The organism is Acetobacter sp. P1H12_c, from assembly GCF_018811975.1.
GTDB classification, from domain to species: domain Bacteria; phylum Pseudomonadota; class Alphaproteobacteria; order Acetobacterales; family Acetobacteraceae; genus Acetobacter; species Acetobacter persici.
The window spans coordinates 57,157-114,827 of sequence record NZ_JACRVR010000003.1 but is presented as its reverse complement, the minus strand read 5'-3'; the positions used below and the strand labels follow the sequence as shown (position 1 = coordinate 114,827).

48 protein-coding genes and 1 tRNA gene (2 of these 49 only partly in view) are annotated in these 57,671 nt (G+C 58.5%); 32 read left to right on the top strand and 17 right to left on the bottom strand.

Translation table 11 applies throughout. From position 1 onward, the window contains the following. Positions 1-224, top strand: the end of a protein-coding gene (locus tag KP699_RS04065) for a response regulator (RefSeq protein ID WP_215761708.1). 508 nt of this gene lie to the left of the window's left edge; the window shows 224 of its 732 coding nt (coding positions 509-732); its start codon lies off the left edge, out of view; its stop codon occupies positions 222-224. Between the two features lie 24 nt (positions 225-248). After that, the gene (locus tag KP699_RS04060; protein WP_215761707.1) at positions 249-1,628 is read left to right on the top strand and encodes a sensor histidine kinase KdpD; all 1,380 of its coding nucleotides are present in this window, start codon (positions 249-251) and stop codon (positions 1,626-1,628) included. A 48-nt stretch (positions 1,629-1,676) separates the two neighbouring features. Here KP699_RS04060 and KP699_RS04055 read toward each other — a convergent pair whose 3' ends face one another. Next, entirely contained in the window at positions 1,677-2,237 is a 561-nt protein-coding gene (locus tag KP699_RS04055) for an outer membrane protein assembly factor BamE (RefSeq protein ID WP_077931420.1), read from the bottom strand. 226 nt (positions 2,238-2,463) lie between these two features. Between KP699_RS04055 and KP699_RS04050 the strand changes: the two genes are divergently transcribed. The 7 genes from KP699_RS04050 (at position 2,464) to KP699_RS04020 (ending at position 6,995) form a co-directional block, all read left to right on the top strand. Beyond that, entirely contained in the window at positions 2,464-3,018 is a 555-nt protein-coding gene (locus KP699_RS04050; RefSeq protein WP_215761706.1) for a DUF177 domain-containing protein, read from the top strand. Positions 3,019-3,175: 157 nt separating this feature from the next. Beyond that, positions 3,176-3,379 (top strand): 50S ribosomal protein L32, encoded by a 204-nt coding sequence (gene rpmF / locus KP699_RS04045; protein WP_025825885.1) that lies wholly within the window; start codon positions 3,176-3,178, stop codon positions 3,377-3,379. A gap of 78 nt (positions 3,380-3,457) precedes the next feature. Further along, positions 3,458-4,564, top strand: coding sequence for a phosphate acyltransferase PlsX (gene plsX / locus KP699_RS04040; protein ID WP_077931421.1), 1,107 nt, complete (start codon positions 3,458-3,460; stop codon positions 4,562-4,564). A 70-nt stretch (positions 4,565-4,634) separates the two neighbouring features. Continuing rightward, the gene (locus KP699_RS04035) at positions 4,635-5,600 is read left to right on the top strand and encodes a beta-ketoacyl-ACP synthase III (RefSeq protein ID WP_077931847.1); all 966 of its coding nucleotides are present in this window, start codon (positions 4,635-4,637) and stop codon (positions 5,598-5,600) included. 50 nt (positions 5,601-5,650) lie between these two features. Continuing rightward, the gene (locus tag KP699_RS04030) at positions 5,651-6,007 is read left to right on the top strand and encodes an integration host factor subunit alpha (protein ID WP_255030612.1); all 357 of its coding nucleotides are present in this window, start codon (positions 5,651-5,653) and stop codon (positions 6,005-6,007) included. Between the two features lie 19 nt (positions 6,008-6,026). Continuing rightward, positions 6,027-6,857: a MerR family transcriptional regulator gene (locus tag KP699_RS16365; RefSeq protein ID WP_374196879.1), complete on the top strand. Its 831-nt coding sequence runs from the start codon at positions 6,027-6,029 to the stop codon at positions 6,855-6,857. Between the two features lie 64 nt (positions 6,858-6,921). Continuing rightward, a tRNA-Pro gene (locus tag KP699_RS04020) sits at positions 6,922-6,995 on the top strand. Between the two features lie 76 nt (positions 6,996-7,071). Here KP699_RS04020 and KP699_RS04015 read toward each other — a convergent pair. Beyond that, positions 7,072-8,193, bottom strand: coding sequence for an AI-2E family transporter (locus KP699_RS04015; RefSeq protein ID WP_086656093.1), 1,122 nt, complete (start codon positions 8,191-8,193; stop codon positions 7,072-7,074). 181 nt (positions 8,194-8,374) lie between these two features. Here KP699_RS04015 and murJ point away from each other — a divergent pair, with 181 nt between their 5' ends. Then, entirely contained in the window at positions 8,375-9,925 is a 1,551-nt protein-coding gene (gene murJ / locus KP699_RS04010) for a murein biosynthesis integral membrane protein MurJ (RefSeq protein WP_215761705.1), read from the top strand. A 19-nt stretch (positions 9,926-9,944) separates the two neighbouring features. Then, positions 9,945-11,213 (top strand): UdgX family uracil-DNA binding protein, encoded by a 1,269-nt coding sequence (locus KP699_RS04005; RefSeq protein ID WP_215761704.1) that lies wholly within the window; start codon positions 9,945-9,947, stop codon positions 11,211-11,213. A gap of 50 nt (positions 11,214-11,263) precedes the next feature. Here KP699_RS04005 and KP699_RS04000 read toward each other — a convergent pair whose 3' ends face one another. Both KP699_RS04000 and KP699_RS03995 read right to left on the bottom strand, forming a co-directional pair. Then, positions 11,264-11,554 carry an integration host factor subunit beta gene (locus KP699_RS04000; RefSeq protein WP_215761703.1) on the bottom strand — a complete coding sequence of 97 codons (291 nt, stop codon included), beginning with the start codon at positions 11,552-11,554 and terminating at the stop codon, positions 11,264-11,266. 208 nt (positions 11,555-11,762) lie between these two features. Beyond that, positions 11,763-12,224, bottom strand: a complete 462-nt coding sequence (locus KP699_RS03995; RefSeq protein ID WP_025825900.1) for a MucR family transcriptional regulator — start codon at positions 12,222-12,224, stop codon at positions 11,763-11,765. A gap of 400 nt (positions 12,225-12,624) precedes the next feature. Between KP699_RS03995 and KP699_RS03990 the strand changes: the two genes are divergently transcribed. Further along, complete coding sequence (locus tag KP699_RS03990; RefSeq protein ID WP_215761702.1) at positions 12,625-14,064, top strand: mannose-1-phosphate guanylyltransferase/mannose-6-phosphate isomerase; 1,440 nt, start codon at positions 12,625-12,627, stop codon at positions 14,062-14,064. Between the two features lie 116 nt (positions 14,065-14,180). On the opposite strand, the gene KP699_RS03985 is transcribed toward KP699_RS03990, so the two are convergent. Further along, entirely contained in the window at positions 14,181-15,062 is an 882-nt protein-coding gene (locus KP699_RS03985) for a LysR family transcriptional regulator (RefSeq protein ID WP_025825902.1), read from the bottom strand. A gap of 101 nt (positions 15,063-15,163) precedes the next feature. Next, on the bottom strand, positions 15,164-16,117 hold the full coding sequence (gene trxB / locus KP699_RS03980; RefSeq protein WP_215761701.1) for a thioredoxin-disulfide reductase: 954 nt from the start codon (positions 16,115-16,117) through the stop codon (positions 15,164-15,166). 124 nt (positions 16,118-16,241) lie between these two features. On the opposite strand from trxB, the gene KP699_RS03975 reads away from it, so the two are divergent. The 4 genes from KP699_RS03975 (at position 16,242) to gshB (ending at position 20,509) form a co-directional block, all read left to right on the top strand. Next, positions 16,242-16,784: an Lrp/AsnC family transcriptional regulator gene (locus KP699_RS03975; RefSeq protein WP_051551761.1), complete on the top strand. Its 543-nt coding sequence runs from the start codon at positions 16,242-16,244 to the stop codon at positions 16,782-16,784. Beyond that, positions 16,784-17,902, top strand: a complete 1,119-nt coding sequence (locus KP699_RS03970; protein ID WP_215761750.1) for a glycosyltransferase family 2 protein — start codon at positions 16,784-16,786, stop codon at positions 17,900-17,902. Before KP699_RS03975 ends, KP699_RS03970 begins: the two co-directional genes overlap by 1 nt. Positions 17,903-17,910: 8 nt before the next feature. Further along, on the top strand, positions 17,911-19,395 hold the full coding sequence (locus KP699_RS03965; RefSeq protein ID WP_215761700.1) for a glycosyltransferase family 39 protein: 1,485 nt from the start codon (positions 17,911-17,913) through the stop codon (positions 19,393-19,395). 112 nt (positions 19,396-19,507) lie between these two features. Next, the gene (gshB, locus tag KP699_RS03960) at positions 19,508-20,509 is read left to right on the top strand and encodes a glutathione synthase (protein ID WP_215761699.1); all 1,002 of its coding nucleotides are present in this window, start codon (positions 19,508-19,510) and stop codon (positions 20,507-20,509) included. A 3-nt stretch (positions 20,510-20,512) separates the two neighbouring features. Here gshB and KP699_RS03955 read toward each other — a convergent pair whose 3' ends face one another. Then, positions 20,513-20,722: a hypothetical protein gene (locus tag KP699_RS03955; protein ID WP_215761698.1), complete on the bottom strand. Its 210-nt coding sequence runs from the start codon at positions 20,720-20,722 to the stop codon at positions 20,513-20,515. Between the two features lie 152 nt (positions 20,723-20,874). Here KP699_RS03955 and KP699_RS03950 point away from each other — a divergent pair, with 152 nt between their 5' ends. The 4 genes from KP699_RS03950 (at position 20,875) to KP699_RS03935 (ending at position 24,128) form a co-directional block, all read left to right on the top strand. Further along, positions 20,875-21,564 carry a class I SAM-dependent methyltransferase gene (locus KP699_RS03950; RefSeq protein WP_077931428.1) on the top strand — a complete coding sequence of 230 codons (690 nt, stop codon included), beginning with the start codon at positions 20,875-20,877 and terminating at the stop codon, positions 21,562-21,564. Between the two features lie 208 nt (positions 21,565-21,772). Continuing rightward, entirely contained in the window at positions 21,773-23,035 is a 1,263-nt protein-coding gene (locus tag KP699_RS03945; protein WP_215761697.1) for a cbb3-type cytochrome c oxidase subunit I, read from the top strand. Beyond that, the gene (locus KP699_RS03940) at positions 23,032-23,991 is read left to right on the top strand and encodes a heme o synthase (RefSeq protein WP_077931430.1); all 960 of its coding nucleotides are present in this window, start codon (positions 23,032-23,034) and stop codon (positions 23,989-23,991) included. Before KP699_RS03945 ends, KP699_RS03940 begins: the two co-directional genes overlap by 4 nt. Then, complete coding sequence (locus tag KP699_RS03935) at positions 23,991-24,128, top strand: hypothetical protein (protein WP_215761696.1); 138 nt, start codon at positions 23,991-23,993, stop codon at positions 24,126-24,128. The genes KP699_RS03940 and KP699_RS03935 overlap by 1 nt, the downstream gene beginning before the upstream one ends. Before the next feature lie 119 nt (positions 24,129-24,247). On the opposite strand, the gene KP699_RS03930 is transcribed toward KP699_RS03935, so the two are convergent. From KP699_RS03930 to KP699_RS03900, 7 genes are all read right to left on the bottom strand, one after another. After that, positions 24,248-24,442 carry a hypothetical protein gene (locus tag KP699_RS03930; RefSeq protein ID WP_025825917.1) on the bottom strand — a complete coding sequence of 65 codons (195 nt, stop codon included), beginning with the start codon at positions 24,440-24,442 and terminating at the stop codon, positions 24,248-24,250. Positions 24,443-24,526: 84 nt separating this feature from the next. Continuing rightward, complete coding sequence (locus KP699_RS03925) at positions 24,527-25,516, bottom strand: TIM44-like domain-containing protein (protein WP_215761695.1); 990 nt, start codon at positions 25,514-25,516, stop codon at positions 24,527-24,529. A 24-nt stretch (positions 25,517-25,540) separates the two neighbouring features. Next, complete coding sequence (locus KP699_RS03920; protein WP_215761694.1) at positions 25,541-26,881, bottom strand: TldD/PmbA family protein; 1,341 nt, start codon at positions 26,879-26,881, stop codon at positions 25,541-25,543. Beyond that, entirely contained in the window at positions 26,878-28,143 is a 1,266-nt protein-coding gene (locus KP699_RS03915; protein ID WP_077931432.1) for a pitrilysin family protein, read from the bottom strand. Before KP699_RS03915 ends, KP699_RS03920 begins: the two co-directional genes overlap by 4 nt. 58 nt (positions 28,144-28,201) lie before the next feature. Beyond that, positions 28,202-29,599, bottom strand: a complete 1,398-nt coding sequence (gene thrC, locus KP699_RS03910; protein ID WP_215761693.1) for a threonine synthase — start codon at positions 29,597-29,599, stop codon at positions 28,202-28,204. A 58-nt stretch (positions 29,600-29,657) separates the two neighbouring features. Further along, positions 29,658-30,809 carry an L-dopachrome tautomerase-related protein gene (locus KP699_RS03905; protein ID WP_215761749.1) on the bottom strand — a complete coding sequence of 384 codons (1,152 nt, stop codon included), beginning with the start codon at positions 30,807-30,809 and terminating at the stop codon, positions 29,658-29,660. Between the two features lie 139 nt (positions 30,810-30,948). Beyond that, on the bottom strand, positions 30,949-32,454 hold the full coding sequence (locus KP699_RS03900) for a carboxypeptidase M32 (protein ID WP_215761692.1): 1,506 nt from the start codon (positions 32,452-32,454) through the stop codon (positions 30,949-30,951). Between the two features lie 184 nt (positions 32,455-32,638). On the opposite strand from KP699_RS03900, the gene KP699_RS03895 reads away from it, so the two are divergent. From KP699_RS03895 to KP699_RS03885, 3 genes are read left to right on the top strand one after another with little or no spacing between them, the layout of a single operon-like run. Continuing rightward, complete coding sequence (locus KP699_RS03895) at positions 32,639-34,585, top strand: lipopolysaccharide assembly protein LapB (protein WP_215761691.1); 1,947 nt, start codon at positions 32,639-32,641, stop codon at positions 34,583-34,585. A gap of 46 nt (positions 34,586-34,631) precedes the next feature. Further along, a complete protein-coding gene (gene mutS / locus KP699_RS03890; RefSeq protein WP_215761690.1) occupies positions 34,632-37,280 on the top strand; it encodes a DNA mismatch repair protein MutS in 2,649 nt (882 codons plus the stop codon). Positions 37,281-37,337: 57 nt separating this feature from the next. After that, entirely contained in the window at positions 37,338-40,304 is a 2,967-nt protein-coding gene (locus KP699_RS03885; protein WP_215761689.1) for a [protein-PII] uridylyltransferase, read from the top strand. 27 nt (positions 40,305-40,331) lie between these two features. Here KP699_RS03885 and KP699_RS03880 read toward each other — a convergent pair whose 3' ends face one another. Then, positions 40,332-41,231: an NUDIX hydrolase family protein gene (locus tag KP699_RS03880; RefSeq protein ID WP_215761688.1), complete on the bottom strand. Its 900-nt coding sequence runs from the start codon at positions 41,229-41,231 to the stop codon at positions 40,332-40,334. A gap of 127 nt (positions 41,232-41,358) precedes the next feature. Between KP699_RS03880 and KP699_RS03875 the strand changes: the two genes are divergently transcribed. The 6 genes from KP699_RS03875 (at position 41,359) to KP699_RS03850 (ending at position 49,275) form a co-directional block, all read left to right on the top strand. Continuing rightward, positions 41,359-43,185: an ABC transporter ATP-binding protein/permease gene (locus tag KP699_RS03875; protein ID WP_077931439.1), complete on the top strand. Its 1,827-nt coding sequence runs from the start codon at positions 41,359-41,361 to the stop codon at positions 43,183-43,185. 93 nt (positions 43,186-43,278) lie between these two features. Then, entirely contained in the window at positions 43,279-43,581 is a 303-nt protein-coding gene (locus tag KP699_RS03870) for a hypothetical protein (protein ID WP_215761687.1), read from the top strand. 114 nt (positions 43,582-43,695) lie between these two features. Continuing rightward, complete coding sequence (rpmB, locus tag KP699_RS03865; RefSeq protein WP_086656111.1) at positions 43,696-44,001, top strand: 50S ribosomal protein L28; 306 nt, start codon at positions 43,696-43,698, stop codon at positions 43,999-44,001. A 217-nt stretch (positions 44,002-44,218) separates the two neighbouring features. Then, a complete protein-coding gene (fusA, locus tag KP699_RS03860) occupies positions 44,219-46,306 on the top strand; it encodes an elongation factor G (RefSeq protein ID WP_025827617.1) in 2,088 nt (695 codons plus the stop codon). Positions 46,307-46,522: 216 nt separating this feature from the next. Further along, a complete protein-coding gene (locus KP699_RS03855) occupies positions 46,523-48,007 on the top strand; it encodes an AMP-binding protein (RefSeq protein ID WP_215761686.1) in 1,485 nt (494 codons plus the stop codon). Positions 48,008-48,009: 2 nt separating this feature from the next. Next, complete coding sequence (locus KP699_RS03850; protein WP_215761685.1) at positions 48,010-49,275, top strand: acyl carrier protein; 1,266 nt, start codon at positions 48,010-48,012, stop codon at positions 49,273-49,275. 216 nt (positions 49,276-49,491) lie between these two features. Here KP699_RS03850 and KP699_RS03845 read toward each other — a convergent pair whose 3' ends face one another. Both KP699_RS03845 and KP699_RS03840 read right to left on the bottom strand, forming a co-directional pair. Beyond that, positions 49,492-51,651: an AsmA family protein gene (locus KP699_RS03845; RefSeq protein ID WP_215761684.1), complete on the bottom strand. Its 2,160-nt coding sequence runs from the start codon at positions 51,649-51,651 to the stop codon at positions 49,492-49,494. A 167-nt stretch (positions 51,652-51,818) separates the two neighbouring features. After that, positions 51,819-54,608 (bottom strand): phosphoenolpyruvate carboxylase, encoded by a 2,790-nt coding sequence (locus tag KP699_RS03840; RefSeq protein ID WP_215761683.1) that lies wholly within the window; start codon positions 54,606-54,608, stop codon positions 51,819-51,821. Positions 54,609-54,738: 130 nt separating this feature from the next. Here KP699_RS03840 and KP699_RS03835 point away from each other — a divergent pair, with 130 nt between their 5' ends. The 3 genes from KP699_RS03835 to sufB all read left to right on the top strand — a co-directional run. Then, on the top strand, positions 54,739-56,037 hold the full coding sequence (locus tag KP699_RS03835) for a DUF445 domain-containing protein (RefSeq protein WP_215761682.1): 1,299 nt from the start codon (positions 54,739-54,741) through the stop codon (positions 56,035-56,037). Positions 56,038-56,154: 117 nt separating this feature from the next. Beyond that, positions 56,155-56,619, top strand: a complete 465-nt coding sequence (locus tag KP699_RS03830; protein WP_025827606.1) for an SUF system Fe-S cluster assembly regulator — start codon at positions 56,155-56,157, stop codon at positions 56,617-56,619. 3 nt (positions 56,620-56,622) lie between these two features. Further along, positions 56,623-57,671 carry the 5' portion of a Fe-S cluster assembly protein SufB gene (gene sufB, locus KP699_RS03825; RefSeq protein WP_086656116.1) on the top strand. The gene runs 442 nt beyond the window's last position, so only the first 1,049 of its 1,491 coding nucleotides appear in the window; the start codon lies at positions 56,623-56,625; its stop codon lies off the right edge, out of view.

Genomic DNA, 57,671 nt, shown 5'->3' with positions numbered 1-57,671 from the left:
CAGGGGGGGAGGCGGCTCTTCTGTCTGTTCTGGCGCGTCACCCGAACGAGGTTTTCTCCCGCGAGGAAATTGCTCGTGCGCTGGATATGGCGGAAATTGGCGAGCGTGCCGTGGATGTGCAGGTTACGCGCCTGCGCCGGCGGATTGAGTCGGACCCGCGTGAGCCGCGTTTTCTGCACACCATTCGCGGGCGCGGTTACGTGCTCAAGCCCGGTGTGCAGTGACATATTTTTGTCAGTGATGCCGCGATGAAACGGCGCGCACTCAAACTTTTTCCCTCAGGGGTGCTCAGATCCCGTGGTGTGGAAAAATCCGTGCGGCGGGTGCTGCCCCGCTCCATGCTGGGGCGCTCTCTGCTGATTGTCCTGATGCCGTTGCTGATTACGCAGGCCATCTCGCTGGAACTGTTTTACGGAAATTTTCTCCGGGTTGTCTCCCGTCGGCTGTCAGACAGTGTGACGGCGGATATTGTTCTGTCTCTCAACGCGCTGGAACATCTGCAAAAGCGGAGTGACAAGGACTGGTTTGTGGCGCAGGCGCGGGACCATCTGCAACTCGTGGAAACATGGCATCCCGGCGCCCGCCTGCGGCGTTTTGGGTTTAACCACATTACCGGGCCGATGGATGATGATCTGGCGCACGCGCTGGATACCGCCATTGATTATCCGTTCTTTGTGAACTGGAAGGTGGACCCGCATACCGTGAAAATTTCCATCCAGTTGCCGGACGGGGTGCTGGATGTGGATGCCCCCCGCAAGCGGCTGGATGTGGGGCAGATCTGGCTGTTTGTTGGCTGGGCGCTGAGTAGTTCCATTCTGCTGTTTGTGGTGGCCAGTCTGTTCATGCGGAATCAGGTGCGGGCTATCCGCCGTCTGGCGCGGGCTGCCGAACAGTTTGGGCTGGGGCGGGATATTGGCCCCATCAAGCTGGAAGGGGCGCAGGAGGTGCGGAAGGCGGCTGTGGCGTTTAACCGCATGCAGGACCGGATTTATCGCTTTGTCTCTCAGCGGACCGGCGTGCTAGCCGGGGTCTCGCATGACTTGCGCACCCCTCTGACCCGCCTGCGTCTCTCTCTGGCCATGATGCCCCGCAGTGGCACGGTCAAAGGCGAAGAGCTGAGTCAGGAAGTGGATGATATGATCGGTGATGTTGCCGAGATGGAACACATGATCGGCAGCTATCTGTCTTTCGCCCGTGGTGAGGGCGCGGAAAACCCGGAGCAGGTGGAAATGGCGCCGTTTATTGAGGACGTTGTCACAGCGGCCCGCCGGGCCGGGGCACGGGTTGAGTCTGTGACCGTGCAGCCGGGTCTGTATGTCCATATGCGGCCGGACGCCATGAAGCGCGCTCTGACCAACCTGCTGGACAATGCCCGCAGGCATGGGGGAGCAATAGCGGTAACCGCCTACGCCATGCAGGAGGGGGCCTGTATTCTGGTGGATGATGACGGGCCGGGGATCAGCCCGGAGCGGCGGGAGTCCGTCTTTCGGGCTTTTGAAAGTGGCCGTGGAGGTGGCACCGGTCTGGGTCTGACAATTTCACGCGATATCGTGCGGGCTCACGGGGGCGATATGGAACTCGAATCCTCGCCCACCGGAGGGGTGCGCGTCAAACTGATCCTGCCCTAGGGCAGGAGGTCTGAGGCTGAAGGAATAGAGCTCAGCAAAAAAAGCGGTTTAGAGCGTATTCCCCGCACCGAAGTGGCCCGGGCCGCTATTGCCGCCCATCATACCCGTGCCGGTGCCGCCACCGCTGGAATTCATCATGTTCTGCATCGGGTTGTAGCGGCCCACATTACCCAGAATCTGCTGGAGAATGTTGATGCTGGTGCCCGGTGTCGGTGTGACCTTGCTGATCATGGCCACAGAGCGGCTGTCTTTACGGTTCAGGGTCCGCAGGCTTTGCAGGGTGCCTGCGCCGTCAAACTTCAGAACAACGACCTGCTGCTTATCAATACCGGGGAAATCCAGCGGCCGCATGTAGGTCGTCATGGAAATGTAAATCCAGGTATTATCGTCAAAGGCGCCCTTGGTGGTGGGGGAACCGAGCAGATCGACCGCATCCGCACGGGTGCTGGAACCCGGTGTCAGCTGATTATAATCATCCGCCTCGATAAGGGAGCCGCGCGGCACGGGAGTGGGGGCAAACACGGAGCAGCCGGAAATGACGAACGCAGCCGCCAGCGCCCCACAGGCGGTGCCGAAGCGCGTCATACTTTTCTTGCGGTGCGGTGTCATGCGGTAAGGCGTCCCCAAATCTATGCGGTCACTCTGAGAAAGACCTACTCTGTCGGATGCCCCAACGGGCTCTGTGCGTCAATTCCTGAATTGTGCAGAGGGCGGGTTTTCAGGCTGATCATTGCGCTTGGGGCGCTTTATGTTAGGCCTGCAGAAAGGTGCTCCTGTAAATCCGCAGCAGGAGGCCGGTCTGTTTTTCCAGAAGCCAGAGTTTCAGGAGGTTTCCATGTCGCATAAGCCGGAATTTTCCCGCCCCGTTGCCGTGCGTCGAATCGGCGCATCCGGGCTGGATCTTACGGTCGAGGCTACGCCCGCCGAGTGCGCGCAGATTGCCAGACGTCTGGGTTTGCCTGAAATCAGCATGTTTCGCTGCAAATATACGCTTACTCTGGGGCGGCGGGATCTTGTGTCCGCCCACGGGGCGCTGGCGGTCCGTTTTAAGGAGACGTGTGTGCGCACACTCGAACCGTTTGAGGATATGCTGGCAGGCTCCTTTGCGGTGCAGTTTGTGCCTGAGGAGCATTTTGAAGAAAGTGCCGCACCTGATCTGGAAGCCCTGGACGAGATTCCCTATGAAGGGGAATCGATTGACCTTGGGGAAGCTGCGGTTGAGCAGTTTGCACTGGATCTTGAGCCCTATCCCCATGCTCCGGACGCCAGTCTGCCCGACGGGCTTGTCATAAGTGAGGAAGAGGCGGAAAAGCTTGGTGCGCAGGAAGCTGCGGCGCAAAAAGTTAATCCGTTTGCCGATCTCGCACGGTTGCGCCGCAAAGATAGCTGACGTGCTGCGATAGGTTTTATTGCGCTCTTGCTTGCGAAAGAGGCGGCTCTCTGCTAGAGGCCGCCCTCAATCTGGTGATTAACCTGTTTTGTCTTTCGGTGGTGTGGATTGTCCACGGTGCCGGTAGTCTTTGATCTGTTTGGAGGGGCTCGGTCCCATGGCTGTACCCAAAAGAAAAACTTCGCCTTCACGTCGTGGCATGCGTCGCAGCCATCAGGCTCTGCGTGTGGAGGCTCATGCTGAATGCTCCAACTGTGGTGAGCTGAAGCGCCCGCACAACATCTGCAGCCACTGCGGCCATTATGACGGCCGTGAAGTGATTGCGGCTGGCAAGGCACTGAAAGTCGCTGTTCGCGCCTGAGGGCAGATGGCTCACATTGCCATAAGGTAATGTGTTGTTACGGGAGTAAGGCATCTGCGGCATGGCAGAGAAGCAGGCATGAGCGATAGAGAGATTTCCGAGAATTCCCCCGCTGAACAGAGTGAGGTTTTCAGCCTTGCTGTTGATGGAATGGGGGGGGACGGAGCTCCCGACGTGGTCGTTGCCGGGCTTGCCATTGCAGCTGATCGCCATCCCGGGATGCGCGTGCTCCTGACGGGCGATGAAGCCCGTCTGCGTCCGCTTCTGGCGAAATATCCCAAAGCGGAAGCAATCTGCACCATCTGGCATACGGATGCCGCCATCCCTATGGACATGAAGCCTACCGCCGCCCTGCGGGTGCGTCGGTCCTCCATGCGTCTGGGGATGGATGCTGTTGCAAGTGGCCGCGCCAGAGGCGTGGTTTCTGCCGGTAACAGCGGCGCCATGCTGGCTCTGGCAAAAATCGTCGTTAAGACCATGCCCGGCATTTCCCGGCCCGCCATGGCTGCCATCAGCCCGACAATCAAGGGTGATGTGGTCATGCTGGACCTTGGGGCCAACGTGGCGTGCGACTGGCGCAATCTGGTTGAATTTGCCGTGATGGGCGAGGCCTTTGCCAAGGCTGTGCTCGGCCTGCCCGCACCTAGCATCGGGCTTCTCAACATCGGCTCGGAAGAGCTGAAAGGTGATGAGAAGCTGCGTGTTGCGTCCGAGGCGCTGCGTGAAAGCCCGCTTGCGGCCCAGTTCCACGGTTTTATTGAAGGTCACGACATTACGGCGGGCACGACCGACGTGGTGGTGACAGACGGTTTCACCGGGAATGTGGCTCTCAAGACCGGGGAAGGTGCGCTGAAAATGGCGTCCTCCCTGCTGCGGCAGGTTTTCAATCGCGGTATTATTTCCAAAATTGGCTATCTGCTTGTCCGGCCCGGCCTTGAGCGCATGAAGGAATGGCTTGACCCGCGCCGCTATAACGGTGCGGTTTTTGTCGGCCTGAACGGCGTTGTGGTGAAATCTCATGGCGGAACAGACGCCGAGGGATTTGCCGCGGCTGTGGATGTGGCCATGGATATGGTCACGCATGGATTTAATGATGGTATTCGTGAGCGCCTGACCCATATGGGGGCGCTTCTTTCCCGTCAGCAGGCCTCGCTTGAGCGTGAGCCTGAGACGACGGCTTCCTGATCAGATACGGGTTCAGGGCCTGAATGTCAGGCAGTCCTGAGTGCCGGTGTCTGGCAATGAAAGAACGGTAATGGCGAGACGTTCGCTTCTGGTAGGGTTTGGCGGGTTCCTGCCGGATCGGGTCGTGTCTAACGATGAACTGGCAGTCCGGCTTGAAACCTCCGATGAATGGATAAAAACCCGTACCGGCATCACCCAGCGCCATATTGCGGGTGAGCACGATACGGCGACCAGCATGGGGGCCGCCGCAGCGCGCCGGGCACTGGATTACGCTGGTCTGAGTGCTGACGATATTGATGCCGTCATTGTCGCGACATCCACGCCCGATCAGGCTTTCCCGGCGACGGCCGTGCGGATTCAGGCCGAACTGGGGATGACGCAGGGCTTTGGATTCGATCTGGCCGCAGCCTGCTCCGGGTTTGTGTATGGTCTTTCCACTGCCGATGCGTTTATCCGCGCCGGACAGGCACGGAATATTCTGGTGATCGGCAGTGAGGTCTATTCCCGTATTGTGGACTGGTCCGACCGTGGCACCTGCGTGCTGTTCGGGGATGGAGCCGGGGCCGTTGTGCTCTCTGGCTCCGATGCGCCGGGCGATAAGGGACTGCTCTCCACCCACCTGCATTCCGACGGCACAGCGGGGGACCTGCTGTATGTTGATGGTGCAGTAGGGCGCCGGGATAAAAGCGGTTACCTGAAAATGAGCGGGCGTGATGTGTTCCGCCATGCCGTTGCCAAGCTTTCTTCCTCAGTTGATGAAGCTCTGAAAGCCGAAGGTCTGGATTATTCAGACGTCAACTGGCTGGTGCCGCATCAGGCCAACATCCGCATTATTGAAGGTGTGGCGAAAAAACTGAGCCTGCCTGCCGAGCAGGTGGTGATCACGGTTGACCGTCACGCCAATACTTCAGCAGCCTCTATCCCGCTGGCTCTGGATGAAGCCGTGCGCGATGGCCGTATCCAGAAGGGTGATCTGGTGCTGATGGAAGCGCTGGGTGGCGGCCTGACCTGGGGTTCAGCGCTCGCCCGTCTCTGACGGTATTTTCAGAATTCTGACGGCAGGACGGTGGGCGACCTCACGAGAGAATTGACGAGGTCGTCCAACGTGTTACTTTCGTCAGTATGGAAACTGTCACGCGTGCCTCTCTGGTCGAACAGATCTATCAGCAGGTTGGGCTGTCCCGTAAGGAATCGGCTGTCCTGCTGGAAGATATTCTGGAAACGGTCATGCTTGCGCTGGAGCGCGGCGAAAGCGTCAAGATCAGCGGTTTTGGTACTTTTTCCGTAAGGCAAAAAGGCCAGCGCTGCGGACGTAATCCAAAAACGGGTGAGGAAGTGCCGATTCTTCCGCGTTCAGTTCTGGTTTTCCGCCCGAGTCAGTTGCTGCGTGCGGCTATTAACCACGAGCCGCTTGAGGGTGGCGAGGCATATGACGATGAGTGACACCGACCAGCTTCCCTCCATGATCGACTCTTCCGGCCTGCCGGATGATGAAAATGGTGTGCAGACCCGCATGGAAAAAGGTCCGCTCGCGTTCCGCACCATTAGCGAAGTCGCTGATGAACTCCATGTGCCGCAACATGTTCTGCGATTCTGGGAAACACGGTTTGAGCAGGTTCGCCCGCTGAAGCGCGGTGGTGGCCGGCGCTATTACCGCCCGGCGGACGTGGACCTCCTGCGCCATATTTCCGATCTTCTTTATGCTAAGGGCTACACGGTAAAAGGTGTGCAGCGCCTGTTGCGTGAAGGGACGGTAGAAACTGACGCCGCACCGCAAAATCCTGTTGTGACGGAGACCGTCGCTGACGTGCTCCCTCACGAACCGGCAGCGCCGACATCCGAGGGTGCGCAGGAGGGGGTATCGTCTGCGGCAGAGCCAGCAGAAAATACGCACGTCGTTGAAAATTTTGCTTCTGCGGACGTTTTAGAAGAGCAGCATGCTGATGCTGATGCTGATGCTGATGCTGATGCTGATGCTGATGCTGATGCTGATGCTGATGCTGATGCTGATGGAGGCGGCGTAGAAGATGCCATCGGTCAGCTTCATCACTCCGCCGATCCTCAGCAGGAAACGCAAATTGTGCTGGGTCAGCCGGATGAGGTTGCTTCCCCGCAGGATAATGCTGTTGAGGCTGCACCTGCACCTGCACCTGCACCTGCACCTGCACCTGCACCTGAAACCGCGTCTGCCGAAGTTGTTCGTCGGCTGGAAATGCGGAATGTACGCCTGAGAAATGATCTTGCGGACATTCTTGTTGAACTGGAAGCGTTTCGGACCCGCATTACGGCGTGAAAAAATCCGCAAGGTGGCTTGTGCGGCGTGAAGGGGCCTGCTAAACACCCTTTCACCAAATGGACGGGCAGTAGCGCAGTCTGGTAGCGCATCAGTCTGGGGGACTGGGGGTCGTGGGTTCGAATCCCGCCTGCCCGATATTTGTCCAGTTGGTCTTCTGAAAATTTCAGAGCAGTTTGACGGGTGTTCAGAACATGAACACCCTTTTTGCTGTTCAGGCTTTTATGGCGTTATTGCCAGACGTCCAGCGGCGCCAGAGCAGATTGAGTGCCGCCATTGCCGCAGGCCCGACAAACAGGCCCAGCAGACCCCATGTTTCCGCACCTCCCAGAATACCCAGCAGCACCCACAGGAAGGGGAGCTGCGTGCTGCCACCAATAAGCACCGGGCGGATAAAATGGTCGGCGACGAAAATGACCACTGCGCCAATACAAAACGTCACAATGCCAGCCAGAGAGGCCGCTTTTGCAAGGATCAGCAGAGAAACAAGGCTGACGGCAATCATGGCGCAGAAGGGGATCATGGCGGCGACCGCTGTAATGACACCAAACAGGGCAGGGTGGGGCGCACCAGCAAGAGTGTAGACAATCCCCATCAGCACACCTTCCCCGATACCAACCAGCACCAGCCCCAGCACAGTCCCGTGAACAGAGGCGACAATCTGGCGGGCAATTGTTTCACCGCGCTTTCCAAAAGCACGGCGGGACGCAATGCGGCACTGGCGGATGACAGAGGTGCCGTCTTTATAAAGAAAAAACAGGGTCACGATTGAAAAGCAGAAAAGCGTGCCTCTGTGCGCAATCTGGGAACCGAGGGCTTTGGTAATAGCCATCCCTTTGCTGTCCAACGCGCCCGTCAGGCTTGAGACATCTTCCGGGTTGGACAGGTGCGCCTGCCACCAGTTGATAAGCGTCTGGCTGCCGAAGGGCAGGCGGCTAAGTGCATCGGGCACCGGCACACCGTTTTTCCGGGCGTCTTCCAGCCAGCTCAGGGCGCTCTGGGCTTCTCCCACGGCTTCCAGCGTGATGAGCATGAGCGGGATGACAAAAATAAGGGCCATGGCTGCGGTAAAGAGAAACGGCAGGGCCGAGCCATTGGCGGCTTTAGGCCACGCGGCCTGAGCGCGCGTGTAAAGCGGCCATGTTGCGATGGCGAACACGCCCCCCCAGACCAGCGCGGGCAAAAACCCGTGGATGGTGTAGAGAGCAACAGCGAAGATGAAAATTGCCAGAACGTTCCGCGCTGTTTCCTGTCCCTTCCTGGAGCGTTGGCTCGGCTTGACCAGAATACAGCGTGGGTGCCCGGAGACTGTGGGCTGGCTTGTCGTGTCTGGCATATGGGGCGTTTCTCCTCTTACCCAGTAAACATATCATTTCTGACAAGTTTGCGCGTTCGCACGCTTTCGGTCGAGCAAAATATAGAGCGGCACGGGTGCTGCACAGGGCCGTTTTATTTTAAGGATTGCAGTCTTATCCCCCTATCTCTGGAGGGAGCGCTGCCAGTATAAGCAATCTGTCATGCTCAAAAATTTTCTTACTGTTGGCGGCTGGACCATGCTCAGCCGTATCCTTGGTCTGGTGCGGGATCAGCTTCTGGCAGCCTTTATGGGTGCGGGCGCGTTGCAAGACGCCTATCAGGTGGCGTTCCGGTTGCCGAATATGTTTCGGCGGCTGTTTGGCGAGGGGGCCTTCAATGCCGCCTTCGTCCCGCTGTTTTCGTCCGTCCTGACAAAGGAAGGGGAGGATGAAGCCCGGACATTTGCGCGTCGCGCTCTGGGCGTCATGCTGGTCTGGCTGCTCTTTCTGTGTGTGCTGGGGGAGATTTTCATGCCGCAGGTCTTGCGGCTGATTGCCCCCGGCTTTTCGCAGGCGGGTGAGCGGTATGCGCTGGCCGTCAGCCTCAGCCGGATTACCTTTCCGTATCTGGTGCTGATCTGCGCGGCGGCTCTGGTTGCCGGTGTGCTCAACGGGCTGCATCGCTTTGGCATCGCCGCGGCTGCGTATCTGGCCTTTAACGTGGTTGGGATTGCCGCCATCCTGTTGGCCTCGTCCTTTTTGCCGAATGTGGCTTATGCCGCAGCATGGGGGGTGACGGTCTCTGGCGTGGTGCAGCTTGGGCTGCTGCTGTGGGCAGCGCATCGTGCAAATTTCGGGCTGATGCCCCTTCGTCCCGCGCTGACGCCCCGCATCCGTCTGCTTGTGCGCCGCATGGTGCCGGGACTGGTGGGGAGCGGGGTTGGGCAGATCAACCTCACCGTAGATACAATCATCGGCACGCTCCTTCCTTCGGGCAGTGTTTCGCTGATGTATTTTGCGGACCGGATCAACCAGTTGCCTCTGGGTGTGCTGGGTGCCGCGGCTGGGACAACCCTGCTGCCGGTGCTGACGCGCCATCTGGCCGCCGGTGAGCATGATGCCGCACATTCCGCCCAGAACCGGGCCATGAGTTACGTTCTGCTTCTCACGCTGCCTGCGGTGGCCGGATTACTGGTGCTGGCGGGGCCGATCATGATTGTCCTGTTTGGTCATGGGTCTTTTACCGAGCGTGATGCGCTTCTGTCCGCGCAGGCTTTGCGGGCCTATGCGATCGGCCTTCCGGCGTTTGTGCTGGTGAAAGTCTTTTCTCCCGCGTTCTTTGCACGGGGTGATACCCGTACGCCGGTGTATGTCGGCATTGGTATTCTGGTGCTGAATTTTCTTCTCAATCTGCTTTTCATGAAGCCTCTGGCCCATATGGGGCCACCGCTGGCCAGTAGTCTGGCGGCGTGTGTCAATGTGGCGTGTCTGGCACTTCTGCTCATGCGGCGTGAGGCGTTGCGGGTTTCCGGAATGGAGCAGATCAGAATGGTCAAGACGGCCTGTGCGGCGGGTCTTATGGGGCTCGTGCTGGTCGGGGTCCAGGCTGTTCTGGTGTTTCCTGCCGGGCTGATTCTGCGCGTTCTCTGGCTGAGTGGCATGGTGGGGCTGGGGGCTGTTCTGTACGGTGTGTTCCTGCATCTGTCGGGCATCATGAATGGCGCGGACATTCTGGCGCGTGTGCAGCGCCGTCTGCAAAAACGCCGGAGCTGAAAGACGGGACGAAAGAACTATGACAGAGATTGTTCTGGCGCATCAGGTTGATCTGCAAACATGGCGGCAGGCGGCGCGGCACTATGCTCTGGCCGGTGTGCCGCCGGAGGCTCTGTCCTGGCGTGTTGCCCAGTCTTCTGAAGACCTGCCGCAGGTTTTTCAGGTCTCTGCGTCCACACAGGCCGGCTCTCAGGCTGTTCTGCACCTGCCGCGTAGGCTGGTAGAATGGATTCTTCTGGGGCTTCAGTCCGCACAGGCTGAGAGGTTCGACTTACTTTATCGTCTGGTGTTTCGCGTCGCGCAGGAAAGTCTGGATCTGGCAACCGCTTTGGATGATCCGGACGTGCGCCGTGTTGTGCAGCTTGTGGAGGCTGTTAAAGCGGAAACCGAGCGTTTCCGGCTTGAATTTGCGCAGATATTTGCAGACCCCGCCCGGCCCCTCTGGGAGACGACGCCTGCTGCGTATGTAGTGGAAGGGAACGCCGCGTATTGCATGGCGCGGTACGCCCGCCCGTGGGAGATCCGCACCCCGTATCGCAGCATGAAGTGGGACGGTAAGACGCTCTGGTTCGGTGCATCTGCTGCCGACACGACTTCTGAACCGCCGGGCGGATGGCAGCAGGCCGGTCACGGTCTGTGGCAGGACTGGCCCCGTACGGTTCTGGCCCCGGACAGGGCAGAGGTTGAACAGACAGCGTCACTGGAGAGTCTGGGAGCGGAAGCGATGGACTGTCGCGCCTGTGCGCTCTGGCGTCCGGCCTCCCGCACTGTTTTTGGAGAGGGAGCCTCCTCAGCGCGTGTAATGCTGGTGGGCGAGCAGCCGGGGGATCAGGAGGATCTGGCGGGGCGACCGTTTGTGGGGCCTGCCGGACAGGTGCTGGAGCGCGCGCTGGAGGAGGCCGGGTTAAGCCGGAGCACGGTTTACGTTACCAATGCGGTCAAGCATTTTCGTTTTACATGGCGTAATGGCCGGCGGCTGCACCAGAAGCCGGAGCAGGACAACGTGCAGGCCTGCCAGATGTGGCTGGATGCGGAGCGACGGCTGGTCAGGCCAGCCTTGATTGTCATGATGGGTGTTACCGCAGCGCAAAGCCTGCTGCATCGACCGGTGACGATTTCTCGTGAGCGGTCTCGTATTTTCCCGTTGAGTGACGGCAGTCAGGGGCTGGTGACCGTCCATCCGTCCTATTTGCTGCGTCTGCCCAGTGAGGCGGATAAAGAGCGGGAATATGCGCGTTTTGTAGAAGATCTGAGGCGCGTCAAAACATTTATGGATAGCCTGCCCTGAGAGCTCAGGGTGCTTATGGTAAGAAGTAAGGTCAGTCTAGAGTGTTCAGTTCAGGCTTTGCGCGCTTTATTGATACGGGCGTGCAGGTCTTTCCCCGTTTTAAAGAACGGGATGTATTTTTTAGAAACCTGAACTTGCTCACCTGTTTTCGGGTTACGGCCAATACGCGGGTCGCGCTCTTTAATGGAAAATGCCCCAAAGCCGCGTAATTCCACCCGATTATTGTCTGCCAGACTCGTAGAAATAGAATCGAAGACAGTATTGACGATCAGGTTGATGTCTTTGAGCTGAAGATGCAGATGTTTCTGCATAAGAGCAGCAATAAGCTCGGACTTAGTCATGGTCCACCTTCCACATTCTGGACAGTCAGCCTGCCGGACGAACAGGGCTCCAGCGGATCTGCGTAACAAAAAAGGACGCCATATTAAAAAAGTGCGCAACCGGCCCTAAAGCTGGTGCGCACTCCAAAATTCACTAAGCCGGTATGATCCGTCAATACATAAATAGTCTGACAGTACGAACCAGAGGAATACTGTCAGACTTTAAAGATCAGGCTGTCGCTTTTTTGCTGCGGCGGCCGCGTGTGGCCCCTTCTTCACCTTCCGGTGTTGCATGAATTTTGCGGCCCAGACCAATTTCACGGGCCAGAGTGGAGCGACGTTCCGCATAGTTCGGAGCAACCATGGGGTAGTCAGCCGGCAGGCCCCAGCGCTCACGATACTGCTCCGGCGTAATGCCATAGGCGCTCTGCAGGTGGCGCTTGAGCATTTTCAGTTTCTTGCCGTCTTCCAGACAGACAATGTAATCCGGGAAAACAGAGCGTTTGACCGGCACGGCAGGCTGAAGCTTTTCCGGTTCATTCTGCGGCTGGTCAGCCGTTTTCAGAGCCTGATACACATCGCGGATCAGGGCGGGCAGCAGGGCCGGATCGGTCTGGTTGTTGGAAACATGCGCAGAAACGATTTCTGCCGCCAGATCAAGAATATTGGGATAGCTCTGGTTCTCTGTCATAACAATTCCGCTTATTTGTGGGGCTGAATGACTCACCCATACTATTCCAATTCTTGTTTGTGAATAGAGAATATAACAATGTGATTGAATAAAATTGAATATAGAATGAAAAACAGTCCTTGAAGAGAGTGAAGAATGGGGATGTATGCAAGTAAAATAAATATTTGGTAATCTGTTTTATGATTGATTTGTCTGCTTTGGCTTGTCTTCAGGCATGGGTCGGGTAATAGCTGGCGTTTGTTTTCAAGGCTCAGGTATTTGCAAATGGCATAATTGACTTTACGGTTCAGCCTACTACCAAAACGCTCTTGCTGCGTGCAGGCAGTCTTTTCAATAGACGTGGATTGGCTGCGAGAACCCTTTAATATTTGTAAGATCCCGGAAATAAGGACTGTTGGAAATGGCCTCTTGTCGCGCTGGCAGTAAACTGATTGTGCCTGTTGTGCTGTCTGGCGGAACGGGAAGCAGGTTGTGGCCAATGTCACGGGCCAGCTTTCCTAAACAGCTCTGGTCGCTGGTGAGTGAGCGCAGCATGCTTCAGGAAACAGTTTTACGGGGTCAGGCCGCCGGTTTCGCGCCGCCCGTGATTGTTTGTAATGAAGAACATCGTTTCCTTATTGCAGAGCAGTTGCGGGAAGTTCTGGTAGAGGACGCCAGCATTATGCTGGAGCCGGTTGGCCGCAACTCCGCACCGGCTATTACCGCAGCGGCTCTCCTTGTCACGCAGACGCATCCGGATGCTGTGTTGTGGATGATGGCTGCGGATGCGGATATCAAGAAGTCTGAAGCCCTCACACAGGCCATGACAAAAGCTGTGCAGGCCGCGGAGGCTGGCCGTGTCGTGACGTTTGGGATGGCGCCCACCCGGCCTGAGACCGGATATGGTTATATTGAAAAAGGTGCCCCGCTCCCCGGCGTGGACGGGGTTTTTGCCATCAAATCTTTCCGTGAAAAACCCGCCCAGGCGGTTGCGGAAGAGTTTTTGAAAGACGGCAATTATTTCTGGAATTCGGGCATGTTTGTCTTCCGGGCTGATGTGCTGCTTGATGAAATGCGCCGCTATGCTCCGCAGGTTGTGGAGCGTGTGACTGCGGCGTTTGAGAAGCGGAAAACGGATCTCGATTTTATCCGGCTGGATAAGGCGGCTTTTGCTCAGGCTCCGGATATTTCCATTGACTATGCCATTGCTGAAAAAACCCAGGTTTCCGCTGTCATCCCGGCTGATCTGGGCTGGTCGGATGTTGGGAGCTGGGATGCGTTGTGGGATATCAGCCCCAAAACACCAGATGGCAACGTGCTGCTGGGAGATGTTCTGACAGAGGATGCGCATGGCTGTTACATCCGCTCCGAAGGCCCGCTGACGGCTGTGACAGGTGTGGATGATGTTGTGGTCGTGGTGACTGCGGACGCGGTGCTGGTCACGCATAAAGACCGCGCGCAGGACGTTAAAAAACTTGTCGATCGCCTGAAGACGGATGGTCGGGGCGAAGCGTCTGAGCACCAGAAGAATTATCGCCCATGGGGGTTTTATGAAGGGCTGATCCGGAACGAGCGGTTTCAGGTGAAGCGGATTGTGGTCAATCCGGGCGGGAAGCTGTCTTTGCAGAAGCATTTTCACCGGGCGGAACACTGGGTTGTTGTGGGTGGCGTGGCACTGGTCACAAAAGGCGATGAGGAAATTCTGGTGCGGGAGGATGAGAGTGTCTACCTGCCGCAGGGCTGTGTGCATCGGCTGGAAAACCCCGGCAAAATTCCACTGACGCTTATTGAGGTTCAGTCAGGTGCTTATTTAGGGGAAGACGACATTATAAGGCTGGAAGACAGTTATAATAGAAATTGATAAATAAATAAGAATAAAGACATAAAAAAAGCTCCCGAAAAAGGGAGCTTTTTTTATGTTATCCGCCCGACTCGTTTTTTCGGACAGGCAGGCAACCGAGTCTAAGGAGCCTGATTTTAGCGAATACCGAGTTCGCTCATCAGGAAATCCCGGAACACGGCAACGCGTTTGGAACTGCGCAGCTCTTCCGGATAGACAAAATAGGCATCCACGGTCGGGGTCGTGATGTCCGGCAGAATCTGAATAAGATCAGGGAACTGCGCAGCGGCATATGTCGGGATGGACCCGATGCCAAGCCCAGCGGCAATAGCGGACGCCATCGCTGCCATACTGTTCACTTCCAGACGGGCATTCTGCTTTGTGGGAGTGTGTTTTACGCTTTCAGCTAGCCAGTTGATATGGGCAACCGGAGGGTGATGCTCTCCGAATAACACGAGCTGATGCGCAGAGATTTCATCAATGCTTCTCGGCATACCGTATTTTTCGATATAGAGCGGCGCAGCAAAAATCGGCAGGTGGAAATCTGCCAGATGCCGCTGAATGAGGTCAGGCTGGCGGGGGGCGTGCATCCGCACGGCCACGTCAGCTTCTCTCATGCCCAGATCAAGATCGCTGTCTTCCATAATAAGGCAGATATCAATGTCTGGATTGGCAGCCATAAACTTGTGCAGCCGTGGCATAAGCCAGCAGTTGCCAAAGCCTGTGGTTGTCGTAACCCGCAGACGTCCTGCGGCTTTTTCCTTACTTTCGGTTAAAAGCGTCTGGGTCATTTCAAGTTTTGAAAAGACCTCACGCACCGTCTTGTGCAGCGTCTCGCCCTGTTCAGTGAGGATCAGTCCTCGGGCGTGGCGATGAAAAAGAGGAACCTGAAGGACGTCCTCCAGCGCGGAAATCTGCCGTGAAACAGCAGACTGGCTTAGGTTAAGCACATCTCCCGCGTGGGTAAAGGAACCGGCTTCCGCCACAGCATGGAATACCCGGAGTTTGTCCCAGTCCACGCACGCCTCCTGCAAATTGAATGAAGTTATAAGAGCATAATTATCATGCTTCGAATTTCATTACGTGCAGTAATTGCCCGGACTGGTCAAGGGATGACCTGTTATTCGGCTCCCAGTTCAGCCAGATACCGTTCCGCATCCAGAGCGGCCATGCAGCCGGTCCCGGCGGCGGTGACGGCCTGGCGGTAAATTTTATCCTGCACATCGCCCGCGGCAAAAACACCGGGGATGGAGGTGCGGGTGGTGCCGGGGGTAGTCTCAATATACCCTTCCGCATCCAGAACGACTTGTCCCTTAAAGATATCGGTGGTGGGGGAGTGGCCGATCGCGATGAAAATTCCGTCCGCGGGCACGTCCTGCGTTGTTCCGTCCTGTGTATTTTTAACACGAATGGCGCTGACAGTCGGTGGTGTGCCGCTGGCCAGAATGTCTTCCACGGTTGTGTTCCACAGGATGGAGGTTTTCGGGTTTTTGAAAAAACGGTCCTGCAGGATTTTTTCCGCGCGGAGTGTGTCCCGCCGGTGCACCAGCGTGACGTGTGCTGCGTGGTGGGTCAGATATAGCGCCTCTTCCACAGCGGTATTGCCACCGCCCACCACCACCACGTTTTTGCCGCGGTAAAAGAAGCCATCGCAGGTGGCGCAGGCGGAAACACCAGCACCCTGCAAGGTTTTCTCGCTCGGCAGGCCAAGCCAGCGGGCCTGCGCACCTGTGGCGATGATAACGGCCTTTGCAACATACTCGGTGCCGGAATCGCCTTTCAGGCGGAACGGGGAGCCGGATTTGAAATCGACGGAGGTAATGATGTCATATTCAATCCGTGTGCCGACATTCTGGGCCTGCTGCGCCATCTGGTCCATCAGCCAGGGGCCCTGCACAGCCTCGGCAAAGCCCGGATAATTTTCCACGTCTGTAGTAATGGTCAACTGCCCGCCCGGCTGAAGCCCGGCCACCAGAACAGGAGCAAGGTTGGCGCGTGCGGCATAAATGGCGGCGGTGTAGCCTGCGGGGCCTGCGCCAATAACAAGCAGATCGGTAGTGATGGTTTCTGTCATGGGAGGGCTGACCTTTGCATGCTGAGAGTCATGGTGCGCCAGAACGCACTTTACATGCCTTGCGATATGGCGGGTGTGTGCAGGGAGAGCAAGAGCGGAACCCGTTTGCGGCCTGTGCGTGTGCATGGCATATACGCCCCAGAGTATCTGGAAAAAGGCTGCGGCGAGAAATGGATCAGGCAAGGTGACGGAACTGGACGCTGTTGACCTTCGTATTGTGGCGGAGCTTCAGGAAGACGGGCGCATGACCAACGTCGAGCTGGCCCGCCGTGTCGGAATTTCAGCCCCGCCCTGCCTGCGGCGTGTGCGGCGGCTGGAAGAGCTGGGGGTGATCCGTGGCTACCATGCGGACCCGGATGCCGGGGCGCTGGGGTGGCCGATTACCTTCTTTGCGCTGATTGGCCTTGATAGCCAGAAAGAGACAGTGTTGTCCGCTTTTGAGGACGAACTGTCCCGCTGGCCGGAGGTGCGGGAATGTCACATGATTCGTGGAGGCGGAGACTTTCTGGTGCGCCTGATTGCCCGGGATGCCGCGCATGAAAACTCGCTCACCCGCCGTCTGACAGAAGGCCCGCACGTTATTCGTGTGCAGACGCTGCAAACCATCCGCACAAGTCTGGACCGGACCGGTGTTCCGATTTTTCCGGGTGAGGGCGGTGCCGCGTGATAGCGGCTGCTGCGGAGAAAGCGCCTGACGTGCGGGCCGGCCCAAACATCAGCATCATTGTGCCGTGCTATAATGAGGTCGGTAACGTCGGTCCGCTTGTGGCCGCGCTGGAACGCGCGCTGGATGGCCGCCGGTGGGAAGTCATTTTTGTGGATGACAACTCGCCTGACGGTACCACGGCTGCTGTTCACGCCTTAGCGCGGACAGACTCCCGCGTGCGGGGCCTGTGCCGCATTGGCCGCCGGGGCCTGTCTTCTGCGGTGATTGAGGGGGCTTTGTCCTCCTCCGCGCAGATTGTCGCCGTGATGGATGGTGACATGCAGCATGATGAAAGCCGCCTTGGCGTGCTGATAGATGCCGTGCAAAGCGGAGACTGCGATATTGCCGTGGGCAGCCGCCATGTCGAGGGCGGCGATAATTCCGGTCTGGCCAACGCCTGGCGGCATACCTTGTCTGACGGTGGGATTAAACTCGCGCAGATGCTGCTGCCCGTGCGGCTGGGAGACCCGATGAGCGGGTTCTTCGCCCTGCGGCAGGATCTGTTTGCCCGGATTGCCCCGCATCTGTCGGGCACCGGCTTTAAAATTCTGGTTGATCTGTTGCTGTCCTCTCCACAACCTTTGCAGGTGCAGGAAATCGCCTGCGGTTTCCGGGCGCGTGTTGCAGGTGAAAGCAAGCTGGACGCGCTGGTCATGCTGCAATTTGTCGCGCTGCTGCTGGACAAGCTGTGTCGTGGCTGGCTGCCTTTGCGGTTTGTGGCCTTTGCGCTCGTCGGGGTGGTTGGGATCGGGACCAACCTGCTGGTTATGCAGTGTGCCCGCGCGCTGGGGGCGGACTTTCCTCTGGCGCAGGGGATCGGCACGGTCGTGGCGATGATCGTGAATTTCCAGCTTGATAATAATTTCACCTACCGGGACAGACGCCTGCGGGGTGTGCGCTGCGTGTGGGGGCTGCTGCTCTTTATGGTTGTCTGCTCCGTGGGGGCGCTGGCCAATGTTGGCGTGGCAGACATGGTGTATCATCAGAGCCGTGCCTTTAACGAGGCAAGTGTTGCCGGTGCTCTGATTGCGGTGGTCTGGAATTACGCGATGTCCTCCACCATCATCTGGCGGCCGTGATCCCACGTATGCCACGCATTACCGGGATACGGGCCGGAATATGGAGATGGGGCATCGCGTTAGGCGTTTTGACGCTCTGCCGCCTGATCATGGCGGCATGGGTACCGCTGACCCCGGATGAAGCATACTACCGGATCTGGGCGCTGGCACCGGCCGCTGGGTATCTTGATCACCCGCCTCTGGTGGCGTTCTGGATCCGGGCCGGACTGGCGTTATTTGGGGATACCGCTCTGGGTGTGCGGGCTATGGGGCCTGTCTCAGCACTGGCCGGGACGATTTTTCTCGCTCTGACTGCCCGTGACTGGCTAAAGGCCCGTGCCCGGATGGGGGGAGAAGAGGCGGCCCTCACACCGGATGCCGGTATGGTGCGAACCGGCCTGCTGCTGAATGGCACGGTTGCTCTTGGTGTCGGCACCCTGATCATGACGCCGGATACACCACTCCTGTTTTTTATGGCTTTGCTGGTCTGGAGTCTTGGGCGCGTCTGTCTGGCCGGGCAGGGCACTGGCTGGTTACTGGCCGGGCTGGCCGCTGGCCTTGGTTTTGAAAGTAAATATACCGCCGTGCTGCCGGTTGGTGGCGTGCTTGTCTGGTTTCTTCTGACCGGTGCCGGGCGTGCGTGGCTGAAAACCGTCTGGCCCTGGGCTGGCGGGGGCGTGGCTCTGTTGTGTGCCGCGCCGGTTATCGGGTGGAATGCCGCGCATGGGTGGGTGAGCTTTCTCAAACAGGGAGGACGCACCAGTGACTGGCATCCGACCAAAATGCTTACTTATTTTGGTGAGTTGCTGGGCGGGCAGGTGGGGCTGGCCTCTCCGGGCGTGTTCCTGTTCTTTCTGGGGGGCGTCTGGCTGCTGTGGCGGCAAAAAGACAGCTTCTCCCGTCTTCTGCTCCTGATGATCGCCATTCCGGCTCTTGTCTTCGTGCAGCACGCATTTGGGGCGCGTGTGCAGGCAAACTGGCCCGTTGTGCTCTATCCCGTTCTGGCTGTAGCGGCAGTGCTGCCTGTCTGGCGGGGTGCCGTGGCATCCAGCCTGCTGGGGATGGCGCTGGTGTTAGTGGTTGTCATGCAGGCTATTTTCTCGCCTGTTACACTCTCCCCGCATTTTGACATGACCTTGCGGCAGATGGGCGGCTGGCAGGACTTTGCCAGAACGGTCGCTGATCACACGCCCCCATCCTCTCTGCTGATTGCCGACGAATATGGTCTGGCGGCTGAGTTGTCATTTTACGTACCTCCGGGTCGTCCGGTGATGGCGGTTGAGCCGCGCTGGATGCTGTTTGATCTGCCGCGTGCTGCGTGTGGAGAGGGGTATCTGATTCGCAGCCACAGGCGGCATGATCAGCCGGATGCGACTCACTTTATCGTGCTGGATGAGGAGCCGTCTCTGGTCCGGCAGCGGCACGGAGTTGTGGCTGATACATACTCGGTTTTTCATGTGCAGATGCGGTGTGATGCCAAAGGTTATGCTCGTGATGCCGTGACGCTGCCCTGAAAAAAGACGGGAAAAAGCCATTCTGCCCGGAGGAATGCCGTGTCTGCTTGGACAGGGGCGCGGAACGGGATTACGATGTGACAAGAGTGACAAAAAAGGAAAGCGGGGGCGTATGTCTTCTCCACTGAATGTGGCCGTCCAGATGGACCCTCTGGAACACATCAATATTGATGGTGATTCCACATTCGCCATGATGCTGGAAGCGCAGGCCCGTGGGCATGCGCTGTTTGTGTATGAAGTCGGCTCCATGGCGCTGGGGGAAGGGGTGACAGAGCCCGGAGGAGTGGCGAGAGCACAGGTGAGTGCAGCCGTCCGCCCAGTGACAGTGCGGCGTGAGCGCGGCAATCATGCCAGCTTTGGGCCGGTCGTCCGTCGGTCACTGGGGGAAATGGATGTGGTACTGATGCGTCAGGACCCGCCGTTTGACATGGCGTATATTACGGCCACGCATCTGCTGGACCATGTGCACGGTATTGGCCCCGATAAGGCGCTGGTAGTGAATGACCCCCGCTGGGTGCGGGATTCCCCGGAAAAACTGCTGGTGACCCACTTTCCGGGCCTGATGCCGCCAACACTGGTGACATGGGACGTGGAGGAAATCCGCGCATTCCGCCGGAAGTGGCGCGATATTATTGTCAAGCCGCTATTCGGGAATGGCGGGAGCGGGATTTTCCGTATTCGTGAAGATGATCAGAATCTGAACGCACTGCTGGAAATGCATTTTGCCCGCTCCCGTGAGCCGCTGATGATCCAGCGTTACGAACCTGCGGTCAAAGCCGGAGATAAGCGGATTATTCTGGTGGATGGAGCACCGATCGGAGCCATTAACCGGGTTCCGTCTGGTGAGGATCACCGGTCTAACATGCATGTTGGCGGTGTTGCCCGTAAAGTTGACCTGACTGCGCGAGATAAAGAAATCTGCGCTGCAATCGGGCCGTTCCTGAAAGAACATGGGCTGATTTTCGTCGGGATTGACGTGATCGGTGAGTATCTGACGGAAATCAACGTTACCTCACCGACGGGGCTTCAGGAACTGGAACGGTTTGACGGTATTAACGGCGCCGGACTGATCTGGGAGTGCATTGAAGCCAAACTGAAAGGAAAGGCTGACTGAACGTCAGGAGGCTTTGTCGGCCGGAGTGGCTCCCGATGCAGCAGAAGAATGTTTTGTCTGGTGTGTCGGGCCGTCCTCTGCGTCCGGGTCCGGCAGGACAGGGTCTTTACCAAAGCGATTGTCAAACCACTGCATCAACGGGGCGCGGAAGTAGTAAATGACGACCGATGACCAGATGATCAGTGAAAGGATGGCAATAAACAGATTTAGCATGGCAGTTTTCTTTTCACCCCGTTCTTTCAGAGCGGAACGTAAGGGCACAATGGGGCTGAAGACAAGGGCGCTTTTGTGGCAGGCATTATTTAATACAGGGAAGATGCGTTGTGGCTCTTGAAGAAATTACAGCAAGCAGGCAGAGAGAGAGCATGAGTGACGTTCTCCACGAATGCCCGCCCGGTCAGGGTGAAGATCCGGTGCCTCCTCCTTCACGCTCGGCGCTGGATGCAGAGGCTGTAAAAGTTGCCTACCGTCGGTGGGCCGCCGTCTATGATACCGTTTTTGGCGGTGTTTCGGGCGTGGGGCGCAAACGTGCGGTTGAAGCTGTCAACGCGCTGCCGGGCACAAAGGTGCTGGAAGTCGGCGTGGGGACGGGGCTTGCGTTGCCCTGCTATACTCAGAGCAAAAAAATTACGGGCATTGATCTCTCTGGTGACATGCTGGCCCGTGCGCGGGAACGCGTGCAGAAAGAGCATCTGACCAATGTTGAGGCCCTGCTGGAGATGGATGCGGAAGAGACCAGCTTTGCTGATGCCTCTTTTGATATTGCAGTCGCCATGTTTGTGGCGTCCGTGGTGCCGCATCCGCGCAAGCTGCTGAGCGAACTCAAGCGTGTTGTGCGCCCCGGCGGTCACATTCTTTTTGTAAACCATTTTCTGGCACCCAACGGTGTACGGGGCGCGGTTGAGCGCGGAATGGCGCGGGCGTCCCGCTCTCTGGGCTGGCATCCTGACTTTGCAATGGAATCCTTGCTGCCGCCGGATGATCTGGCACGGGCACAGATCCAGCCAGTGCCGCCGCTTGGTCTGTTTACACTTGTAACACTCGACCGGACGTAAAAACCTAGTCCCGTCGCCCCTGCCGCCTTTTCTGCACAAGGCAGGGCAGACGGCGGCGCGGGACTTAACGGGTCGTCTGTCAGAATAAAAACCGTTATTATACATGTTTTACAGAGTCCGCAGAGCGTACACGCGCTGTGGTCTGAGTAAGGTATAGGTTACGGAAATGACCTCTACCGGGCACACAGCCGGAACGGGAAGAAAAAGCATGATGAAGCAGACTGCATCGGGTACGGGTGTGGGAGCAGGGTATCTGCTTGTCGCCGCAGGAGCGGGACTGCTTGGTGGGGGTGCTTCCGTGCTGCGGCAGGCCGGTGTGATGCCTGATCATGGTATCTGGCCTGTTCTCGAACATGTTCACGCCCCGCTGATGCTTCTGTTTGTTGTTCTTCCGGCGCTCGTTTGTGGGTTTAGCAACCTCTGGCTGCCCAGAGCCCTCGGCCGGACAGGGATGGTTCTGCCTGTGCTGAATTGTGCAGGACTTGGACTGATTGCTCTCTCTGGTGTTCTGACGGTTGCTCTTGGTGCGCAGGTTCTGCCTGTGCTGCTCTGGAGCGCGGGAATGCTTTGCGCCGTCATGGTTGTGCTCGCGACTATTTTTGACAGTCGTGCCGATTTTGAAGACGCACAGGCATTTTCTCCCTTCGTGTGGGGGGAAATGCTGGCGTCTGCAGTGCTGTTGCTGACGGTGCCAGTTCTGGCTGCCGTCATGACGCATCAGCTTTTTTCCGGGGCGTCTGCGGATATTCTCCCGCTTCTGGATGGCTTTGCAGAGCCTGTTACACTCGTCACATTGCTCGCCGGGTTTGGTCTCGTGTTTGAAGCAGGGGCGAGAGGCAGCCGCTTTTCTGAAAAGCCGGTGGTTGCCATTATGGCCACGACGGCATCCGCTTCTGTCATTATCTGGGTGCGGGGCGTTTTTGCGCATGGACTGGCTGCCAGTGTGCAGCAGCCGGGGGTGCTGACGTCCCCTGAAAACGCTGTGCTGTCAGCCTCCACGCTGGCCTCTGTCCTTCTGGCCGCCTTGTGGATGGCGGGAACATGGCGCAGCCGCCTGTCCCTGCGTGTCCCCATGCTGTGGGGTCTTGGGTTTCTGGCCATTGTGTCCACGGGCTGGGTTGCGCAGCTTATGCAGGGTGAAGGCCTTCATTCTGCGCTTGAGGTTGGTGCCGTTTATGCGACGTTCTGCGGGCTGTATCTGTGGCGTGGCGAAAGTGCTGGGTACTGGTATCCCCGTCCGCCAGCCATTTTGCAGTTCGTGCTGATGGCTTCCGCGACCGGACTGTCCTTTTCTCCTCTGTCTGCCGCAACGCAGATCTGGAGCGGCGCTCTGCTTGGGGCATCTCTCCTCTGCTTTCTGGTGACGATGGGTATGAGCCTCTTCCAGAACCGCAAAGTGGAGAGCGCTCATGTTGGCGCCTCCGCCCCGTCAGCCATGCTTTCTTCTTCTGAAGGAACAGTGCAGTCATGAGTGAGACTATCGCCAGCACCGCCCCAGCGGAACGTATCCGCTTTAAGGCCGACAGAGTTGGCACCACAGCGAAAGACTGGGTGCAACTGCTTAAGCCGCGCGTGATTTCCCTCGTGGTGTTTACCGGCGCGGCCGGGATGATCATGGCGCCCGGCCATCTCAATCCGTTTGTGGCGGCGGTGTCCATCCTGTGCATCTGTCTGGCGTCTGGCGCTGCAGGGGCCATCAATATGTGGTATGACCGCGATATTGATGCCGTAATGCAGCGGACCATTACGCGGCCTATCCCGGGTGGGCGTATTCCGCCGCAGGAAGCTCTGGCTTATGGCGTCGGGCTATCCTGCCTTTCCGTGTGTCTGATGTGGATGGCGACGAACGCTCTGGCAGCCGGTATTCTGGCCTTCTCGATCTTCTTTTATTCCGTCATTTACACCATGTGGCTCAAGCGCTCCACGCCGCAGAATATCGTGATAGGCGGGGCTGCCGGGGCGTTTCCCCCCATGATCGGTTGGGCAGCCGCAACCGGCCACATGGCTGTGCTGCCGGTCGTGATGTTCGGGATTGTGTTCTTCTGGACACCGCCGCATTTCTGGTCACTGTCTCTGTATGCCTGCAAGGATTATGGCCGGGCGGGTATCCCCATGCTGCCGGTTGTCAAAGGGGCGCGGCATACGCGGTGGAACATTTTTGTCTATACACTGGTGCTGCTGGCCATCTCGCTCATACCGTCTTTCCTGCATCTGAGCGGCTGGCTGTATACGGGCACGGCACTGGTCCTTGGACTTGGCTTTGTGGCGTGTGCTGTGCGTGTGTTGCGGGAGCCGCAGGACGCGACCGGCATCAGCCTGCAGGGCGATAAAGCGGCGCGTCTATCGTTCCGCTTTTCTCTGGCCTATCTGTTCCTGCTGTTCTGCGGACTACTGGCTGACCACATTCTGACGGGGTGGATGCACTGATGAACACGTCAAGCGTTCTGAGTTCGCAGGAAATTGCAGAGAAAAAGCGCCGCCAGAAAGGCCGTCTGTCTGCCATGCTGGGCTTCATGCTGCTGATAGCTGGCGTCATGTATGGGCTGATGCTCACACACTTCTAAGCAATGGTCCGACTTTCGTCTCTGGCGGGAGTCGCTGTGGTGCGGCTTAACGCTACCTTCTTCAGCAACGCTTTCCGTGTTTTACGTTCTCAGAAGAACGAGAGGAAGAAGGCTGTCGCTCAGGCTTCTTCCTGCTGCGGTGTGCGGGCGGTTTGCAGCAGTGCATCCATCTGGATGCTCACGCCCTTTTCCTTGAGTTTCAGGATATCCGCTTCTAGATCCGCAATTTTGCGTTTGCTCCAGAAATGCAGGAACAGGCCAAATGCGGAGGCAGAGACACCTAATACCACAACGGCAATTTCCAGAAATAGCATGGTGTCTGTCCTGATCTGAGCGTGAAAACTAAAAAGCCTGCATGCTCATAAAGAGCGATGCAGGCTTTGTGAAGCAGCAGGGCGTTACGCGCCACGCCCCTGCTGAATGGCGGAAAGCAACCAGCGCCCCCCGCGAGAAGGACGAGTAAACGTCCAGAGTTCGGTAATTGTGACCGGCTCGGTCGAGCTGCCTTCAATAACCTGCCCTGTGGCATTGGTCGTCAGGTCAATCAGGCTGTAGCGCATGGCGACGGTTGCGTAGTCCATTCCAGCTTCCTGCCAGGCTTCGGCCAGATCGCCCTGAATGAAGTGGACATCAGACACCACATTCCGCGCGCCCTGACTGGCCAGCGTGGCGAGCTGCTGGTTGAAGTAGGACACCATTTCCGGCGTGGCCATCTGCTGGAGAGCCGGGATGTTCTGCTGGTTCCATGCGGTCTGGATATCCAGCAACGTCTGCTGGAAGGCCTGATAGTCCGTGCTGGTGATCGCCAGTGTGGAACCGCCCGTGCCGGCAGGGAAACCCGCAGGTGTTGTGGTCTGCGCCGGACCCGCGGTGCCGGAGTTCAGTGTAAAAGCTGAGCCACCGGAGCCGGAGGATTTATTCCCGGAAAAACGGCGGACCAGCCACATCACGACCACAACAATCAGCCCGATCTGGATCAGCAGACCAATAAAGCTGAACAGCCCGTGCACACCGCCCATAAAGCCGTGCCCGCTCAGCAGACCAAACAGGCCTGCGCCCAGCATGCCCCCGGCAAAACCCGTCAGGAACGGGTGGCGCGCGGCGGTCCCCATCCCCATTCCACGGTTAAGCGGTGCGCCGTAATTATTCTGGCCGGGATAGCCATTATAGCCCGGAGCCGGGCCGCGCGGCGTAATGGAACGGTCCATGGGGGCGGCGCCATAGGGCGTTGTGTTGGTGGTGGGCGGTGCGCTCCATGTCCGGCTGCCGCGGCTGCCCATGGAGCTGCCCTGACCCGGGCGTGCGTCAGCATGCTGCGCCAACGGGCCACCAAGCATGCTGAGGGTCAGAAAAGCGGTTAAAACAGGCGTAAGAAAACGCTTTTTCACGGTGTCTGGTCTCTCCGGACGGTGTTAGGCCCCGGCAAGGCTCAGGGCATCGACCCTTAATGTGGGGGCGTCACTGCCAAAACGGAACTGCAAATCGTCCGCTAATGTCATGGAAGCGAAAATTTCCAGCAGATTGCCTGCCAGCGTGAACTCTTCCGCGGCCTCGGCAATTTGACCATCGCGGATCATGAAGCCGGAGGCGCCCCGGCTGTAATCCCCTGTCAGGCCGTTGATGGAAGAGCCCATCATTTCTGTGATGAACAGGCCTTCCTTGATATCCGCCATCAGAGCCGCAGGTGTGATGCTGCCGGGCTGGAACGCCAGGTTGGTGGGGGAGGGAGCCGGTGGGCTGGAAGATCCTCGCGCGGCGCGGCCATTGCTGGTCAGCCCAAGCTGGCGGGCGCTCCGGGTGTCCAGAATCCAGCTTTGCAGCACACCATTTTCTACCAGCGCCAGCGGTTTGCCCTGCACGGCCTCTCCGTCAAACGGGCGGGACCGCAGGCCACGCAGGCGTGTGGGGTCATCCGTAATGGTGATTTCTCTGGCAAAAATCTGCTGTCCGAGCTTGTCCTTCAAAAAAGACGTGCCCCGTGCGATGGAGGACCCGCTGATGGCCCCCACCAGATGCCCCAGAAAGCTGTTTGCCACACGCGGGTGGAACACAACCGGATATTTACCGGTGCGCGGGCGGGTGGGGTTCAGGCGGGCCACAGCCTTGCGGCCTGCGCTCAGGCCCAGCGCAGCGGCATCTTCCAGATCAGCAAGATGGACCGTGCCGTGATAGTCATAATCCCGCTGCATGCCATCGCCTTTGCCTGCCAGTACGCAGACAGAGGTGGAATGGCGGGTGCGGGCATAAGACCCGGCAAAATCCTGCGACGTCACGAGAATGACTTCCGTGCGGCCGAAAGAAGCGCTGCTGCCAGCGCTGTTGGTCACACCCTCAACGGCCAGAGCCGCCTCTTCCCCAGCGCGGGCACGGGCCAGCAGGGCGTTGGCATCGGGTTCTGCCGTATCCGTCAGGTCCAGTGTATTCTGGGTGAATGTGCCGGTCAGACCCTGCTGGGCGAGGCCCGCATATTTATCATCCGGCAGCATCCGGGCCATAGCCAGAGCCTGCTCAATCAGCCCGTCAAACCGCGTCGGGTCGAGGGTGGTGGTGGAGACAATGGCGGTTTTCTGGCCTGCAAATACGCGCAGGCCGAGGTCTGTGGTTTCAGAGCGTTCCAGCTCTTCCGTCACACCATTACGCACCCCCGCGCCCAGCGCGGTGCTGGAGACAAAAACCGCATCTGCGGCATCCGCTCCGGCATGACGCGCGCGGCGGACAAGATCAGAGATCTTTTCGAGGGTTTGTGCGCTCATGCCGCGAGGTTCTCCGTAATCGTGTCCAGAGACAGGACGTGTTTGACAGGCCCCAGTGCGGCCAGTGTCGGCTTCTGGGTGAAAATCCGGGCGGCAACGCGGCGGATATCCTCCGTCGTGACAGCCTCCACCCGGGCAACTGTTTCCGCAACCGGGATCAGACGGCCAAAGAGCTGAAGCTGGCGGGCAATCTGTTCACACCGGCTGCCCGTGCTTTCCAGAGACATCAGCAGAGACGCCTTGAGCTGCGCACGGGCACGGGCCAGTTCATCTTCCCCCACGTTCTTCTGAACTTTTTTGAGCTCTTCCAGCGTAACGGGCACCAGTTCCGCACATTCTTTTTCACCCGTGCCCGCATAAATGCCAAACACGCCGCCATCGAGGAACGGCGCATTGAAGGAATAGACCGAGTAGACCAGACCGCGCTTTTCCCGGATTTCCTGAAACAGGCGGGAGGACATCCCGCCGCCCAGCAGCAGGGAGAGCATCAGGGCCGCGTAGTAATCCGGGTCATTATACCCCACGGACGGGAAGCCCAGAACCACATGGGCCTGGTCCAGATCTTTCTCCTGCCGGAACTCGCCACCGCCATAAATGGAGGGCGTGCCGGGGAGGAGGGATGTGGTGCCGAGGTCGGCAAAATGCCGCTCCACCTGCCGCACAACGTCCTCATGGTGCAGGTTGCCCGCTGCGGCCACTACCATGTTGCCGGTGGTGTAATGCGCGCTCATGTAGCGCATCAGCGTGTCACGGCTCATGGTGCGGATCAGATCTTCCGTGCCCAGCGTCGGGCGGCCCATGGGCTGGTTGGGGTAGGCGGTCGCCTGAAAATGGTCAAACACCACATCATCCGGCGTATCGTTCGCCTGCCCGATTTCCTGAAGGATCACACCGCGTTCACGTTCGATTTCCGTCGGGTCAAACGTGGAATGGGTCAGGATATCGCCAATGATATCAATGCCCAGATCCAGATTTTCCTTCAGGAGCTTGACGTAATAAGCCGTCTGCTCCCGTGCGGTATAGGCATTGATATGCCCACCCACATTCTCAATTTCCTCAGCAATCTGGAGGGCGGAACGGCGCTCTGTGCCCTTGAACGCCATATGCTCAAGGAAATGGGAGACACCGTTTTCTTCCGCGGTTTCATCCCGCGTGCCGGTGGAAACATAGGCTCCGAAGGAAACGGTTTCGACGCGCTCCATACGTTCTGTCACAACAATCAGGCCCGAGGGCAGACGGGTCAACTGGATCGGATCGGTCATTCTTGTCCTGAAAAGAAAGGCCGCACACGCGGCCTGAAGAAAGGGGAATTCAAGGAGATCAGGCGTTAGAGAGCACTGCTGCGCGCACGGCATCCTTTACGGCATCCGCCGTGGCCGGAACGGTGCGGTAACGCTCTTCACGCGAATAGAGGTCTGCCAGATGCACGGGCAGAGCAGGGCGGATGCCCGTAGCGGCAACCATTGCATCCGGGAATTTGGCCGGATGTGCCGTGGCCATGGCGACCATCGGTACCCCGGCCTCCCGGAAGCGGCGGCCTGCGGCAATGCCAATGGCGCTGTGCGGGTCCGCCAGATAACCGGAACGGTTATGAAGGCCTTTGATTTCCGCTTCCGTCGCAGCATCATCCAGTGCCAGACCGGAGAAGAGCGTGCGGGCCGTCTCCCACGCTTCTGCCGGAACATCCATGTGCCCGCTGGTGCGGAAGTTCGTCATGATGCGGGCACAGGCTTCAGCATCACGCCCCAGCAGTTCAAACAGCAGGCGTTCAAAGTTGGAAGAGACCTGAATATCCATGGAGGGGGAGAGGCTGGGCATGACGGACTTCATCGTCATGTCATTCGCGTTCAGGAAGCGCGTCAGAATATCATTCCGGTTGGAGCCGACGCACAGATGGCGGACCGGCAGGCCCATTTTGCGTGCGGCCCATGCGGCCAGAATGTTGCCGAAGTTGCCGGTCGGCACGGCAAAGGAGACTTCCTGCTCCGGTGCGCCAAAATTGAGCGCGGCATACACGTAGTAGGGAATCTGGGCGGCAATGCGCGCCCAGTTGATGGAGTTCACGGCGGAGAGATGCATATCCTTACGGAACGGCATATCCGCAAACAGGGCTTTGACCAGATCCTGACAGTCGTCAAACGTGCCCTCAATAGCCAGATTGGTCACGTTGGGTTCAAGCACCGTCGTCATCTGGCGGCGCTGCACTTCGGACGTGCGGTCTTTCGGGTGCAGGATAACCACGGAGATGCGCTCACGCCCACGGCAGGCTTCAATAGCGGCGGATCCGGTGTCACCCGAGGTTGCGCCCACAATGGTCACATGCTCGTTGCGCTCACTCAGCACATGTTCAAACAACTGGCCCAGCAACTGCATGGCCATATCTTTGAAGGCCAGCGTGGGGCCGTGGAACAGTTCCTGCACAAACAGGCCATTTTCCACCTGCGTCAGCGGGACAATGGCCGGATGGTCAAACCCGGCATAGGCTTTCTCGCACAGGGCGCGCAAAGTGCCGGGGTCAATATCTTCCCCGACAAATGGCCGCATGATCCGGGCGGCAAGCTCCGGATACGGCAGGCCGCGCATGGCTTGCCACTCGGAGAGTGAAAAGCTGGGCCATGTTTCCGGCAGATACAGGCCGCCATCTTCGGCAAGGCCCGTCAGCAGGACATCAGAAAACGAGAGAGCGGGAGCCTTCCCCCGGGTCGAGATATAGCGCATGGCCAGACTTATACCCTGAATGGGAGACGGCGCGAAGTAGCCTTCTGCATCCGTCTGCTCAGGTTGGGGGCGGGGTGGTGGGCAGTGTGAGCTGATAAACCGTGACGGGCCATTTCACAGTGGCCTTGCCGTTCTGGAAGGCCGCGCTGTGGTCAAGCTGCATGGTGGGCACAAACAGATGCCCGTGCCCGTCCAGCCCCGGTGTGCCGGGGTAGGTCAGGCGCGGGTCCGTAATCAGCCTGCGCGGGATGCGGCCGGTGCTGTAGCTGAGGATGCTGCCGGTGCTGACGTCAGACCAGTAGAGCGTGCCATCCGGGCCAATGGTCATGCCACCCAGTGAGGGCGTTTTGTACCACTGGGTAACAATTTCTTCCATGGCGGCGGGGGTAATGTCCGGGTCCGTAAAGGTGCTGGTGTCCACACGGGCGAGGTAATTGCCCGGTGCCTGCAGTACAATCCAGCGCCCATCCGGGCTGATGGCAATCATGCTGGAATCAATGGCGGCGGGGCGGCCATCTCCCCAGTTGAGCGTGCCGCCGGGAATCTGGATGGGCCGCGTGGCTGTGAGTGCCGGATGGCGGTCCAGAAAGCGGCGTGTTGAGGCGGCTGGAATATCGACCACCAGCACGCCCGCAACACCTGAGTCGGCAAGATAGGCTGTGTTGCCGTAGACCGCGACGCCGGAGAGAATACTGTCCGGATGCAGGGCTGTTTTCTCGATGGCGATCGTCCCCAGAACGATATTTTTCCGGGTATCAATATGGATCAGCTTAGGCTGCGCCACCGGGGGAGCCTTGCGATCAGGCACCCCGCTGTCCAGCACCCAGAGCGTGCCATCAGGCAGAAGGGTTAGCCCTGCCGCGGCGATAATCCGTCTGGAGCTGTCCCCCTCTCCGGCGTTCCAGTCGGCATCCGGGTAGGGCGTAAAACTGCCATCCGTGTTGCGGACGGAAAGCTGCGGGCCGGGATTGCCCACCCATGCCGGGGCTTCAAACAGCATCCGGCCATCGGGCAGGGGGACCACGGCATCCCAGATCTGTTTTTCAGACTGCGTAAAGGGTGTGAGCGCCGAGGCCGTGAGTTCCGGCACTTTCGGCATATGTACCGCCCATGCGGCGGAGGTTGGCAGGGCAGCGGCAAGGCTCGCGGTCAGCGTTGTCAAAGCGAGGGCGCGGCGGAACCCTGAAAAAGGCCGGGTACGTCTGGTCATCATGAAATTTCTGGCAGCCTTGCTGTACGTGTGCGGCGAAAACATGCAGCCAGTTTCCTCCTTTTTGGTCCACGCCGACAACCGCATTCTTCGCATGGCCCGCCAGAACCCTGCGAAGAGGCGGAGGATAGGCGGGCAATCAGGCGTCTGGCGCGCGGTCCAGATAGCGGCGCTGGATATGGGTCTGCCAGGCTTCGGCCCCGAGCGGTGCGCCGGTTGCATCCCGGATGATGTCCGGCATGGAGGCGCTGCGGGCGCGGCCGTGGATATGGGTGCGCAGCCAGCCCAGCAGCGGGGCAAAATTACCCTCCGCCAGAGCCGGGGCAATCTGGCTGTCCTGCTGGAAGGCGGCGGTGCGAATCTGCGCTGCCGCAAATGCGCCCATGGCGTAGCAGGGGAAGTATCCAAACAGCCCCTCCGGCCAGTGGATATCCTGCAGGCAGCCGCGCCGGTCATCCGGCACATGCAGGCCGAGCAGGGCATGGAGGCGGTCATTAAAGGCGGCGGGGAGGTCTTTGACCGCCAGATCCCCGCTGATCATCGCGGTTTCCAGCTCATAGCGCACGAGAATATGGGCGGGGTATGTCACTTCATCCGCGTCCACGCGGATAAAGCCCGGCTCCACATGCGTTACCAGACGGAGCAGATTGTCCGCGTTCCAGCCCGGTGTGCCTTCGGGGATGTTAAATTCGGCTCTCAGCAGAGGGGCCACCCAGTCCACAAAGGCGCGGGAGCGGCAGACCTGCATTTCCATGGTGAGAGACTGGCTTTCATGCAGTGTCATGCCCCCGGCCTGCCCGACGGGCTGGGAGAGCCACTGTTCCGGCAACCCCATATCATACAGTGCGTGCCCGGTTTCATGCAGGACGCCCATCATGGCGGGGAGGAAATCGGCTTCTTCATAGCGCGTGGTCAGCCGCACATCATGCGTGGCCCCGCCGCAGAAGGGGTGGAGGCTCACATCCAGCCGTCCGCGCGTCATATCAAATCCAAGCTGCTGCATCAGCTTGCGGCCGAGTGCTTCCTGTCGCGGTACCGGAAACGGTCCCTGAAGAGGAACGGCCGGGGGCAGGCTGCGCTGTTTGTCCAGCACGGTGGCAATCAGGCCGGGCAGGTCTGCGCTCAGACGGCTGAAAATCGGGTCAATGTCGGTCTGACGTGTGCCGGGGTCGAACGAGTCCAGCAATGCATCGTATGGTGAGAGGCCAAGCGCCTCACCTTTGGCGCGGGCAATCTGCTGCGTAAGGTTCAGCACTTCCTGCTGATAGGGCAGAAAGGTTTTGAAATCATTATTCTGGCGGGCCTCACGCCACACCATCTCGCTGCGGGCCGTGGCCTGTGTGCTGGCCTCCACCAGATCCCCCGGCAGGGCGGTGGCATGGGTGTGCAGGCGGCGCATTTCAGCAAGGTTGGCGCGGCGCCAGACATCATCCCCGGCGTCAGCCGTTACCAGAAGCTCCTCCATGTCCGGGGCCGTCAGAATTTCATGCCGCAGGCCTTCCAGCATGGCCAGATTTTCCGCCCGGCGTTCTGCGGCGCCGTGGGGCATGATTACTTCCTTGTCCCAGCCCAGAATACCGATGGCGTCATTGAGGGAAGACAGGCGGGCAAAATGGCGCTCTAGGCTCTGATAGGCTTTATTCATGACTCGGAATCTGGTCCTGTAGGGTGGCAACGCGTGCTCGGGAGGGTAGAGCATCGCCCTGCGGGACGGAACTCTCTGTGGTCAAGTTTGCTCAGAGTGTCAGGTGAGCCAGAGTGTTGGGGAAGCCAGAGTTTCAGGGAAGAATGTCTGCTCCCATTCTCCAGACGGACTTTAAGGAAAGCACATGCCCCATCAGAACGGGATGGCAACGCAGACGCCATCGGTCGAACAGGCACTGGCCCTTCTGTCCGTAGGGGATGCAGAGCGGGCTGCGGCCATGCTGCGCACGCTTTTGCGCGAGGATGCGTCCGACGCCGAGGCCTGGCACGCCATGGCCTGTGTGGCGCGGGCCGGAGGGGATGCACAGTCTGCTGTAGCGCTGGCCGGGCGGGCGATTGGCCTGCGGCCAGAAGGCCATTTCCACATCACGCTGGCGCACGCGCTGCTTGAGCAGGAGCACGCGGAACCGGCCCGTGCTGCGGCGCATGTAGCCGTGATGGCGACGCCGCGTGACCCGCGGGCGCATGAGGTTATGGCGGCGTGTCTGGAGGCACTTGGCCGCGTACAGGATGCGGAACTGGCGTTGCGCACAGCCTTGAGGCTGCGGCCGCTGGATTGTGAGAAACATCTGAGCCTTGCCGCCTGTCTCGCCCGGCAGGGGAAGGTGACAGAGGCCTTGCACGTCTCGGAAAAAGCGCTCCGTCTGGCTCCGGACACTATTTTTGCCCACAATCAGCATGCCCTGCTGCTGGAACGGGCCGGGCGGATGCGGGAGGCTGCGCCATTTTTTGCGGTGGTGGCTGAGGCATTTCCGCAGGACGCGGCGGCGCTGGCGAATTATGGGGCCGCCCTTTTTGCGCAAGGCGCTTTTGAAAAAGCCAGAGTCGTCTTGCAGGACTCTGTCCGCCGCGTGCCGGATGCACCGGAAACACACACCAATCTGGGGCTTGTGCAGATGGCGCTGGGCGCACTGGACGCCGCAGAGCAGGAACTGGGGGCCGCCCTTGCCGCCCGCCCGCAGGACGCCCGGCTGGCGGTGAATTACGGGACGGTGCTGGCAGACCTTGGCCGCAGGCAGGAGGCAGAAGCCCTCTTCCGACAGGTTGAAAGCGGACCGGCCTCAGAGCAGGACCGGGCGAGGACGCGTTTCAATCTGGGCACGGTGCTGCTGGCGGAAGGGCGCTTTGAGGAAGGCTGGCAGGCGTTTGAAGCCCGGCAGAGTTTACTGCCCGCATCCCAGACGGAAGATCTGCCGCACTGGGATGGAACCGCCACAGGCGGCAGTCCGGTTCTGCTTTATGCGGAGCAGGGGCTGGGCGATACGCTTCAGTTTTTACGCTATGTGGAGCCTGCTCTGGACCATGCGCCGGTGCTGCTGGCTGTGCCGGAGGCCTTGCATTCGCTGGTCGCGCGGATGGAGTTTGGCGGTGGCGGACGGGTCACGCTTCTGCAAAAAGGGCATACAGCGCGTTCTGTCGGGGCTGTCGCGTGCTGTTCTCTGTTGAGTTTGCCTGCGTGCCTTGGGCTGTCTGAGCCCTATCCCTGGCGGCAGATGGTGTGTCTGCCGGATGCGGGAGAGGGTATGGCCGAAGCCAATGGCCCACTCTCAGCGGGAGGGCCGGGAGAACCGCCCAAAGCTTTGCCCCTGTCAAAACCCCTCCGTGCTGGTCTCTGCTGGGCGGGGAATCCGGGTTATCGGTTTGATCGCCGTCGTTCCCTCGCTCCCGCCTGCCTTGCGCCGCTGGCTGACGTGCCGGGTGTGGTGTTCCAGTCCCTTCAGCGGAACCATGCGGCGGTAGACCTGCCGTTTCCGGCGGCCCCTCTGCCTGAGGGCGATCTGCTCAGCACCGCCTGCCTGATGGCCGGGCTGGATGTGGTGATTACGGTTGATACCGTTATTGCGCATCTGGCCGGTGTGCTTGGAAAGCCGGTCTGGCTGCTGAACCGCTTTGGCGGGGACTGGCGCTGGGCGGAAGGGTCTTCCCGACTTGTAGCCGGCGGAGGCAGGGAGAACCTGTGGTACCCGAGTCTGCGGCTGTTTTCTCAGCCTGTTTACGGTGAGGGCAATGGGCCGTGGGCGGAACCAGTGCAGGCTGTGGCGGACGCTTTGTGCAAACTTGTTAAGATGTAACCGCAACGCCTGTTGCCCCGCCGGATGACGCCCGTATGATAAGCCAATGACGCGTTATTCTCCCGAGGGTGCCACCCCCGCCATGGCGCAATGGTTTGCGCTGAAGGCCGAAAATCCTGAAGCCCTGCTGTTTTTCCGCATGGGCGATTTTTATGAACTGTTTTTTGACGATGCCACGGCTGCGGCCGCGGCACTGGATATTGCGCTGACGGCGCGAGGAACCCACGCGGGTGACCCGATCTCGATGTGTGGCGTGCCCGTCGCGGCAGCGTCTGCGTATCTGGCCCGGCTGATCCGCCGGGGGTTCCGTGTGGCGGTGGCGGAGCAGACTGAAGCTCCGCGCAAAGGCAAAGGTGCGCCCAAAGGACCACTGGCGCGCGCCGTGGTGCGTGTGGTGACGCCCGGCACCCTGACGGAAGATGAATTGCTGGAACCGGGCCGTTCCAACCTGCTTCTGGCACTGGCGGAACAGCCCGGCAGCGGGCGAGGCCGGAAAAGCAAGGCAGCGGATGCTGAGAGGCTGATCGGGGCGGCATGGATTGATGTCTCGACCGGCCTGTTTGAAACCGCTTCTGTTTCGGCAGCCGCTCTGGCGGCTTTGCTGGGGCGGCTGGACCCTGCAGAAATTCTGGCGCCGGCAGATATGGCGCTGGGTGAGCATGACTCTGCCCGCGCGCCCGAGGTGCTGATCCCGAATGTGGAAGCAGCCCGCCAGCGTCTGGCGGCTGCTTTTGATGTGGCCAGTGTGGATGCGTTCGGCACCTTTACGGATGAAGAGGCCGTCGCGGCCTCAGTCGCTGTGGACTATGTTCAGCGCAGTCAGGCCGGGAAGCTGCCGCGCCTTGCACACCCCAGCCCGCAGATGGAAGGCGGTGTGCTGGGGATAGACCCTGCCACCCGCGCCAGTCTGGATATTTTGCGCGCACGGGATGGCGGGACGGAACATACCCTGTTCTCCGCCATGAATCAGACCGTTACCTCCGCCGGGGCGCGCATGGTGGCGGAGTGGCTGGCCGCACCGCTGACGGACCCGGCCCGCATTGCCGCCCGGCAGGATGGCTGGTGCTGGCTGCGCGAATCGCCCTCGTGCAGTGCGGCCCTGCGGGATGCGCTGAAGCGCGCGCCGGATATTGCCCGTGCATTGGGGCGGTTGTCCCTTGGTCGTGGTCAGCCGCGGGATCTGGCCGCCGTGCGGGATGGCCTGCATGCCGCCCGTGCCGCTGCCGCGGCTCTGGGGGCGGATCATACCGCTTTGCCTGCCTATCTGGCGCGTGCCGCGGCCAGCCTCGGGGCCTCGCCGGAACTGGAAGCGGAACTGGTGCGGGCCGTGGCGGAGGATCTGCCTGCCCGGCTGGAAGATGGCGGGGTTATTGCCGCCGGATATGACGGCGAACTGGATCGGTATAGAGGCCTCCGGGATAATTCCCGGCGGATCGTGGCCGGTTTGCAGACGGAGTATGCCAGCCGATTCGGCGTGGCGAGCCTCAAGATCAAACACCACGCCCAGCTTGGGTACGTGATTGAAGTGCCTGTTGCTGCCAGCGCCCGCATTAAAGACCGGGATGATCTGATGTTCCGGCAGGGCACAGCCAGCAACGCCCGTTTCTCCACAGAGGAGCTTTCCTCACTGGATGCCCGGATTGCCGAAGCGGCGGAACGGGCTGCGGCGCGTGAAAAAGCGGTCTTTGCCGCGCTGGTTGAGCGTATTCTGGCGGAGGAAGCGTTGCCGGTTCTGGCGCGGGCACTGGCGGTGCTGGACGTGCTGCAATCCTGTGCTCTGCTGGCCGCGGGGGGGAGCTGGTGCCGTCCGGTGGTCACAGACGATACGGCTTTTGTGCTGGAAGGCTGCCGTCATCCGGTGGTGGAAGCGGCTCTGCCAAAAGGCACACGCTTTACGCCTAACGGGTGTGATCTGTCTGCCAGCCGCCGCGTGATGTTGCTGACCGGCCCGAATATGGCCGGTAAATCCACCTTCCTGCGGCAGACGGCTCTGGCCGTGCTATTGGCGCAGGGGGGCTTTCCGGTTTCAGCTGATAAAGCGCATATCGGCATTGTGGATCAGCTCTTTTCCCGCGTGGGGGCATCGGATGATCTGGCTCGCGGGCGCTCCACTTTTATGGTGGAAATGACGGAAACCGCCGCCATTCTGAATCAGGCTGGCCCGCGTTCTCTGGTCGTGGTGGATGAAATCGGGCGTGGTACGGCAACGCTGGATGGTCTGGCTATTGCGTGGGCGGTGCTGGAGGCTTTGCATTCAACTGTGCGCTGCCGTGCAATTTTTGCAACGCATTTCCATGAACTTGCCGGATTGGTGGATACTCTGCCGCGCCTTTCCCCGCACACCATGGCGGTGAGGGAATGGCGGGGCCAGATTGTCTTTCTGCATGAGGTTCTGGCCGGTTCCGCCAAGAAAAGCTGGGGTGTGCATGTTGCCAAGCTGGCAGGAGTGCCCCCCTCAGTCGTGGACCGGGCGGGGCGGCTTTTGCGGGAACTGGAGCGGGACCACGCAACCGGGCCCAGGCCCCTGCCTTTGTTCGACACGCAGAAGATATTACCGCAGGAAGACGAAAATACGTTAAGGAAGCGACTGTTAGAGGTAGACCCGGATACTCTGACGCCGCGTGCCGCACTGGATATTCTGTATGAGCTTCATAAAGAGGCCGTGCGGGAAGATGGATGTCCGGCCCAGAGTTGAGCAAGAGTTAAACCGGGTTCTTTATCAGACGACCCTCAGGAGCAGATTCCGACCGCAATGTCGATTTCCCCCGCACATGCTGCCCCCGGGCAGCCCGATGTTTCCGCCCTTGCGTCCCTCACCCCGGAGGGGCTTGCTGCCTGCCTTGCGCGGGAACTCCGGGACGCCACACCGGCAGACGCAACCATCCCGCAGCGGGATGAGTCCGTGGCGATCTTCCGCCGCCATCTTGGCCGGTATCAGGCGGATGTCCGCAGCCGGTTTGAATCGCATGAACTGAAGGGCGCAAAAGCCGCCAAGCAGATTGCGGCGTTCACGGACGTGATGCTGCGGGGCATTGTGGACCTTGCGCTGCGTGCGACCGGCACGGCGGAAGGCGTCGGGCAGATCGGGGAGGGCGCGCCTCCTGCCGCAGGGCGGCTTGTTGTGGCGGCAACCGGAGGTTACGGGCGTGGCCTTCTGGCCCCGTTCAGCGATATTGACCTGCTGTTCCTGACAGAAGAAGAAAATGTCCAGAACGCGCACCGGCTGGTGGAATATGTTCTGTATTTCCTGTGGGATCTGGGCCTGAAAGTCGGGCACGCGACGCGCACCATCAATGAATGTATTGAGGAAGCGCGGAAGGACACCACAGTCCGCACTGCGTTGCTGGATGCCCGCCTGCTGGCGGGGGACGCTGCGTTATTCGCCATGTTTGAAGCGCGCTACATCGTGGCCTGTGTGGAGGCCGGAGCGCCCGGCTTTATTCAGGATAAACGGCGTGAGCGGCTGGAACGGCACCGCCGGTTTGGGGACAGCCCCTATCTGGTGGAACCCAACATCAAGGAAGGGCGCGGCGGCCTGCGTGATTTGCAGACGCTGTACTGGATGTGCCGGAACACGTTCGGCACCCGCCATGTCATGGACCTTCTTGCACCGGAATTTATCTGGATGGGCCTGCTGACGGAGCAGGAAGCGGCGCGCGCCCGCCGGTCATGGGATTTTCTGTGGACGGTGCGCCTGCATCTGCATTACGTCGCGGGGCGTGCGGAAGAACGCCTGACGTTTGATATGCAGCCGGTGATTGGCGCACGCATGGGCTATACTCGGCATGGCCGTCAGAATGGTGTAGAACGCTTTATGCGCCACTATTTCCTGACAGCGCGTGAGGTGATGCGCCTGACGCATGTGCTGGAACCTGCCGTGCTGCGGCAGGCGCAGGGGCCGGCCGCCACGGCCGTCAAGCCGGATGAGGCCATGCGGGAGGCCGGATTTACACTGGTTGACGGGCAGATCCTGCCGGAACGCGGGATCTCGTTTGATCAGGAACCCATCAAGATGATGCAGTTGCTGGACTGGGCGCGGATGCGCCGCAGGCCTCTGCATCCGCTCGGGCGGCATCAGCTTATCCGCTGGGAGCGCCGGGCCGTGGCGCTCCGGGATGACCCGGAAGCCGCGCGGATTTTTCTCGACCTGCTCTGTGGTGAGACGGAACCGCAGGACCTGCCCCCGCGCCGTCGGCGCGATGCCAGTGTGCCTGCTCCGGAGGATGCGGCCGTACTCCCCCTGCGCGATTCCAGCTATGAACAGCAGACTCCACCCGGCCACGCGCACTGGTTGCATATCCTGAACGAGACAGGAATTTTCGGGCGGCTGATCCCGGACTGGACACGTATTGTCGGCCAGATGCAGTTTGATACCTATCACGTGTTCACGGTCGATGAGCATACGATAGAAGCCATCCGTATCATGGATGAAGTCGCATCCGGCCGCATGGCGGATGAAATCCCGGTGGCGTACGAGCTTGTCAAAGGTCTGCATTCCCGCCGGGCGCTGTATATGGCCGTGCTGCTGCACGATATTGCCAAGGGGCGCGGAGGGGACCACTCCGAAATCGGGTCTGAAATTGCGGCGGATCTCTGCCCCAGGCTGGGGATGTCGGGTGAGGAGACGGAAACCGTTTCCTGGCTGGTCCTGCACCATCTGCTGCTGAGCCATACGGCGTTCCAGCGTGATATTGATGACCCCAAGACCATTCTGGATGTGGCGGACATTGTTCAGTCTCCCGAACGCCTGCGTCTGCTACTGCTGCTGACGATTGTGGACATGCGGGCCGTCAGCTCCCGTGTGTGGAACGCATGGAAGGCCACATTGCTGCGTGAGCTGTATGTGCGCGTGGCGGAAGTGCTGGCCGGTGGTCTCGCCACGACGGAGCGGGACGTGCGCGTGCGTCACGCCAAGGAAATTACGTCTGAAATTCTGGCCGAAGACGGCGTTGCGCCGCAGGATATCGATCGCTTCCTAGGTTTGGGCTACGCGGGTTACTGGCTGTCCTTCGATCATGAAACGCACAAACGGCATGCCCGCCTGATCCGGGATGCGGACGGGCGGGACGCACCGCTGACGGTGGAGGTGCTGCCGCTGCCTGCACGGGGTGTGACGGAAGTAACGGTTTATACCGTGGACGTACCCGGCCTGTTCTCCAAAATTGCAGGGGCTCTTGCACTGGCCGGGGCGTCCATTGTTGATGCGCGTATTCACACCATGATGCATGGCATGGCTCTGGATACGTTCTGGATTCAGGACACGGCTGGCAGCGCGTATGAAGAAACGCATCGTCTGGCGCGGCTATGTTCGCTGATTGAGCAGGCACTGAGCGGGCAGATTGATATTGGGGCTGAAATTGCGCAGGCAGGCTTCGGTCATATGCCAATGCGGATGCGCGCGATTCATGTGCCACCGCGTGTGGTGATTGATAACGGCGCGTCCAATACCTACACGGTGATTGAAATTAACGGTCGTGACCGCCCCGGCCTGCTGCATGACGTGACAGCCGCCATGAGCGAAGAAAACCTTCAGATCGCCTCAGCCCACATTACCACCTACGGAGTGCGGGCGGTGGACGTGTTTTACGTGAAGGATCTTTTCGGGCTGAAAATCACGGATAAGAAGCGTCTGGAAGAAATCCGCGAACACTTGCTGAAAGGCATGAAAGAGGCCGAGGCGGAAGCCAAGGCCCTTCTGGACGCCCGCATTTCAGCCTGAAGCCGGAATGCGGGGCTCTGCGCCCCTTCAGAGTGTTGCGGGTGCCACAGCCGGCTGGTGGCCAGACGTTGTGTGGCCGGGGCTGGCGGCAGACAGGCCGTGGTTCAGCCCCTCCCGCAACTGGCGGCCCTCTGCGGAATGCGGGTCAATCAGCCCGTTGCGGAGAAAAAGATCAATCAGCACGAGATTGACGTTGAATTTGAATTCGTCCGTATCCCGCACCAGCTTGTAAACATCGCTCAGCGGCATCAGGTGGAAGGATTCTACTTCCCCGTCCGCGGCAACTGGCTCAAAGCTTTCGGGCAGGAACAGGTCGTAGCAATACAGAATATCGCGCCGCAGCCCTTCGGGCCGGTCCAGCGCATAGACAAGACGCCCCACCTGCTGCGCCTGCCGGGCAAGGCCTTCCTGAATACTGGCTTCTTCCGCCGCTTCCTTCAGCAGCGCGTCCCACGGTGTGTGCCCGGCGGGTACACCGCCTGCCACCAGATGGTCCAGTTTGCCGGGGTCCAGCCGTTTGTTGGCGGCTCTGCGGCCTGTCCACAGATATAATCCGTCTGCCTTGCGCACCAGACCGTTCAGATGCACCCCGGCGGCCACCAGCCCGAACAGGGGCAGAGCGCCACGGTCAATCCGCGCCAGCACGGGCTGGCCCACATCCGGCATGACGTCAAACAGTTCGTGATGAGAGCGATAAACACCGCTCAGTGCCAGATCTTCTCCCAGTGCTTCCAGATCAGCCGGGTCAGGCAGGTTAAAACCCTGCGTGCGGGACCCGAGGCCACGCTGTTCCAGAGTCTCCGTCAGGTCCGGAGTGACCCATCCCGTGGGTCTGCCGCCCAGAGAAAACGGGAAGCGCGCACCGGGCACGACGGCGGTGTTGCAGTGCCTGAGGTGACGAAGAAAGGCGGTATCGTCCGAAGGCATCGGAAATCCTGTCGTGCTTGAATGAGACCATAAACGCGCAAGGCGTCTGTGTTTATCCGGCGGATACCGGAGCGAGGCAAGGTGCTGCGGGGTTGCAAAATTATGGAGGCGTGCCACATGCGGGGGTATGTCACCACGTAATCGTTCTCCGTCCGGGGCGCTGAAACAGCCAGCCTCAGTCACTCTTGCCCGTCTTCTTCCGTATCTCTGGCCGCGTGAGAACAGCGGGCTGAGGTGGCGTGTTGTGCTTGTGCTGCTGGTGCTGGTGGGCGGAGAGCTTGCCACGCTGGCCGTGCCAATGGCTTACAGCCGCGTGGTGGACCGTCTCTCCCATCCCGGCAGCCTTGCCATGGCGCCGTTTGCGCTCATTCTGGGGTATGGGCTGGTCAGGCTTGTGTCTGCCGCGCTGACAAATTTGCGGGATTCCCTGTTTGCGCCTGTGCGGTTCCGGGTGGCGCGGCAGGCGGCCTTCCGCAGTTTCCAGCATATGCACAAACTCTCCTTACGCTTCCATCTGGACCGCCGGACAGGGGGTGTGACCCGCGCCATTGAGCGTGGCACGGAGGGAGTGGAAACCCTGCTGCGGATGGGCATGTCCATCTCTCCCACCATTTTGCAGGCTCTGCTGGTTGTGGTGGTGATCTGGCGGGTGTTTGACTGGCGCTATGTGAGTCTGATGGTGCTGATGATTGCGGCCTATATCGGCTTTACGGTCCTGTTTACCTCGTGGCGGCTGGGTATCCGGCGGCGGATGAATGAGAGCAATACCGAGGCTAGCGGCAAGGCTCTGGATAGCCTGCTGAATTATGAAACCGTCAAATATTTCGGCAACGAGGCGCATGAGGCGACCCGCTATGATGCGGCACAGGCCCGGTATGAGCAGGCTGCGCGGAAAACCCAGTATTCTCTCGGACTGCTCAATTTCGGGCAGGCGGCGATTATTGCCGTGGCGCTCACGCTTATCATGCTGCTGGCCGGACGGGATGTTGAGGCCGGACGGATCAGCGTTGGTCAGTTCGTCATGATCAACACCTACCTGCTTCAGCTTTACGGGCCGCTGAATTTTCTGGGGTCTGTCTATTCCGCCATCCGCACGGCGATGGTGGATCTGGAGCAGATGTTCGGGCTGGTTGAAGAACATGTGGAGGTGGCGGACCCGGAAAACCCGCTGCCAATCGCCACGCGGCTTGCGGATTCTGCTCCGGCGGAAGTGGCGTTTCGGGATGTCCGGTTTGGATACGGGCCAGAGCGCGAAATTCTGCATGGGGTGAGCTTTGTGGCGGCACCGGGCCAGAAGGTCGCCATTGTCGGCTCAACGGGGGCTGGCAAATCCACCATCAGCCGCCTGCTGTTCCGGTTTTATGATGTCTGGTCTGGCGCGGTGCTGGTGGACGGGCATGATGTGCGTGCCTACCGGCAGGAGGACCTGCGGGCGGCCATAGGCGTGGTGCCGCAGGATACCGTGCTGTTTAACGAAACGATTGGCTACAACATCGCCTACGGGCGTCTGGGAGCCACTCCGGCGGAGATGGAGCAGGCGGCGCGACAGGCGCAGATCCATGACTTCATCATGTCTCTGCCGGATGGCTACCAGACACAGGTGGGGGAACGCGGGCTGAAGCTTTCAGGCGGGGAAAAGCAGCGTGTGGCCATTGCGCGAACACTTTTGAAAGACCCCCGTGTTCTTGTGCTTGACGAGGCTACAAGCGCGTTGGACACACATACGGAACAGGAGATTCAGGCGGCTCTGAAAGCCGTTTCTGCCTCCCGCACCACGCTGGTCATTGCGCACCGTCTGTCCACCATTGTGGACGCGGATGAAATTCTGGTGATGGGGCAGGGGCGTGTGATCGAACGTGGCACGCATGAGGCTCTGCTGGCTTCTGGCGGGCAATATGCCGCCATGTGGGCGGCGCAGGGGGCAGAAAGCGTGGCAGAGCGTCTTGCCGGGTAACGGCAGGAACGTCCGGGCGGTCATCTCTGGCGAATCGAATAAAGCACCGGTCTGCGGGCCGGTGTCTGAGACAAGGAAAGAAGAGGAATTATCATGACGGATACAGCAGGACATACACCCGCAGAGCCCACATCAGACGCAATGCCGGGTGTGCCGGACGATCTGGCCCGCTGCGCCATGGTGGTCGAAAGTGCGATGGAGCACCTGCTTAAAGAGAATCACCCGCCGCTGGCAATTGCCTCTGCCCTGCTGGGCGGTTCTCTGGGTCTGCTGGCCCGGAGCATGGATAAAGACACCATCCTGCATATTCTCGACTCTGCCGCGCACAGCGTGCGTACAGGCGAGATTCATGAAGCAACACAGGCACAGACTGCTCCGGAAAGTGAGAAAGCCTGAGGTCAACCCTTGACGGCAGGCGCTTGCTCAGCCATAAGCCGCGCCAATCCTGAATGTGGTCGCCGGGCAAATTGTCTCGGCCCTCTGTTTGATACCTAAGACAAGGATGAGACAATGTCCCGTCGCTGCCAGATTACCGGCAAAGGCGTTCTGACCGGAAACAACGTCAGTCACGCCAACAACAAAAGCCGTCGCCGTTTCCTGCCCAACCTGCAGGAAGCATCCCTGATGTCCGACATTCTGGGCGCCGCCGTGCACATGCGCGTCAGCACCCGTGGCCTCCGCACCATTGAACATAATGGTGGTCTGGACTCCTTCCTGATCAGCACGCCTAACCGCAAGCTGCCGGAAGAAGCTCAGGTCGTGAAGCGCCGCGTGCTGCGCGCTCAGGCTAAAAAACAGGCTGCCGCTGGCGCCTGATTCAGGGGTTTCCTAACCGCAGTGGGTCCGGGCCAGTCAAAATCTGACGGTCCGGATTTTCTGTGCAGGTGTCTGGCAGGGTGTCAGGCACTTTTCGTCTATCGGCCGGTTTCCGGCAGCCGGGCTTCCTTAAACAAAACTGGGATCAGCACGGTGTTCGGTAGCCACAGGCGCGAAGGGTTCCCTGTCGCGCCTGACCTGTTTTCTGGAGGTTTTCGTGTCCGCCAAATCCGACCTTTCGAAGATCCGTAATATCGGGATCACCGCGCATATCGACGCGGGCAAGACAACCACGACCGAGCGTATTCTGTACTACACCGGTGTGTCTCACAAAATTGGTGAAGTGCACGACGGTAACACCACGACCGACTACATGGCGCAGGAACGTGAGCGCGGTATTACCATTACCTCCGCTGCTGTGACCTGTGAGTGGAACGACCACCGCATCAACATCATCGACACCCCCGGACACATCGACTTCAACATCGAAGTGAACCGTTCTCTGCGCGTGCTCGATGGCGCTGTCTTCATCATTGAAGGTGTGGCCGGTGTTCAGCCGCAGTCTGAAACCAACTGGCGTCTGGCTGACCGCTACAAGGTTCCGCGTATCATCTTCATCAACAAGCTCGACCGTACCGGCGCGAACTTCTACCGTGCATTCGACACGCTGAAGGAAAAGCTGGACATCGTCGCGATCCCGCTGCAGCTGCCGATTGGTGCTGAAGACCAGTTCCTGGGCGTCGTTGATCTGATCGAGATGAAAGCAATCGTCTGGGAAGGCGGTGAGCTGGGCGCGAAGTTCCACGATGAAGAAATTCCGGCTGATCTGAAAGAAAAGGCTGCTGAAGCCCGCCAGAACCTGCTCGACACCGCTCTGGCTGTCGATGACAAGGCAATGGAAGAGTATTTCGAAAACGGCGAAGTCTCCATTGAAACGCTGAAGCGCTGCATCAAGAAGGGTACCATCTCCGGTGAGTTCCGCCCGGTTCTGTGTGGCACGGCGTTCAAGAACAAAGGCGTTCAGCCGCTGCTCGACGCCGTGATCGATTACCTGCCGGCTCCGAATGACGTTGAAGGCATCCGTTGCGCTCCGCCGGAAGGTGAAGAAGACGATGAAGCCGCTCAGCCGATCATCCCGGTTGATCCGGACGGCAAGTTTGCTGGCCTCGCTTTCAAAATCATCAACGACAAATACGGCACGCTGACCTTCGTTCGCGTCTACCGTGGCGTGCTGAAGACCGGCGATACGGTTCTGAACACCACGAAGGGCCACAAGGAACGTATCGGCCGTATTTACCAGATGCATGCTGACAAGCGTGAAGAACTGACGGAAGTTCATGCTGGTGATATTGCTGCGTTCGTGGGTCTGAAAGACTCTCAGACAGGTGATACGCTTGCTGATGCGGCCGATCCGGTTGTTCTGGAACGTATGAGCTTCCCGATCCCGGTTATCGACATCTCTGTTGAGCCGAAAACCAAAGACGGCGTGGAAAAGATGACGCTGGCGCTGCAGAAGCTGGCCAGTGAAGATCCTTCCCTGCAGCTGAAGACGGATCAGGAAACGGGTCAGACCATTCTGTCCGGCATGGGCGAACTGCACCTCGACATCATCATCGACCGTCTGCGTCGTGAATATGGTGTGGATGCAAACGTCGGTGCACCGCAGGTGGCGTATCGTGAAACCATCTCCAAGCCGCACACGGAAACCTACACGCATAAAAAGCAGTCTGGTGGTTCCGGTCAGTTCGCTGAAGTGAAAATTGCTTTCGAGCCGGTTGAGCGGAACGATGGCATTCACTTTGAAAACAAGGTTGTTGGCGGTACCGTGCCGAAGGAATATATTCCTGCGGTCGAAAAAGGTATCCGCATGCAGTCTTCTACAGGCGTGCTGGCAGGCTTCCCGACGGTGGACTTCAAGTTCACGCTGCTTGACGGTAAGTACCATGACGTTGACTCGTCCGCTCTGGCGTTCGAAATCGCGGCTAAGGCTTGCTTCCGTGAAGGTATGAAACAGGCTGGTCCGGTTATTCTTGAGCCGATCATGGACGTGGAAGTGACCACCCCGAACGATCACGTTGGTGACGTTGTGGGTGATATCAACCGTCGTCGTGGTATGATCCAGAGCCAGGAAACCTCCGGTTCCACGGTTATGGTTCGCTCTCATGTGCCGCTGAAGGAAATGTTTGGTTACATTTCTCACCTGCGTTCCATGACGAAGGGCCGCGCATCCTTCACCATGCAGTTCCATCACTATGACCCCGTGCCGCGCAACGTGGCAGAAGAGATTATGGCTCAGTCTAAATAAGCCATCGTCTCCGGGATTATCTACGGATACAGAAAAGCCTCCTCATCTTGAGGTGGCTTTTTTTGTATCTTCGCTACCAGATCTGAATTGCCTCACGATATCCGGTAAAATCTTATAAATGAGATTTTATCGGTAAATACTCAAAAATTACACATGTCTATTGGATAGAGAATTGTGATTACTCAATTTTCTATGACATAAAAATTCAGGACATAAATGATGTCAGAAAATGATACAGTGAGAAAATTTCTCACAATTTGCGAAGAATATCCGCAAAATACGGCAGTATACCGTGCAAAAAATAGTATAAATTATTCTCAGTTGCTTCAAATCATGAAGGCGTTTGCAGCAGTTTTCACAAAAAACAATTTTAGGAAAATACTTATTGCTGCCCCCGCAGGCGAATATGCGTATGCCGCTATGTTTGCATCCCTTGCGAGTGATGCCACGTATGCTCCGCTCAACCTTCTCTCATCTTTGGAAAAAAAACGGAGAATAGTCGAGATTTTCAAACCTGATGTCATTATAGGAAATCAGCAAGAAATAGAGACGTTGTGCGGAGAGAGTTCTGTTTGTGAAACTCTTTCTATAGAAACTATACAGAATTCTGTTGAAACGTATAAAGACACAGAAATTCATGTCCTGCCGTCTAGTCGGCCTGCTTATGTTATTTTTACATCTGGTTCGACCGGGATGCCCAAAGGTGTCGTGATAGGGCGGCAGGCACTGCACCATTATGTCGAGTGGATGTCTGAGTGCTTATTCATCACGCCTCAGGACCGGGTCAGCCAGTATGCCAATATTGCTTTTGACCTGAGTGTTATGGAAATTTACGGGGGGCTGTGCGCCGGTGCCGCTCTTTGCCCCATAGAGACATTTTTTGATCGGATGCGGCCAGCCCGTATGATTGCGGCCAAACAGATAAGCGTGTGGATTTCTGTCCCCAGTACCATCACCCTGATGCAGCAATCTAATGAACTGACATTCGAAAATCTGAAAACACTCAAGCAATTCGTTTTTTGTGGTGAGGCTTTGCTGGTCAGTCAGGCGCGTATGCTCAGACAAACGCTGCCAGCGTCTGATATTTTCAATACATACGGCCCCACAGAAACAACCGTTTCTATGACACATATCAAAGTTACAGATGGGCTCTTACAGGAAACCAGCTTTCCATCTGTGACCCTGGGAAAACCAATTTCTGACATGGCTCTGTTACTGGTTGGGGAAAGTCCTGACGACGGAGAAATTGTGATCACTGGCCCGCAACTGGCTGATGGATATCTGGGTAATCCGGAGGCCACACAGGCGGCCTTCCGAGACGTGCAAACAGAGCAGGGGCCGGTTCTGGGGTATTTTACCGGCGATCGCGGTATCAGAATTAACGGTAAGATATATTTTGCTGAGCGCTTTGATTTCCAGATCAAGCATAAAGGCTACCGGATAGAGATAGAAGAGATTTATGGAGCCCTTAGTGCTATTGGCTACGATAAATCCTGCGTTCTTTATATGCAGCAGAAAATTGTCGTTGTTATTGAGACATCTCAGAATCCAGACGCGTCTTTTATCAGAAAAGAGCTTTCTAAGTCTCTGGAGCCTTATGCGATCCCGGATATCATCATCAATATTGATGTTTTTCCTAGAAATGAAAACGGAAAAATAGATCGCAAAAAAATAGAAACGGCAATTGAAGGAAGAATTTGAAGATGTTGCATAAAATTGAAATGGATAAAAGCTCCATGATGTCATGTGTAAAGGATATCATGGAAGAAACATTGGGACATTCCATCCCCTTGTGGAACCCTGATCTGAAATTTACCGACATTGTCGGGTGGGGCAACAACATGACTGTCTCCACCGTTGTCGCATTACAAAAAAAGCTCTCGCACAAACTGCCAGATACACTTCTGGACGATGTAGTGACGATTGATGATCTGGTGACAAAAGCCTCTCAGGCGTCAGAAACATCCTCTGCCGGGGCACCCAAAAAACTATCAGAACGTCTACGGGTTTTTAGTAACTTTGAAAGCCTTGGGGAAGATTGTGAATTTGGACTGGTGCAGCAACGCGCGGGTATTTTGCACCCCCATCTTCTGCGCTTCTCAGCGGCGTCGGAAAATAGTGCAGACCGTCTGCCTCATTTAATGATGCTGCTCAAATATCGTCTCCATCAACTGGAAAAGCCGGATTTTCTGGACATGTTTCTTCCGGAAGAGGAGTGGAACAATGTCGATCCTGAATGGCGGATACGACATAAAATGTATAAATGGTCCACGCATACCGGTCTTCTCGTAAAGAATTTTCCTAAAGAAACGATTAGTCAAAAAATACCTGATTTTTCAGTCGTTATTGAATTTATGAAAAGCCAGTTCCTCAGAGAACTGGAGCTTGGCCGCAAGGTCTGGATATGGAAAAGCGGTGTTCCATCTTCTCTTGTGAATATAAAAAAGCTTCTGGATATTTTGAAAAATTATGGTCCCAACAAGCTCTTATGGGTCCAGAACGCAGACCAGGACCATCCGCCGGGAACGATAGAGAAGCTGGACGCGGATTTGTGGTGTGGATACATCAAAAAGCCGAACGAGCACTGGAAAGGGCATTGGAGCGAAGACGCGGACTGGCTTGAGCTTCTGAAAAACACCCTTCAGATGTATCCGGAGCTTGATAGCTTTTCAGGCGCAGTCGCAAGCCAGAACATCAATGCTCTTCCTCAGGATCGTCAGTCAGAACAGGACGATGCTGTGCATGTGTTGTCGAGACTTGTTTCCCAGCAACTCAATATTCCGAACCTTTCACTGGACAGTGTGCAGTTCCCCTCTGAGATTTCTGGGTGGGACTCTCTGAAGCACGTTAATATTATTATGGCTGTGGAAGAGCATTTTAAGATATCTCTCTCAGCAGAAGATTTTGATGAAACGCAGACAATTCAGGGCTTCACCGGTGTCGTGAACAGGCTCATGCAAGCCTCCTGACACGTAATCATTTTCCAGAGACAGGCTGAGGGAAGATTTTTACGGTCGGGACCGTCGTGAGGTATTAAGGCTGGAAGCTCCAGAACGGGGTAGCTTCCAGCCACTCTCAAAAAGCAGTCTTCTGGGTGTTCTGGCTGCAAATGCAGGTCAGGTCAGAAGCTGGGTTGTCAGTTTTATCTTCGCCGAAAAATGCGGATCGGTGCTCCAGTGAGCGTATCAGTGCTTCGTGTGTAGCTTTGCATTCCAGGCCGCACGGACTTCTTCTGGCGTCATACGGCCTTCGTGCTGTTTGGGCGCAGCAGTTTTGCCCGTCCCCTTTTTAGTGCTGCCCTGCGGGCGACGACTGGCATGCGTGGATGATACGCTGCGTCTGGTGCCTGCGGCATGGGACAGTGAACCGGGGGCAATACCTGCGGCGGGGTTCTGGTTGACAGCCTGCACGGCGCGGGAGCAGCGGGAATCATCACCAACACCAAGCTGGATGGTTGGCAGCAGGGCCAGAGGCGGAAAAACGAAGCCGAGGCCCGCTGCTGCTGCCGCGCGCCCCAGAATTTCCGCACCCGGTAACACGGTGGGAGATTTGATGGGACCGGTGATGTTGAACGCTCCCGGCAGAGACGCAATGGTCGGGTTCTGGGCACGGGTGGTCAGGGAGTAGTCCAGAGTATTGGTTTTGAAATTAATCGTGCCGCGGCCAAGCGTACGGGCTTCACCTGTTTCCAGCAGCAGGGTGTTGGTGGAGACGATGCCGTTTTTCAGCGGCATATCGGCAATAAAGCATTTGATGTCGGTGTGGGACGGAAGGCCGAGGGCTGTCAGGATGGCATTGCCCAGTTGCAGGCCCATAATATCCGGCAGAATGGCGGTAATATCGCCCCCCTGATCCAGCACCAGCGTCAGGCCACCATTTCCCGCCGCCATCAGGCTGGCAATGGAGTTCCCCTTGGCTCTCAGGGTCATGTGGCCGCCAATAATTCCACGCGCTTTGGAATTGGCTGTGGCCTGCATGATGCGGGCCAGATCAATGCGCGCAAAGTCAATCCGTGCGGTCGTGTCAAACAGAGAGCCATCCGGCTTGAGCGTTGCGGAACTGGCCAGTGTGCCATTCCCAACGGCAAAATTCAGCCGTTTGAGGTCAATTTCACCATTGTTGATGAAAAACTCAGTGTCGATATTATCAAGCGGAAGCTGCTTATTTTCGATATGTGCTCCGTGATATGTGACGTGTGCATTAATGGCGTTCAGGCGCGGAATATTGATGGGAGTATCTGGCAGAACTGTCTTGCTGTTGGCATCCTGCTTTTTCTCAGCAGCCGTTTTTGTCGGCTTTGCACCGATGAACCCACCGAGATCCACCAGATTAACCTGTTTTGAGCGCAGGTTGGCCTGAAGAGCCATTGGCTTCTGGTGTGGATCAACCTCAAGAGTGCCACCAATGTCGCTGGTGCCCATCCTGCCTTCAAAGTCCTTGAAGAGGATGTGGTTGCGGCTGTAATCCAGATTGCCGGTAATGGTGTAGGCCGGAGTGCGCGGGATTGGCACGCCGGTCAGCGGATAAAGCAGGGACATATCAGGCCCTGCAAAATGCAGCTTGAGGTGAGCACCGGCAAAGCTCATCGGGTGCACCACATCCCCTTTCAGAGTGGCGTTGGTGGGGCCATTCTGCACGCTGAGGTCAACGGGGTAGGGGTCTTTGTCCGCAACAAAAGAGAGTAACGCGCCGCCAATAAAGCGTGCGGTAATAGGCTGCTGCGCATAACGCCCTTTGGCGTCCAGACGCAGCGTGCCACGACTGGCCCCCTCAGGCGGGGTTGTCTGCACAGAAACCTGCATATCGGCCTGAAGCGGGTCATATTTTACATGCAGCGTGCCGTCGGTAATACGCAGTTCGCCGATATCTGGCAGGTTTGTTTTGCCGGTGGCATCTGGCTGTGCAGGCGTGCTGGCTGGTTTGCCGTCTTCGGTAAAGGTGTAGTTATTCAGGTTGTTTTTAAGTGCAATGATGTCTGCTGTCGGCTGTTCCAGCGCAATGAGCGGCAGGAGCAGAGTGCGGTGCCAGAGGTAAGACCAGACATCAAACGATACGCTGAGGCTTTTGGCCTGCGCAAACTGATCTTTTTCTTTTTCAAATGTTTTGGGCTGCTCAATTTTGAGGTCGTCCACCTTGATGGTGGTGACCCGGCCCAGATGTACATGCAGATGTGCAATTGTGGTTTTGCGATGTAGGAGTGCTGTAGCCCGGGAATTGACCAGTGGCACAAACCAGTCCCATGACCAGAACAGGATCAGGAGCAGGATGGCGAGCGCAATGCCACCACAAATTTTCAACCCGAGATGTCTCGCGCGGGGAGGGGTGTCCGGCGTTGCTATGGTCATGAGAACGCGCTCCCCTGATCTGAGGTCAGAAAAAAGCAGAGCGCAGGGGAGGAATATGACGTTCGGGGCATAAAATGTTTCGCAGTTTGTGACAGTCCTGCAAGACTGAACGCCCGCCCGGAGAGTTTGGTTCCGGGCTGAGCGTTTCGCGGGATAAGGCTTACCCCTTAGCCAAACGCCCCGATGTCATGCATGACCCCGACACTGATCTCGCGCAGCAGAGCAAACATCTGCTGCATGGGCATGAAGATTTCCCGATGTTCGCGTTCATAAATTCCCTGTTCACGCGGGCCGCGTGGTTCATGGAAATCAAGGTTGGAGGCAACCGTTCCGGATGGGAAAATATGCACCATTTCCTTCAGGACGGCCGGAATTTCCAGACGCAGGATCTGCTGCATCATCATATCCCGGTTAAAGCCACCCCGCGGCATGAAGAAGGGGATCCGGCAGGCCAGAATCCAGATCCGCTCAATCAGCGCAATCCGGATGGCATGTAGTGCCCGGTTGAGTGGGGCGCCCTGCGGGGCATCTTCCCATGCTTCCCGCAGGGCGAGATGGTCCGCCTGAATACGGCGGAACAGAGTGCGCAGGTCGGCTGAGAGGTTCAGCTTTTCCAGATCATGCATTAGCGTAAGAAAAGCGGCCCGGCGTGAGGCTTTACCTTCGGCTGTGGCACGGTCCAGCCAGTAGCCGGGGTCCAGCAGATTGATAACGGATTGCAGCACCCGATCATCCGAACAGCTCAGGGCATGGCGCGCAAAATCCAGAGCGCGATGGAAGCGCGGGCTGGAGGTGTTGAAGATTTCAAAGGTTTCAGGGTGGCGGCGCACAGCAGCCCCCAGCCCTTGCAGGGTGTTGGCGCACCAGCCGAGCTGCTGGAGAATCGCATTATTCGGAATGGCGCGGAGCTGGCTGGGGTGGGTCAGCCGGGTGCTGGTCGCGGCTTCAGCACTCTGGCGGGCCGGGGGGCGGGAGCCGGTACGGTCAATCAGGGCCGGGCCAAACGCGCCGAGCAGGGCGGCATAACCGGGGTCTTCCACCAGCGCCTGCATGCCTTCGGAAATGCTGGAGAAAAAGTCAGCAGAAAAGACCGGCTGTTCATAAACCGGGTCGCCCTCCTGATGCAGGGGGTTGAACAGGTTTTCCGCAATGGTGGCCAGTGTGGCCCCCGCAAGCTGTGGTGTGCCGAACAGCACATAGCCATCCCCACCTTGAAAAGCGGTTTCCTCCCGGCAGGCAATGCCGGTTCTGGCAAATTCGGCCCGGACATGGCGGGGGGAAAGATAGCTCAGCCGCCCGGCCATACGGAACGGATGCGCGCCCCGGCCAATACTTTCGCCGTGGGTGTCAAAGAAAATGACCGTAACGTCCTGAAGGCTCCAGCGCACAAGCAGATCATGAATTTTCAGGCGCAGGCGTTCAATCAGATAGGTCGCGGCCAGCTGCCCGACATACCGCCCGGAATCGGAATACCCAAACTGGAAGCTGATGCGCCCTGTGCGCTGCACATAAGCCCGCCATGTGGGGGAGCGCAGGGCTTCGTCCACAATCCGGTCCCCGTTGCTCAGGGCTTCTTCCGTTTCAAACAACGGGGAGATTTCCACTTTGTCCGCAACGCCAAAGTGCAGGGCTGCCCAGAGCGCTGCCAGCAGCGTGTATCCTGTTTCTGTTTCAGCGATCAGGAAGCGGACCGGGGTCTCGTTATCAATATGTTTGGAAATCTGCGCGACCGTCATCATCAGGCGCCCCGCTGTGGACGGGTCACTCATCAGAGCGCCGAAATCAACCGGCACAGCCTGCACCGTGTCCAGTGCGTCATTCAGGCGGTTCAGAACCGCCCGGCGGTGAGACGGATTGGCCGGATCATCCGGGATATCCAGCTTCTGACGAACAAAATTATGGATCTGCGTGGCGTTAAGGCGGACATGCGTATGCGCCAGCGCCAGCCCGTGGGCCATAAAACCGGCACGGGCGATTGCCAGAGGCAGGTGGTCGGCAGGCTCAGCGGCCTGAATGGCAGCGTCCAGATCGTCCGCCAGATCACCCGCGTTCAGCAAGGCGGTCTGGTGGCTGTTCACCAGCACATCGGCAAACCGGGCCACGGCCTCGGCATCCGGGCCGGTGGGTGTGGCGTTAATCTGCGCTTCGACACAGGCAATCGCCTGATGCAGGCGGTCCATCAGCGCCGGAGCGCTGGCCTGCGTTGTGCTAATCTGCTGTGCCAGACGTTCCAGTTGAAACAGCTTCATGCGCAGGCGCAGGCGGAGCGTATCCCACCAGCCGATATCGGTGCGCCCGTCCGTATCGTAGCCCACCCAGCTTGTGGCAATGACGGGCCGGGGAATGACAGACGTCCATGCGTCCGGCCAGTGCTCCCGTGCTGTTTCCAGCAAAGCGCCGTTCAGCTGGTCCATAGCGTCACGCGCCCGGCTGATGGCCAGCGTTGCCAGCGTGAATTCTTCTTCCAGCGTCGGGTGTTCATCCCGGCGATGGGTTTCAAAAAACGGCACGCTTTCGGGAAGAACTTCTTCCGAGGCACTTTCGGCCAGCGTGGCATAAACCGGGTTGCTCACGGCAAATGTCGGGTGCGCCGTGAAGACTGCGGCAAAACGCACCGGGCTGACAGCCGCCTGAAACGCCTCCGGCGTGGGTTCCGGCAGCGCCGCTATGACGCGGTGGGTCACGGCGGCCAGTCGTCTGGCGGTTGTGGCTGTTTCCGCGCCGCCAACATACCGGTGCAGGCGGCTGGCGCGGCGCAGAAAAGCGGAATCCCGCAGTGTCTGCACCAGAGCCGTCACATCTGCGAGAGACAGTTGCCCCTCTTCCAGCGCATCGCCCAGCCGACGGGCTGTGGAGAGAACCGGATTGACGCCTTCAACCGGCAGCGGAGATTTTTTATCCTGCAGGATGGGTGCAAAAATGGTCTGAAGCTCAGGAGAAAGTGTAGAAAAATCCATTAATGCGCCTCGTTCAGGGCTCGCCGTGTGACGGGATAGAAAGGAGCAATACAGTTTCATGTCTGCTCTTTTGCTGCAACATGCTCACGCACTCTTGGGGGGCAGGAGTGGGAGTGCTATTTAAAAAATTATGACGCCATATCCAGAAAGTGAGGGCGACGTCGCCGCCCGTAAAACCCTTAAACGCTACAAGCGTGCTGCAACCGGCCTGCTGGTCGGGATGGGTGGTCTGACGGTTGCAGGCTATGCGGCCCCGGCTGCCGGATGGGTGCGGGACGGTTTTTGGCTGGAAATGTTGCGCGCGGGCGCGCGGGCGGGCGTTGTGGGTGGTCTGGCGGACTGGTTTGCCGTGGTGGCCCTGTTTCGGCACCCGATGGGACTGCCGATTCCCCATACCGCCATTCTGCCAGCCCAGAAGGAACGGCTGGGCCGGGCGCTGGGGCGTTTTGTCTCCGGGCAGGTTTTTACCGAGAAAGAAGTCGGGCGCGTGCTGGAGCAGGTGGATATTTCCACCTTTCTGGCCAACATGCTGGATGACCCGGCAACACGGGAGATGCTGACGCGCTCAGTGCTGGACTCCATGCCCAAGATGCTGGACCGGCTGGAAGACGGCCGGGCCAGCGGGGCTATCGGGAAAATCTTCCCGCGTCTGCTGGGCAACAGCAATCTGGCGCCCATTGTCGCCCGGGCTTTGCGCAGCCTTGTGGATGATGACCGGCATCAGGAAGTGCTCTCCTTCCTTCTGGGGCAGATCAAGGATGGTTTGCAGGCCCGGGAGGGCGCTTTGCGCACCATGATTGAAGAGCGTGTGCGGGAGCAGGGCGGGCGTCTGCTGGGCTGGGCCATTGGCGGCTCCATCGCTACGCGCGTTCTGCTTGCGGCCAGTAAGGAACTGGAGCGTGTTGACCCCCAGAACTCCTCGCTGCGTGAGGGCTTTACGGCGTGGGTTCGCTCGCAGATTGACCGGATCGAGACAGACCCGGAGCGCGGGAGCGATATCTCTCAGGCCATTATGGGCGTCCTCTCGCATGAAAGTGTTGTGGGCTGGTGGGCCGATATCTGGCAGCGCTTCCGTCGTCTGGTGGAAGCGGATGTGGAAGATCCGGATGGCCGCATCGCTTCTCTGGTGCAGGAAGGCCTGACCCATATTGCCGCACAATTGCGGGAAGACCCGATGATGCGCCAGCGGATTATGGACAGCGTGGACAAGGCTATTGTCCGTGCTCTGCCCTTTGTGCGGGAGCGGATGGCGGAGTTTATCGCCCGTGTGGTGGCGGGGTGGGACGCGGTGCAGATTGCGGAAAAGCTGGAGCTGCGCGTAGGGAAGGACCTGCAATATGTTCGCTTTAACGGAACGCTGGTGGGCTTTGGCGTCGGCGCGTTGCTGTTTGCCGTCCTGCGGTTGCTGTTCGGGCTGAATGCCCAGTAGCTGGCCCCGTAAAACCATCTGGTCAGGCATGTTGCTTTTGGGTTGACCTTTGGCGCGCTTCGCCCCATGTGTCTGAAACAGGACCTGACTGGTCTCCAATCACCTGATGGCAGGATAATGCTGAAACTTTCCCGTCTGGCGGACTATGCGGTTGTCATACTTGTCAATCTTGGCGAGCAGGATGGCGTGGTGACGTCCCCCGCGCTGGCTGCCGAGACAGGTGTGCCGGAACCTACCGTGGCAAAAATCCTCAAGGTTTTGTCCGCTCACAAATTTGTGCTGTCCCAGCGTGGGGCCAAGGGAGGGTATCGGCTGGCGCGTCCGCTGGCGGATATCTCCGTGGCCAGCGTTATTACGGCAGTGGATGGCAAGATTGCGCTCACAGCCTGTGTGGATGGGGGAGAGTGTGATACCGGCGTGTCCTGCGGCATGTGCGGCAGCTGGGATACCATCAACAAAGCCATCCGGGACACGCTGGAAGGTATTTCGCTGGAGATCATGCGCCAGAAGAGCGCATGCGGTGCAGTCATGACGAAGAAAAATGCGCTGATGAGCGCCAGCATGAGACGCGAAGGGGCTTGAACAATGCCAGCAGTCACCGAAACGCGTGAAGCAGTCGAAAAACTCGGTCAGTCTTCCTATAAATGGGGCTTCGAGACGGACATTGATATGGACGTCGCGCCCAAGGGGCTGAATGAAGATACCATTCGCCTGATTTCCGCCAGAAAAGAGGAGCCGGACTGGCTGCTTGAGTGGCGGCTGGCGGCGTATCGCACCTGGCTGAAAATGGCAGAGCCCAAATGGGCCAAGGTGTCTCACCCGCCGATTGATTATCAGGACCTGCATTATTACGCAGCGCCCAAAAAGAAGCCCGGCCCGAAGTCCCTTGAAGAAGTGGACCCGGAACTGCTGCGCACCTATGAAAAGCTCGGTATTCCGCTGCATGAGCAGGCGATGCTGGCCGGTGTGGAACTGCCGGAAGGAGAGACCTCCCGTCCGCCTATGGCTGTGGACGCTGTGTTTGACAGTGTTTCCGTTGTCACCACGTTTCGTAAAACGCTGGAAGAAGCGGGCGTGATCTTCTGCCCGATTTCTGAGGCCGTGCGGGACCATCCCGAACTGGTCCGCCAGTATCTGGGCAGCGTGGTGCCGGTTGGCGATAATTTCTACGCCGCTCTGAACTCCGCCGTGTTTACAGATGGTTCCTTTGTGTTCGTGCCCAAAGGGGTGCGTTGCCCGATGGAGCTGTCCACCTATTTCCGCATCAATGCCAAAAATACCGGGCAGTTTGAGCGTACGCTGATTGTGGTGGAAGACGGAGCCTCCGTCTCCTACCTCGAAGGCTGCACCGCCCCCATGCGGGATGAAAACCAGTTGCATGCGGCTGTGGTGGAACTGGTGGCGATGGAAGACGCCTCCATCAAATATTCCACGGTGCAGAACTGGTATCCGGGCGATGAAAATGGCCGGGGCGGGATTTACAATTTTGTGACCAAGCGGGGCGCATGTCGTGGCGCGCGCTCCAAAATTTCCTGGACGCAGGTTGAAACAGGCTCCGCCATTACATGGAAATATCCGTCCTGCATCTTGCAGGGGGAAGGCTCCGTGGGTGAGTTTTATTCCGTCGCGGTGAC

Excerpts from the sequence above, each read along its gene's own strand:
- KP699_RS03850 (WP_215761685.1), top strand. The coding sequence starts at position 48,010 with ATGTTGCATAAAATTGAAATGGATAAAAGCTCCATGATGTCATGTGTA.
- KP699_RS03840 (WP_215761683.1), bottom strand. The coding sequence starts at position 54,608 with ATGGATTTTTCTACACTTTCTCCTGAGCTTCAGACCATTTTTGCACCC.
- mutS (WP_215761690.1), top strand. The coding sequence starts at position 34,632 with ATGACGCGTTATTCTCCCGAGGGTGCCACCCCCGCCATGGCGCAATGG.
- KP699_RS04050 (WP_215761706.1), top strand. The coding sequence starts at position 2,464 with ATGTCGCATAAGCCGGAATTTTCCCGCCCCGTTGCCGTGCGTCGAATC.
- rpmF (WP_025825885.1), top strand. The coding sequence starts at position 3,176 with ATGGCTGTACCCAAAAGAAAAACTTCGCCTTCACGTCGTGGCATGCGT.
- KP699_RS04015 (WP_086656093.1), bottom strand. The coding sequence starts at position 8,193 with ATGCCAGACACGACAAGCCAGCCCACAGTCTCCGGGCACCCACGCTGT.
- KP699_RS03920 (WP_215761694.1), bottom strand. The coding sequence starts at position 26,881 with ATGAGCGCACAAACCCTCGAAAAGATCTCTGATCTTGTCCGCCGCGCG.
- KP699_RS03900 (WP_215761692.1), bottom strand. The coding sequence starts at position 32,454 with ATGAATAAAGCCTATCAGAGCCTAGAGCGCCATTTTGCCCGCCTGTCT.
- KP699_RS03845 (WP_215761684.1), bottom strand. The coding sequence starts at position 51,651 with ATGACCATAGCAACGCCGGACACCCCTCCCCGCGCGAGACATCTCGGG.
- KP699_RS03830 (WP_025827606.1), top strand. The coding sequence starts at position 56,155 with ATGCTGAAACTTTCCCGTCTGGCGGACTATGCGGTTGTCATACTTGTC.
- trxB (WP_215761701.1), bottom strand. The coding sequence starts at position 16,117 with ATGACAGAAACCATCACTACCGATCTGCTTGTTATTGGCGCAGGCCCC.
- gshB (WP_215761699.1), top strand. The coding sequence starts at position 19,508 with ATGTCTTCTCCACTGAATGTGGCCGTCCAGATGGACCCTCTGGAACAC.
- KP699_RS03935 (WP_215761696.1), top strand. The coding sequence starts at position 23,991 with ATGAACACGTCAAGCGTTCTGAGTTCGCAGGAAATTGCAGAGAAAAAG.
- KP699_RS04035 (WP_077931847.1), top strand. The coding sequence starts at position 4,635 with ATGGCGAGACGTTCGCTTCTGGTAGGGTTTGGCGGGTTCCTGCCGGAT.
- KP699_RS03835 (WP_215761682.1), top strand. The coding sequence starts at position 54,739 with ATGACGCCATATCCAGAAAGTGAGGGCGACGTCGCCGCCCGTAAAACC.
- KP699_RS03950 (WP_077931428.1), top strand. The coding sequence starts at position 20,875 with ATGAGTGACGTTCTCCACGAATGCCCGCCCGGTCAGGGTGAAGATCCG.
- KP699_RS04000 (WP_215761703.1), bottom strand. The coding sequence starts at position 11,554 with ATGACTAAGTCCGAGCTTATTGCTGCTCTTATGCAGAAACATCTGCAT.
- thrC (WP_215761693.1), bottom strand. The coding sequence starts at position 29,599 with ATGCGCTATATCTCGACCCGGGGGAAGGCTCCCGCTCTCTCGTTTTCT.
- KP699_RS04055 (WP_077931420.1), bottom strand. The coding sequence starts at position 2,237 with ATGACACCGCACCGCAAGAAAAGTATGACGCGCTTCGGCACCGCCTGT.
- KP699_RS03955 (WP_215761698.1), bottom strand. The coding sequence starts at position 20,722 with ATGCTAAATCTGTTTATTGCCATCCTTTCACTGATCATCTGGTCATCG.
- plsX (WP_077931421.1), top strand. The coding sequence starts at position 3,458 with ATGAGCGATAGAGAGATTTCCGAGAATTCCCCCGCTGAACAGAGTGAG.
- murJ (WP_215761705.1), top strand. The coding sequence starts at position 8,375 with ATGCTCAAAAATTTTCTTACTGTTGGCGGCTGGACCATGCTCAGCCGT.
- KP699_RS03885 (WP_215761689.1), top strand. The coding sequence starts at position 37,338 with ATGTCGATTTCCCCCGCACATGCTGCCCCCGGGCAGCCCGATGTTTCC.
- KP699_RS03975 (WP_051551761.1), top strand. The coding sequence starts at position 16,242 with ATGGCATATACGCCCCAGAGTATCTGGAAAAAGGCTGCGGCGAGAAAT.
- KP699_RS03940 (WP_077931430.1), top strand. The coding sequence starts at position 23,032 with ATGAGTGAGACTATCGCCAGCACCGCCCCAGCGGAACGTATCCGCTTT.
- KP699_RS03990 (WP_215761702.1), top strand. The coding sequence starts at position 12,625 with ATGGCCTCTTGTCGCGCTGGCAGTAAACTGATTGTGCCTGTTGTGCTG.
- KP699_RS03875 (WP_077931439.1), top strand. The coding sequence starts at position 41,359 with ATGTCACCACGTAATCGTTCTCCGTCCGGGGCGCTGAAACAGCCAGCC.
- rpmB (WP_086656111.1), top strand. The coding sequence starts at position 43,696 with ATGTCCCGTCGCTGCCAGATTACCGGCAAAGGCGTTCTGACCGGAAAC.
- KP699_RS04060 (WP_215761707.1), top strand. The coding sequence starts at position 249 with ATGAAACGGCGCGCACTCAAACTTTTTCCCTCAGGGGTGCTCAGATCC.
- KP699_RS03880 (WP_215761688.1), bottom strand. The coding sequence starts at position 41,231 with ATGCCTTCGGACGATACCGCCTTTCTTCGTCACCTCAGGCACTGCAAC.
- KP699_RS03895 (WP_215761691.1), top strand. The coding sequence starts at position 32,639 with ATGCCCCATCAGAACGGGATGGCAACGCAGACGCCATCGGTCGAACAG.
- KP699_RS04005 (WP_215761704.1), top strand. The coding sequence starts at position 9,945 with ATGACAGAGATTGTTCTGGCGCATCAGGTTGATCTGCAAACATGGCGG.
- KP699_RS03995 (WP_025825900.1), bottom strand. The coding sequence starts at position 12,224 with ATGACAGAGAACCAGAGCTATCCCAATATTCTTGATCTGGCGGCAGAA.
- KP699_RS03870 (WP_215761687.1), top strand. The coding sequence starts at position 43,279 with ATGACGGATACAGCAGGACATACACCCGCAGAGCCCACATCAGACGCA.
- KP699_RS03915 (WP_077931432.1), bottom strand. The coding sequence starts at position 28,143 with ATGACCGATCCGATCCAGTTGACCCGTCTGCCCTCGGGCCTGATTGTT.
- KP699_RS16365 (WP_374196879.1), top strand. The coding sequence starts at position 6,027 with ATGATCGACTCTTCCGGCCTGCCGGATGATGAAAATGGTGTGCAGACC.
- KP699_RS03930 (WP_025825917.1), bottom strand. The coding sequence starts at position 24,442 with ATGCTATTTCTGGAAATTGCCGTTGTGGTATTAGGTGTCTCTGCCTCC.
- KP699_RS03855 (WP_215761686.1), top strand. The coding sequence starts at position 46,523 with ATGATGTCAGAAAATGATACAGTGAGAAAATTTCTCACAATTTGCGAA.
- KP699_RS03905 (WP_215761749.1), bottom strand. The coding sequence starts at position 30,809 with ATGACCAGACGTACCCGGCCTTTTTCAGGGTTCCGCCGCGCCCTCGCT.
- KP699_RS03945 (WP_215761697.1), top strand. The coding sequence starts at position 21,773 with ATGATGAAGCAGACTGCATCGGGTACGGGTGTGGGAGCAGGGTATCTG.
- KP699_RS03965 (WP_215761700.1), top strand. The coding sequence starts at position 17,911 with ATGCCACGCATTACCGGGATACGGGCCGGAATATGGAGATGGGGCATC.